Here is a 56,816-nt window from a genome sequence, read left to right as displayed (position 1 = left end):
CCCGGCTTCCAGCGCACGGCGTGGGGAGTCGGAGCCGAGCACCGCCTGCTGCACGTTCCACCACTGCAGGGCATCCCACCGCTGCTGCTCTGTCCCGTCGCCACCCTGCAACAGGCGGCGGTTGGCGTTGATGACGACGGGGAAGAGGTCACCAGTCTCGTCGTTGAACTGGAATGCGGGGTACCGGTGCGCCTGCGCGCCCGGCACTGCGAGTACGGCACCCTGCTTCCGGTAGTAGCCGAGCCGGCTCCGCTGCTTCGATGGAGACTCCTTGTGCCAGAGCCGAGCTGCAGCATCGACTGGGTACAGCAAGTCGATCCCTCGCAGAGCTTCTGCCCGCTCGAGGAGGACGCGGTCTCTCGCGTAGTCGGGCTGCCACACTCGTTCGGCTTCCCACCCCTCCGGGAACCCCATTCCACGCAACTTCTCGGCGCTGTCACGGGCGAACGACTCGATCAGGTCACGGAGCCCATCGCGTGTCTCGTTCGAGCCGTCGATGCGCACGAGGAAGTACGCGAGGACGACGAGTGTGCCGTAGACACGGCTCGACGGTCGCGAGACCGGCGTCGTACCGCTGATCTCGTCTGCCTGCTCTCGGAGGTGAGCCAGCTCAGGAGCGCCCTCAGGCACGGCGAGGGGAGCGGTCAGGTTCCGGTTCCACAACCGGGCATGGTGCGCCGCGGTGTTGCGGACCTGTCGCAGGTGCTCGAGCCAGTTGCTCAGGGCAGCTGCGTCCCCGTTGCCGTCGGGAAGGTACAGGTCGAAGTCGATTGCGATCTGTTGTCGGTGCCGCTGGCTCATACCGCCGAACAGCCTGTTGAGCGTGCCGAAGGACATGACCTCCGTTGCCGCCCAAACCGGCAACGGTCTCCCGTAGGTAGCCTCGAAGTGCGGCATGAACGTCTCGTTCGACAGCTCCTCGGCGCGAGCCTGCTTCCGAAGCCACGACTGGTGGTCACTTTCAATGTGATCGCAGACGCTCGTACAGTTCGGCCCGCTGCAACTGCGGTTCCTCGATCGAGTCCAATCTGAGCTCAACGCTGACGGATCGGTATGGGTGAACGGTCCCGTTCGTCCCAGGAGGTGCCCGATCCGAAATCGGAGAGCGACCTCGACCCGTGACAGCGCGAGGAGAACCGCGGCTCGCAGCGCTTCATCGAACCGATAGCTCGCGATGACGTCGGCCAGACTCGAGCCTGCAACGAAGTCGGACGGGCGCGCCTCACCCTCTGCGCTTGCAGGAACGCGAAAGGGATACCAGTAGCCGGAGAGTCGGTAGTACCCGATCGACGCCAGGGCGTTGAGCGCGGTCGTCTTGTCTCCGATCTGAAGACCGCGTCGCTCGATGAGCGCCAGCTGGTCCTCGACGGACAGGAACGGCTTCGCGTAGGTGCTCGTCACACCGTCATCGTAAAGAAAACTGGCCGCCTCCCCTTGTCGGGAATGACGGCCAGTCGTGATGCCGCAACGATACCCCGACGGCCCGCCAATGTCACCCCCTCAGGCGACGTCGTGCTGCACCGCGGTGCGAACCCTTCAGTCGAACGCGGGGGTGTCGACGGAGCACGTCACGGGCTCGCCCGCGGCAGCGGTCTCCGTGGCGATCTCGCGCTTGCCGTCGAGCAGGATCCGGCAGGTCGCCGTCGCGCCCCGCGCCGGGGTCGCCCGGACCGAGGCGCGCTGCTCGGCGAGGACGATCGACTCATGCTCCCAGGTACCCGTCTCCTGCGAACCCGTCTTCTGCGTGCTCGTCTCCTGCGTGCCGAGCCGGTGCACCTCCGGGGCGTCGCCGCGCTTCTCGGCACCCTCGACGCGGACGTCGGTCAGTTCCGACCCGGCCGGCCCGTCGACCTGCACCTGGTACGTGACCGCCCAGGCGTCGCCGGTCTGCTGCTGGATGAAGGAGCAGCCGGTCGCGGTGAGGGCCAGGCCCCCGGCGAGGACGGCGGCTGCCACGAGACGGACGGAGCGGTGGATGCGTTCGGTCATGGCTCCAGCCTCGACCGGTGCCGACCCGGTGTCGTCCGCCGCTCGGTGCGCCGTCGTGCACCTCCGGGGCGACCCCGCGTCCGTCGAGCGGTGGACACGACGGACCGACGCGCCGCCACGGGTCACCTCCGCGCGAAGCCGGTGCGCGACACTCACACCGTGACCCCGACCAGGACCCGACACCGCCACGAACACCGCGCGCCGGTGGCGATCGCCGTCCTGGTGAACCTCGGGCTCAGCCTGTTCCTGCCGAGCGAGGTGCTGTTCTTCCCGTCGTGGGTGGTCCCGGTGCTCGGCGTCCTGCTGCTGATCCCGCTCGTCGTCTTCAACCCGCGGCGACTGACCCGCGACACGACCTGGTCGCGGTGGGTGTCCTTCTCGTTGGCGATCCTGCTCACCGTCGCGAACCAGCTGACCGTGGTCCGGACGATCGAGCTGCTCCTCGGCGGCCACGCCGACGGCGGTGCCGTGCTGCTCACCGCCCTGCAGGTGTGGGTGAGCACGATCATCGCGTTCGGGCTCGTGTACTGGGAGCTCGACCGGGGCGGGCCGGTGGCTCGTCGTCGTCCCGAGCTGTGGACAAGTGACGAGGCCGACTTCCAGTTCCCCCAGGAGACCGACCCGAAGACCGCCGCGTGGCGTCCGGTCTACCTCGACTACCTCTACGTCGCGATGACGAACATGGTGGCGTTCAGCCCGACCGACACCATGCCGATGACCGTGCGCGCGAAGATGATCATGGCCTACCAGGCACTCGGCGGGTTCATCCTGCTGGCCCTGGTCATCTCGCGCGCGGTCAACATCATCAGCTGAGGTCGCTCAGGAGCCGTGTGCCTCCTCCGACACCGGCTGCCACTCGCGCCAGGTCGCCAGGCGGGACTCGTAGTCCTTCTCGGCGATGCCGAGCGGTGCCTTGCCGAAGAAGACGCGCAGGGGCGGCTGCTCGGCGTCGACGACCTTCAGGATCGCCGAGCGGGTCGCCTCGGGCTTGCCGGGGTCGGCGGCCGACGGGCGCTTCGACGCGGCCTCGCGGACGTCGGCGTAGGCGGCGATCTCGTCGCTCTTCTTCGACGACGGTCCGGACCAGTCGGTCGAGAAGCCGCCCGGCTCGATGAGCGTCACGTGGATGCCGAAGCCGGCGACCTCCTGCGACAGGGACTGCGACAGCCCCTCGAGCGCCCACTTCGATGCGTGGTAGGCGCCGACCGTCGGGAACGCGCTGATCCCGCCGATGCTCGACACCTGGATGACGTGCCCGGAGCCCTGCTCCCGCATGATCGGCAGCGCGGCCTGGGTCACCCAGAGCGCTCCGAACAGGTTCGTCTCGAGCTGGGCTCGGACCTCGTCCTCGGTGAGTTCCTCGACCATGCCGAAGTGGCCGTAGCCGGCGTTGTTCACGACGACGTCGAGCGAGCCGAAGTGCTCCGCCGCACGCTGCACGGCCGCGAAGTCCGCGGCACGGTCGGTCACGTCGAGCTGCAGTCCGAGGAACGTGTCCGGGTACTGGTCGACGAGTGCTTGCACGTCGTCGGTGTCGCGGGCCGTGCCGGCTACGGAGTCTCCACGTTCGAGGGCGGCTTCCGCCCACTCGCGGCCGAAGCCCTTCGACGCTCCGGTGATGAACCAGGTCTTGCTCATGCTGTCTCCTCCTGAGATCTGACGCGATCAGGCAACGCTCCCCGCTTCCGTGGCACCTGGAGGTCCGGGTGACGGACGCGGCAAGCGGACACCAGCGGACCGCGACTCAGGGTCGAGGTGCCGCGAACTCCAGGTTGACGTCGTCGGGGTCCTGCACGGACAGGATCACCAGGCCGAACGGCGGCAGGTCGGTGACGTCGCCGTGGTCGATGCCGGCGGCGTCCAGCCGCTCGACGGCGGCGTGCAGGTCGTCGACGGACCCGACGCGGAACGACACGTGGTCGAGGCCGACTCGGTCGGGATCGAACCGGTCCTCGGCGGGGGCGACCGGTCGCAGGCCGAGCGTCTGCCCGCCGAACGTGAACGAGCACCCGCCGTAGGTCCGCCACGGGTCGTCGTGGATCGTCGGGTCGTCGATCTGGTCGCTGAAGTCACTGCCGGGCGACATGCCGAACAGCTGCTCGTAGAAGGCCTTGCTCCGGCGGATGTCCGTGACCGTGAGGCGCACGTGCGAGAAGCCGAGCGGCGTGACGATGGGTTCGCTCATCACCCCACCCAACTCCCCCCGGGCCTTGCGCTCATTGACCATGCGATCAACAATGGCGGGATGGACGTCGTCATCGCTCCCCCGCACCCGTCTCCGCTGCACCAGGACACCGGCACCCCCCGCCGCTCGACCCGCGTCGCCCTCGTGCAGGTGCGTTGGCTCGAAGACCCCGCTGCCCACCGAGCACAACTCGCCGACGGCATCGCCACCGCCGCGGCCAATGGCGCCGCGGCAGTGTTCCTGCCCGAGCTCACCCTGCGCCGCTACCCCGGCGACACTCCGGCCAGTGGTGTCCCGAAGGACCTCGCCGAGTCGCTCGAGGACGGCCCGACGGTCACCTTCGCCCGCGCACAGGCGATCGAGCACGGGGTGTTCGTCCACGCCTCGCTGTACGAGCGCCCTGCCGACGACGACCAGCCCGACGACCCCCGCGGCTACAACACCGCCGTCCTCGTCGCCCCCGACGGCACCCTGGTCGGCCGGACCCGAAAGACCCACATCCCGATCAGCGCCGGCTACTACGAGGACACGTACTTCCGCCCGGGCACGGACGACGACGCCTTCCCGGTGTACGAGCCGGCGGGACTCGGCGCACGCCTCGGGTTACCGACCTGCTGGGACGAGTGGTTCCCCGAGGTGGCCCGTTCCTACGGCCTCGCCGGGTCCGAGGTCCTGGTGTACCCGACGGCGATCGGCTCCGAGCCGACGTTCCCGGACTTCGACACCGCGCCGATCTGGCGGCAGGTCATCGTCGCGAACGGCATCACCGCCGGCCAGTTCATGCTCGTCCCGAACCGCTGGGGCGACGAGGGGGACATCACGTTCTACGGGTCGTCGTTCATCTCGGACCCGTTCGGCCGCGTGCTCGCCGAAGCACCGCGTGACGCTGACGCGGTGCTCGTGGCGGACCTCGACCTCGGGGCCCGGACGGAGTGGCTCCGGCTGTTCCCCTTCTACGTGACCCGTCGCCCCGACCTCTACGCGGGGCTCGTCGCCCCGGTCGACGAGGACCGCCACGCGTTCGGCGCACGCGACGCGATCGACGCGGCCATCGGGGTGGCGGCGACCGACGCCGGACCGGAGGCGCGCGCATGACGTGGGTGATGCCTCCCGAGACGGCTCCGCAGGGACGCACCTGGATGGCGTTCCCGCGCCCCGGCCTGACGCTCGGTGACGACGCGGCGAGCGCCGAGGCGGCGCGACGGACGTGGGCGACCACCGCCAACACGATCAGCGAGCACCAGCCCGTCACGATCGTCGTGGACCCGGTCGCGCGAGCCGACGCTCGTCGCCTGCTGTCGACCGCGGTCGAGGTGCTCGAAGCGCCTCTCGACGACTTCTGGATGCGCGACATCGGGCCGACGTTCGTCGTCGACGACGTGACCGGCGAGCTCGGCGCCGTGGACTGGGTCTTCAACGGCTGGGGCGCGAACTCCTGGTCGACGTGGACCCGTGACGCCGAGGTCGCCGCCACGGTCGCGGCCGCCGCCGGTGCGCGGCGGATCCCGTCGCTGCTCGTGAACGAGGGCGGGGCGATCCACGTCGACGGCACGGGCACGGTCCTGGTGACGGAGACCGTGCAGCTCGATCCGCGACGGAACCCGTACGCCGACCGCGAGCGCGTCGAACTCGAGCTCGCCCGGACGATCGGCGCGACGGACGTGGTCTGGCTGCCCCGCGGCCTGACCCGTGACTACGACGGGTTCGGGACCCGGGGCCACGTCGACATGGTCGCGACCTTCGCCGATCCGGGCACGGTCCTGCTGCACGCGCAGCCCGACGCCGGCCACCCGGACCACCTGGTGATGCCGCAGATCCGTCGGGCGCTCGAGCAGGCCACGAACGCGACCATCGTCGAACTGCCGGCCCCGTCGACCCTGACCGACGACGACGGCCCGGTCGACTGGAACTACGTCAACCACGTGGTGGTGAACGGCGCCGTGATCGCCTGCGCGTTCGGTGACGCCGTCGCCGACGACCACGCCCGCGGCATCCTCGCCGACGTGTACCCGGGTCGTCAGGTGCGTTCGATCGACGCTCGTCAGGTCTTCGCGCGCGGCGGCGGCCTGCACTGCATCACGCAGCAACAGCCGGCGGTCTGATCCATCGCCGCGGTGTACAGCGGCTGCCCGACGTCTGTACACCGCGGCCGGTCCACCGAGCACTCGCACATCGGTATGTTGCTCCGAACCAGTCCGGGCGACGCTGCCCAGCCCAGCTCCGGCGCTGCCCACCTCCGACCCAGCAGGGAAGTCCACGCACATGGCATCACCGACCGCGGTCCCCACACCGACAGCACCGGCAACACCTGCGCGCGGCGGTTCCCTGAAGCGGAGCCTCGGACTCTGGGCGATCGTCGGCCTGGGCCTCGGCTACATGACCCCGACGGTGGTGTTCGACACCTTCGGCATCGTCTCCGGGCAGACCGACGGCGCCGTGCCGAGCGCGTACCTGATCGCGCTGGTCATCATGGCCCTGACGGCGATCAGCTACGGGAAGATGGTCCGGGTCTACCCGGCAGCCGGTTCGGCCTACACGTACGTGCGGGAGTCGATGCACCCGAACCTCGGGTTCATGGTCGGCTGGGCGTCCCTGCTCGACTACCTGCTGCTGCCGATGGTGAACGCCCTGATCATCCGGCTCTACCTGGAGCAGGTGTTCCCGGCACTGCCGTCGTGGGTGACGGTCGTCGTCTACACGGTGTTCGTGACGACGGTGATCTGCCTGTCGATGCGTGGCACGTCGAACCTCAACATGGTGCTGCTCATCGGCGCGATCCTGGCGATGATCGCGTTCGTGGTCTTCACCGTCATCGAACTCGTCCACGGTGCCGGCGCCGGCACGATCGCGAGCACCGAGCCGTTCGTGCACGACGGCGTGACGATGTCCGCCCTGCTCACCGGTGCGACGGTGGTCTGCTTCTCGTTCATCGGCTTCGACGCCGTGACGATGTACACGGAAGAGGCGAAGTCGATCCGGATCATGCCGAAGGCGATCATGCTGACGGTGCTGCTCGGCGGCGCGATCTTCCTGGTGTCCGCGTACTTCGCGCAGCTGCGGTTCCCGACGAACACCCCGTTCGGCGAGTTCACCGACGACCCGCTCCCCCAGATCGGCCTGCTCGTCGGTGGCCCGGTGTTCCAGGCGGTCCTGGTGTCGGCCGGGTTCGTCGCCGCGTTGGCGTCGGGGCTCGCCTCGCACGCGAGCGTCGCCCGCATGCTCATGGTGATGGGTCGGAACAACGTCCTGCCGAAGCGGGTGTTCGGCTACGTCAACCCGCGCACGCACACCCCGGTGTTCAACGTGGTCTTCGTCGGGGCGGTCACGCTGCTCGCGATGAGCTTCTCGCTCGACACCATCTCGTCGTACATCAACTTCGGCGCGCTCGTCGCCTTCACCTTCGTCAACGCGAGCGTCATCGTGCACTTCGCCGTCCGGCAGGGCCGCCGCCACACCGCGGGTGACCGGTGGAAGTACATCGTCCTGCCCGGCCTCGCGATGGTCCTGACGGGGGTGCTCTGGTCGCAGCTCCACGCCGACGCACTGATCGCAGGAGGAGTGTGGGCTGCGATCGGCTTCGCCTACCTGCTCGTCATCACGAAGGGCTTCCGGGTGCTGCCGAAGAGCTTCGACGAGAACCAGCCGGTCACCGGCGTCAACAAGCAGCTGACCGACCAGGCCTGACCCACCACGAGAGGACGCCATGTACGCCGTCACCGACCCCACCACGGGCACGACCCTCGAGACGTTCCCGACCATCACCGACGACGAGCTGCGCGCCGCCGTCACCACCGCCCACCAGACCCACGGCGAGTGGGGCCGCACCAGCACCGTCGCCGACCGCGCGACCCTGCTCCACCGCGTCGCGGACCTGTACCGGGAGCGTCACGCCGACCTCGCCGCCACGATCGTGCGCGAGATGGCGAAGCCGATCGACCAGGCCGAGGGCGAGGTGGACTTCTGCGCCGACATCTACGACTACTACGCCGACCACGCCGAAGAGTTCCTCGCCGACCAGCCGATCACCTTGGCCGACGGCTCCGAGGGCAGCGCCTTCATCCGGAAGTCGTCGATCGGCGTGCTGCTCGGCATCATGCCGTGGAACTTCCCCGCCTACCAGATCGCCCGGTTCGCCGGCCCGAACCTGCTCATCGGCAACACGGTCCTGCTCAAGCACGCACCGCAGTGCCCCGAGTCGGCCCTGGCGATCGAGCGGATCTTCCACGACGCCGGGTTCCCCGAGGGCGCGTACACGAACGTCTTCGCGACGAACGACCAGGCCGCCGACGTCATCGCCGACCCACGCGTGCAGGGCGTCTCGCTGACCGGGTCCGCCCGCGCCGGTGCCGCCGTCGCCGAGATCGCCGGCCGGAACCTCACGAAGGTCGTGCTCGAGCTCGGTGGGTCGGACCCCTTCATCGTGCTGTCCACCGACGATCTCGACTCCGTCGTCGAGTCCGCCGTCACGACCCGCCTCGAGGGCAACGGACAGGTCTGCAACGCCCCGAAGCGCTTCCTGGTGGTGGACGACCTGTACGACGACTTCCTGGCGAAGTTCACGACGGCCATGTCCGCGGTCTCGCCGACCGACCCGTCCGTGCCCGGTGCCGAGCTCGGCCCGCTGTCGTCCCCGACCGCCGCGGACCGGCTGCAGGAGCAGCTCGCGTCCGCCGTCGCGCAGGGTGCGACCGTCGTCACCGGTGGTGACCGCCAGGGCAACGCCTTCGTGCCGACGATCCTCACCGACGTCACGCCGGACAACGACGCGTACCGCGAGGAGTTCTTCGGCCCCGTCGCCGCCGTGTACCGCGTCGCCGACGAGGACGCAGCCGTCGCACTCGCCAACGACACCCCGTACGGCCTCGGCTCGTACCTGTTCACGACCGACGCCGACCAGGCACTCCGCGTCGCGGACCGGCTCGAGGCCGGCATGGTCTACGTCAACATCGTCGGCGCGGACAGCCCCGAACTGCCGTTCGGCGGCGTCAAGGCGAGCGGCTTCGGCCGCGAGCTCGGCCCCCTGGGGGCCGACGAGTTCGTCAACAAGAAGCTGATCCGCATCGGCTGACGGACGCTCTGGACCCGGCTCCACGACGGACGGGAGGCACGGTGCCAGCTGGCACCGTGCCTCCCGTCTGCTCGTCGGTCGCCGCTACTGCTGCGGGTCGGCGGGCTCGCCGCCGGAGTCCGTGTCGCTGTCCTGCGCGGGGTCCTTCGTCGCGTCGCCCGTGGGCGACCCGTCCGGCAGGTCCTCGGTGTACTGCGCTTCGGCCTCGCTGGGGTCGCTGGATCCGTTCGCCGTCGTGTCGCTCATGGCCCGGACGCTACGCGCGGTCGGCGCTGCACCCGTTCAGACGGACGAGGCGGCAGCGCTCGAGCCGGCGGCGACCGGGGTCACGGCCAGGATCTCGTCGGCGACCTCACGCCCGATCCGCACCGCACCGTCGACGTGCTGGTACCCCTGCCCGGCCAGGTCGCTCGACGCGAACCGGATCGGACCGACGGCTGCACGCTGGTCGGCGCCGTAGCGGACGAGCCCGCCCAGGTCGAAGCTCGCCGCGTAGGCGCCGCGGGTCCACTCCTCGGTGCCCCAGTCGCTCTCGTAGTACACGACCGGGCGCAGGGCCTCGTCGCCGTAGTAGTGCGCGAGCGATGCGAGCACTCGGGCCTTCCGCTCCTCGACCGACAGCGCGAACAGGTCGTCCGCGTGCTGATCGGAGACGAACCCGACGAGCGTGCCCTGCTCCGAGCCGTGCTCGGTGTTGTCGTACGCCTCGTGCACGACCTCGTACGGGCTGAACGCGGTGCCCGAGAGTCCGGCGCCGCGCCAGAACGGCCGGTCGTAGACGGCGTGCACCTTGATGACGAAGCCCATCGACAGGTGCTGGTGCAGCTGGTGCTGGCGACGGGGCAGCGGGGGTTCGTACGAGATCCGCGAGTACAGGGGCGGCGGCACGGCGACGAGCGCCTGCCGAGCGTGGACTTCGAGACCGCCGTCGGCGAACGCGACGACCCCGTCGTCGGTCCAGCGCAGGGTGCGCACCGGCGCGTTCAGGTGCACGGCGTCACCGAGGCGCTCCGCGAGGCGTTCGGACACCTGCTGCATGCCGCCGACGACGCGCTTGTCCAGGATGAAGTCGGCGTCGACCAGGTTCGTGAAGCTCCCGGCAGAGGCGGCCATCAGCAGGGCCTGCAGTGCCGAGAACGCGTGTGCCGGCTTCGTGAGCATGGCGCCCGCGATGAACAGTTCGACGTTGTCGGTGGCGACGCGGTCCGGGCTGAGCGCGTGCAGCCAGGCGCGGAAGGAGACCTCGTCGAGTGCCGCCGCGTGCGGGGACTCCCAGGGGCGAGCGGGGTCGACCGCCGCGACGTACTCGTCGACGACCGTCACGAGTCGCTCGATCTCGTTCGCCGTCGCCTCGGGCAGCGGGAAGATGTCGCCGGTGTACTCGGTGCGGGTGCCCTCGGCGTCGACGTAGACGCTCGAGCCCTCGCGGTACCGGTCGTACGTGTCGAGCCCGAGTTCGTCGAGGGTCTCGAGCAGCGCGGTCTGGTCGGGCGAGACCCACTGGCCACCGATCTCGAGCGTGACCCCCTCGATGTCGTTCGTCCAGGTGCGGCCGCCCACGCGGTCGCGCGCCTCGAGCACCGTGACGGTCAGTCCTGCGGCGCGCAGGCGGTTCGCGGCGGTCAGGCCGGTGACACCGGCTCCGATGACGACGACGTCGCTCTCGATCATCGTGCTGCTCCTTCGGTGGTGGTGCTCCGGAACGGGTCCGGGGTCAGCGTGTACATGGTCTCGAGGTACTCGGCGATGCCCTCGCCGCCGCCCTCGCGGCCGAGGCCGGACTGCTTCACCCCGCCGAACGGGGCCGACGCGTTCGAGACGACACCGGTGTTGAGTCCGAGCATTCCGGTCTCGAGCCGCTCCATCAGGCGCTGGCCGCGGGCCGGGTCCTCCGTGAACGCGTAGCCGACCAGACCGTACTCGGTGTCGTTGGCGGCGCCCACGGCCTCGTCCTCGGTCCGGAACGTCCGGATCGCCAGGACGGGCCCGAAGATCTCGTCGCGGAGCAGGTCGCTGCCGGGCTGCACGTCGGTCAGGACCGTGGGCGCGTAGAAGGTGCCGGGGCCGTCGACCGGGTGTCCGCCGGTGCGGAGCGTCGCCCCGCGGTCGAGCGCGTCGGTGACCAGGCGGTGCGCCTTGTCGACGGCACGGTCGTCGATGAGCGGTCCGATGGCGACGCCGTCCTCGGTGCCGCGTCCGACCCGCATGGCCTCGACGCGTGCGGTCACCCGGCGCGTGAACTCGTCGACGACGTCCTCGTGCACCAGGAACCGGTTCGCGGCGGTGCAGGCCTGCCCGGTGTTGCGGAACTTGGCGGCGAGCGCGCCCTCCACGGCCAGGTCGAGGTCGGCGTCGGCGAACACCAGGAACGGGGCGTTGCCGCCGAGCTCCATGCTCGTCCGGAGCACGTTCTGCGCCGCCTGGGCGAGCAGTGTGCGTCCGACCGGCGTCGAGCCCGTGAAGGACAGCTTCCGGAGCCGGGGGTCGGCGATCACCGGCGCGGAGACGTCGGCGGCCCGCGTGGTCTGCACCACGTTGACCACCCCGGCGGGCAGACCGACCTCGCGCAGCAGGTCGACGAACAGCAGGGTCGTGAGCGGCGTCAGTTCGGCCGGCTTCACGACGACCGTGCACCCGGCGGCGAGCGCCGGTGCGATCTTCCGGGTCGCCATCGCCAGCGGGAAGTTCCACGGCGTGATGAGGAACGCGGTGCCGACGGGCTTGTGGGAGACGGTGGCACGGCCGGTGCCCTCCGGGTTGGTGCCGTACGAGCCGCCGATCCGGACCGCTTCCTCCGAGAACCAGCGCAGGAACTCCCCGCCGTACGCGACCTCGCCGCGGGCCTCGGCGAGCGGCTTGCCCATCTCGAGCGTCATGAGCAGCGCGAACTCCTCGCGCCGTTCCTGCAGCAGGTCGAACGCGCGACGCAGCAGCTCGGCGCGGTGCCGCGGCGGTGTGGTCGCCCAGCCCGTCTTGGCCGCTTCCGCGGCGTCGAGCGCTCGGACACCGTCCTCGGGGGTTGCGTCGGCGATGTCGAGCAGCGTCTCGCCGGTGGCGGGGTCGACGACGGCGAAGGTCCGGCCGTCGGCCGACGGCTGCCATGCGCCGTCGACCAGGAGGCCCGTGGGGACGCGGGCGAGCAGCTCGCGTTCGGCGTCGGTGCGGTCGGCCGCGGGGGCGGTGGTGGTGCCGGTGGTCATGCTGTTGCGAGTCCTTCCAGGACGACGTCGAGTCCCTCGTGGAGCAGGGCGTCGTCGATCGACAGTGGGGGCAGGAACCGGACGACGTTGCCGTACGTGCCGGCGGTCAGCGCGATGACGCCGTGCTCGAACGCGGACCGCACCACCTTCCCGGTCAGTGCTGCGTCCGGTTCTCCGGTCGCGGGGTCCACGAGTTCCATCGCGACCATCGCGCCGCGTCCGCGGACGTCGCCGATCCGCGGGTCGGTCGTCTGTGCGGCACGGAGTCGTCCGAGCAGCACGTCCCCGATCTCGCGGGCTCGGTCGATCAGCCCGTCGTGCTCGAACGCGTCGATCGCGGCGAGGGCGGCAGCGCAGGCGATCGGGTTGCCGCCGTAGGTGCCGCCGAGCCCGCCGACGTGCGCGGAGTCCATGATCTCGGCGCGCCCGGTCACGGCGGACAGGGGCAGACCGCCGGCCATGCCCTTCGCGGTCGTGACGACGTCCGGCACGATCCCCTCGTGCTCGCTCGCGAACATCGACCCGGTGCGCGCGAAGCCGGTCTGCACCTCGTCGGCGATGAGCACGACGCCGTTCGCCGTGGTCCACTCGGACAGGGCGGTGAGGAACCCGGGCGCGGGGACGACGAACCCGCCCTCCCCCTGGATCGGCTCGATGAGCAGCGCCGCGGTGTTCGCCGCGCCGACCTGCTTCTCGATCTGGCTGATCGCGCGCTTCGCCGCCTCGGGCCCGGAGAGCCCGTCGTGGAACGGGTAGGACATCGGCACCCGGTAGACCTCGGGCGCGAAGGGTCCGAAGCCGTCCTTGTAGGGCTGGTTCTTCGCGGTGAGCGCCATCGTGAGGTTCGTGCGGCCGTGGTACGCGTGGTCGAACACCACGACGGCCTGCCGACCGGTGTGCTTGCGGGCGATCTTCACGGCGTTCTCGACGGCCTCGGCGCCGGAGTTGAACAGCGCCGTGCGCTTCTCGTGGTCACCGGGGGTCAGCCGGTTGAGTGCCTCGGCGACCGCGACGTACCCGTCGTAGGCGGCGATCGTGAAGCACGTGTGGGTGAAGGCAGCGACCTGCTCGGTGACCGCGGCGACGACGGCGGGGTGCGCGTTGCCGACGCTGGTCACGGCGATCCCGGACCCCAGGTCGACGAACGAGTTGTCGTCCGCGTCCACGACGACCCCGCCACCGGCCGCGACGACGGCGATCGGCACGGCGACGCCGACCCCGGCTGCGACGGCTCCGGCCTTCCGCGCCATGAGCTCGCGTGACCGGGGGCCGGGGACGGCCGTGACGAGCCGTCGTTCCTGGGGCAGCGAGGGGCCGCCGGTGGGCGCACTGATCGAGGGTGCTGCGGTGGAGGACATGCGGCGATGGTAGGAGCCTGCGGTGACCACGGCGGCTGTCCACCGTGTACATCGAGCACCGGCCCGATCGCCCCGGTGGATAAGGTGCTCCCATGCCCGCGACGCTGCGTTCCCTGTTGCACCGTGCCGACCTCCGCCTCCGCCCGCTGACCGACGCGGACACGGACGCCCTCGACGCACCGCTGTCGTGGCTGCACAGCTCCGACCTCGAGGACCCGACGCCGTTCCTGGCCGACGGGCAGGGACTGCTGACCACGGGCACCCAGTTCGGCGCCGAGGCCGAGGTCCCGGAGGACGTCGCCGGCCCCTACGTCCGCCGACTCGTCGAGCGGGGCGTCGTCGCACTCGGGTTCGGCACCGAGGTCGTCCGCGCCGGCACCCCGGACGCCCTCGTCGCCGCCTGTTCGCTGTACGGACTCCCCTTGTTCGAGGTGCCCTACGAGACCTCGTTCATCGCGGTCGCGCAGGCGAACGCCGAAGCGGTCGCCCGCGACGCGAACGCCCGGAACGCCTGGGCCCTCGCCGCACAGCGGGCGATCTCGCTCGCAGCGATGCGCCCGGACGGGCTCGGCGCCACGATCGCCGAGCTCTCCGGGCAGCTCGACGGCTGGGTCGGGCTCTTCGACGTGTCGGGGCGGCTGGACCGTGGGCACCCGGCGGACGGTGTGCCCGCGCAGGACCTCGAGCTGCTCCGGACCGAGGCGCTGCGCCTGCTGCGCGCGGGACAGCGGGCGAGCCTGCCGGTGACGACCGAGCACCACACCGGGTTCACGCTGCAGACCCTCGGCAGCGGAGGCCACCTGAGCGGCGTGCTCGCGATCGCGAACGGCGGTGCGCTCGACCGCGCCGGTCGTGAGGTGGTGACGTCCGTCATCGCCCTCGCCGGACTCGCGCTGCAGCAGAACCGTGAGCTGGCCCGGGCACGCGGGCTCCTGCGCACCGGCCTCCTCACCATGCTCTCGGTCGGCGATCCGGAGGTGGTCCAGTCGACGTCGCGCGAGGTGTGGGGTCCCCTGCCCGCCGAACCCGTCCGGATCGCGGCCATCGACGTCGACGACCACGACCTCGACACCGTCGTCGACCTGCTCGAACTGTGGGTGCAGGACCGGCCCGGACAGCTCTTCTTCGCCGTCGACGACGCCCTCTTCCTGTGCGTGAGCGCCGACGGCACCGCGATCGTCGAGGAACTGGTCGGGCGCTTCGACCTGCGGGCCGGCCTGTCGGACGGTGCCGCCTACCGGTCGTTCGGCCGCGCTCGCACCGAGGCCGTGCAGGCCCTGGACCGTCGGCGCGAAGGACGACCGGGCACGACCGAGTTCGGCGACCTCGCCCGGGAAGGCGTCCTCGCACACCTGGCCCACGTGGACGTCGACGCCGGAGCCGTCGCCCGCGCGTTCCTCGCTCCCCTGCTCGAACACGACCGGTCGGCGGGCACCGAGCTCACCCGCACCGTCCGCGCCTGGCTCGAGCAGAACTGCGAGTACGACCGCGCCGCCCAGGTGCTCGGCATCCACCGCCACACCGCACGCTCCCGGGTCGAGCACGCCGGCCGGCTCCTCGACCGCGACCTCACCGTCTTCGCGACCCGTGCCGACCTGTGGGCGGCCTTCGTCGTCGAGGGCGCGTGACCCGCGGATACGGTGGGACGATGCCGTCGACACCGGCCCGCCGGCGCCTCAGCCCGGCCGAACGCGGATCCCAGATCACGTCGGCCGCCGTCGACCTGGCGCGCGCCGAGGGCCTCGCGGCGGTGACGCTCCGCGGGGTCGCCGCCGTGATCGGGGTCGCGCCGTCGCTCGTCGCCCACTACCGCCCGAGCATGGAGGACCTGGTCGGCGAGACGTTCCGCACCGTCGCGGCAGCCGAGGTCGCCGAGGTCCGCGCGATCGTCGGCGCTGCGCCCGAACCCGTCTCCGGCCTCCGCACCCTGCTCGGCTGCATCGCCGATCCCGCGCGCGACGACGTCGCCACCCTGTGGGCCGACGCGTGGAGCATCGGCCGCACGAACGCGGCGCTGGCGACCGCGGCACGGGACGTCATGGACGACTGGCAGCTCCTCGCGACCACGGTCGTCGTCGACGGGGTGCGCGCGGGCGTGCTGCGGACCGACGACCCGGACGGCGTGGGACGCCTGCTCTTCGCGCTCGTCGACGCCACCAACGGGTACGCCCTGGTCGACTACCTCGACCGACCGACCCGCGAGGGCCTGGTCCGCACGACGATCGCCCGAGCGGTGGGCCTGGACGGCTCAGCCCTGTCGGGGTGACACCCGCCGCGGTGCCACTGACCGCAGTGCCACCCACTGCAGCAGCATGATCGTCTTGCCGTCGGCGATCCGGCCGTCCTCGACCATCGCGAGGGCCTCGTCGAGTGCCAGCTCGAGCACCTCGATGTCCTCGCCCTCGTCCTCGACCCCGCCGCCCGCCTCGACCCGGTCCGCCGGTGTGTAGGCACCGACGTAGAAGTGGACACGCTCGGTGACCGAACCGGGGCTCATGAAGACGTCGCCGACGCGCACCAGGTCGCCCAGCCGGATGCCGAGCTCTTCGGCGGCCTCGCGGCGGACGGCGGTCTCGGGGTCGTCCTCGTCGAGCAGCCCCGCCGCAGCCTCGATGAGCATCCCGTCCGGGTGCCCGTTCACGTACGCCGGCCACCGGAACTGCCGGGTGAGCAGGACGGTGCCGCGCTCGGCGTCGTACGGCAGCACCGTGGCGCCGTTCCCCCGGTCGTAGGTCTCGCGCTGCTGCCGGTCCCACCGGCCGTCCCGGCGCCGGACGTCGAGCGTGGTGCGACGGAGCACGTGCCAGCCGTCCGACACGACCTCGACGTCCCGCACGACGACGTCGGGGTTGCGGTCGAGGTCACGGCCGACGGCGTCGAGTCCGGTCCGCCCACGGGCATCGGGGACGTCGACACCGGGACGAGGGGCTGCAGCACGATCATCGGTCACCTGGTCACGCTAGCGGGGCGGCTGCTCGCACGACCTGCCCGCCCGGTACCGTGCAGCCATGACCAGGACACCGTTCACCCGTCGCCCGGACCGACCGCAGGTCGTCACCGTGTCGTTCGTGCTCTGGCTCGTCTGGGTCGCGGTCTGCCTGGTGGCGACCGTCCTGCAGTTCGTGGCGGGAACGGGCGGCAACGCCATCGGCACGGTCCTGACGGTGCTCGTCGCCATCGTGGTCTGGGGACTCGTCGGGTGGGCGGTCGTCCGCACGGCCGCCGGTTCGCGGGTGGCACGCATCGCGCTGGTCGTCATCGCCGCGGCCCGTGCGGTGCTCAGCCTCACGAGCGGCGAACTCGGACTCCTGACGATCGCGCTGTCGGTCGTCGCCGCGGTCCTCCTCTTCCTGCCCAGCGCGCGCCCGTTCTTCGCACCGAGCGATGCGGGAAGAACCGACCACGGGATCTCCGGACCCGGCGTGTCGGGGTCGAGCCGCGCCTCCTGGCCGGATCCCGACCACGCGACGGACGGCGATCGGGCCTGATCCGCCCACCGGCGACGGCCGCTCCGGTACGTCCTGGAAGAACACGAAAGGCCCCGGATTCCTCCGGGGCCTTTCGCTGTTTCGCCTGGTGCGCGAGGGGGGACTTGAACCCCCACGCCGTTTCCAGCACACGGACCTGAACCGTGCGCGTCTACCAATTCCGCCACTCGCGCCAGCCCCAAAACACTACCACGCACAGACTGCCCCCTGCGCCAACCACTACCATGCAGTGGTTGACGACCGACGACTCTGGAGACACATGGGCCTGCTGGACAACTTCGAGCGAGGGCTGGAGCGCGCCGTGAACGGCGCGTTCGCGAAGACCTTCCGCTCCGGTGTGCAGCCGGTCGAGATCTCCAGCGCCCTGCGCCGTGAGCTCGACACGAAGGCCGCCGTGGTGTCGCGAGAGCGCATCCTCGTGCCGAACGAGTTCACCGTGCGCCTCGCACCGCCGGACTTCACGCGCATGAACGACGTCGGTCGTCCGCTCATCGACGAACTCACGCAGATGGCCCACCAGCACGCCGTCGCGCAGAACTACTCGTTCTCCGGACCGGTCACCATCCGGCTGCAGCAGGACGGCACCCTGTCGACCGGCATCCTGCAGATCGACTCCACCACGGTGCAGCGCGATGTCGCCTGGATCGCCGTGCTCGACATCGGCTCGCAGCGCCACCGCCTGCAGCGCGGACGCACCGTGATCGGCCGTGGCAGTGACGCCGACATCACCATCGCGGACACCGGGACGAGCCGGAAGCACGTGGAGGTCCTGTGGGACGGCAAGCACGCCCAGGCCACGGATCTGGGCTCGACGAACGGCTCGAAGCTGAACGGACAGCACTTCCAACAGGCGATCGTGGAGCCGGACTCCACCATCGAGATCGGTCGTACCCGTATGGTGTTCCGGGTGATCCCGGAGAACGACGGAGGTGCTCGATGACCACAGGCCTGACCCTGCTCGTCCTGCGCTTCGCGTTCCTCGCGGTGCTCTGGCTGTTCGTCTTCGTGATCGTCTTCGCCCTGCGCAGTGATCTCTTCGGCCAGCGCGTGCGCACGATCCCCACGGATCCCAAGTCGGCTCCCTCCGGCCCGACGACCCCGACGATCCCCGCAGCGGCGGCGCCGGCAGCGGCCTCGGGTGGTGCGTTCACCGACCTGATCGGGCAACCCACGGCGGCGACGCAGTCGCCCTCGCCGGCAGCGGTGCGCCTCGTGATCACCGAGGGTGCGCGTGAGGGCATGGAGATGCCGCTCGGCGGCGGGCCGATCACGATCGGCCGCTCCAGCGAGTCCAACGTCGTGATCCGCGACGACTACACCTCGACCAACCACGCCCGGCTCGACCTGCGCGCCGACGGCTGGCTCCTCACCGACCTCGAGTCCACGAACGGCACCTTCGTCAACGGTCAGAAGGTGAGCGCTCCCCTGATCGTCGCGGAGCGCACGCCGATCACGATCGGGACGACGACGTTCGAGCTGCGGCGGTAACCCGGCATGACCGCTCGCACGTTGAGCGCCGCTGTGTCCCACGTGGGCCGCATCCGCGCGAACAACCAGGACTCCGGCTACGCCGGGGCGCACCTGTTCGCGGTCGCGGACGGCATGGGTGGGCACGCCGGCGGCGACGTCGCCTCGGCGATCGCGATCCGGCGCATCAGGGAGGTGGACCGCGAGTTCCCCTCGGCCCACGACGCCGAGTTCGCCTTGCAGTCGGCCCTGATCGCCGCGAACCAGCTCATCACCGAGACGGTCTTCGAGCACCAGGAACTGACCGGCATGGGCACAACGGTGTCCGCGATGATCCGGGTCGGCGAACAGATCGCGATCGCGCACATCGGTGACTCGCGCATCTACCGCCACCGTGACGGTGAGCTGCAGCAGATCACGTCGGACCACACCTTCGTGCAGCGCCTAGTCGACAGCGGCCGGATCACCCCGGAAGAAGCCGCGGTCCACCCCCGTCGCTCGGTACTCATGCGGGTGCTCGGCGACGTCGATGCGGCACCCGAGGTCGACACCGCGATCATGGACATCCAGCCGGGCGACCGCTGGCTGCTGTGCTCCGACGGCCTGTCGTCGTACCTGGCCGAAGAGCGCATCCGGCACGCGCTGGCGTCGAACATGGACGCCAACCAGGTCACGCAGCGCCTGGTCAAGGAGACCCTCGACCACGGCGCCCCCGACAACGTCACCGTCGTCGTCATGGACGTCACCGCGGACGAGGTCGACGACGACGACGACGCGGCCACCACCGTCGGGTCCGCGGCCGCTCCCCTGACCTTCGAGGCGTCGACCGGCCGCAAGCCGATCCGCCTCCCCACGATCCTGCTGCACCCGCTCAAGGTCACCACGGCTCCGGAAGACTCGCACTTCGAGCCCGAGTCCGACCAGTTCTTCGCCGAACTCATCGCCGAGGACCGCCGACGCCGCATCCGACGTCGGGTCTCGTGGACGGTCGCGCTCGTGGTGGCCGTCGCCGCCCTGGTGGGGGCCGTCTTCCTCGGCTGGCGGATCACCCAGGACCACTACTACGTCGGCACCGACCGCGGCACGGTCGCCATCTACAAGGGCGTGCAGCAATCGATCGGACCACTGGCGCTGTCGGACGTCTACGAGGACACCGACATCACGGTGTCGATGCTGCCGGACTACACCCGCGAGAACGTCCGCTCGACGATCAACGCGCAGTCGCTCGGTGACGCGCGCGACATCGTCGACCGACTGCGCAAGGCCGCCGAGACCGGGCAAGACCAAGCCGGTACCGGCGGTGACGGCGGATCCACCTCGTCACCCTCGCCGTCGCCGACCCGGTCGTCGACGCCCACGCCGACCCCGACCCGGGGCTCGCGATGAGCAACGCCACCGCCCAGTCGTTCACGCAGGCGATCACGATCAAGCTCCGTGAACCCGCACGTGCTCGGAACCTCGAGCTCGTGCTGCTCGTCATCGCCTGCGGCATCTGCGCCGGCGCGATGGTCCTCGTGCAGCTCGGCACCAAGGGGCGGCTGTTCGACACCTCGGTGCTGTGGGTCGGCGCGGGCATCCTCGGGCTCGGGCTCGTGATGCACGTCGTGCTGCGGGTCGTCGCGAAGAACGCCGACCCGTTCGTCCTGCCGATCGCACTCGTGCTGAACGGCATCGGCATCGCGGAGATCTACCGCATCGACGTCCACAACGGCCTGACCGGCTGGGACGCCATCGGTGTGAAGCAGATCGTCTGGACGATGCTCGCGATGGTCCTGGCGATCATCACGCTGCTGCTGGTGCGGAACCACCGGTTCCTGCAGCGGTACCGCTACATCTTCATGTTCCTGACGATCGCGCTGCTGCTGCTGCCGATGCTCCCGGGCATCGGCTACGCACCCGGCGGAGCGCGGGTCTGGATCCGCGTCGGACCGTTCTCGTTCCAGCCCGGTGAGCTCGCGAAGATCACCATGGCCCTGTTCTTCGCCGGCTACCTGGTGACCGCCCGCGACTCGCTGTCGATCGTCGGCAAGAAGTTCCTCGGCATGACGTTCCCGCGTGCCCGCGACCTCGGCCCGATCCTGGTGATGTGGGGCGCCGCGATGGCCGTCCTCGTCTTCCAGCGCGACCTCGGCACGGCGCTGCTGTACTTCGGCCTGTTCCTCGTGATGATCTACGTCGCGACCGCGCGCATCAGCTGGGTGGCCATCGGCCTCGTGCTGTTCGTCGGCGGTGCCCTCGTCGCGCAGAGCGTCCTCGAGTACGTGCACGGCCGGTTCGAGCAGTGGCTCGACCCGTTCAACCAAGAGGTCTTCAGTCGCGACACCCAGGCGAGCTACCAGCTCGTGCAGGGGCTCTTCGGCTTCGCGAACGGCGGCATCACCGGCACCGGGCTGGGTCAGGGGCGCCCGTACATCACGCCCGTCGCCAACGCGGACTACATCATCGCCTCGCTGGGCGAGGAGCTCGGCCTGATCGGCGTCTTCGCGATCCTGGCGCTCTTCATCGTGCTGGCCTCGCGCGGCATCCGTGTCGGGTTCATGGCACAGGACGACTTCGGCAAGCTGCTCGGCGTCGGCTTCGGCTTCGTGATCGCCCTGCAGGTGTTCGTCGTCGTCGGTGGCATCACCCGCGTGATCCCGGTGACCGGCCTGACCACACCGTTCATGGCCGCGGGTGGTTCCTCGCTCATCGCCAACTGGATCATCGCCGCGATGCTGCTGCGACTCACCGATGCCATCCCAGCCGAACAACGCGTCCAGCAGGGCGCGATCCCCGCCGCGAGCGGGCGGTCCGCGCGCGCGACCAGGAAGGAGCGTCGTCGATGAACCGACAGCTCCGCGGTGTCTCGACCGTCATCGTGCTCATGTTCGTCGCACTCTTCGTGTCGACGACGTCCATCCAGTTCTTCTCGGCGGACTCCCTCCGCGCCGATTCCCGCAACTCACGCACCATCTTGGACAGTTACTCGACCAAGCGCGGTGCGATCCTCGTCGGGGGCAGCCCGATCGCCGAGTCGACCCCCGTGGACGACCAGTACGAGTACCAGCGCAAGTACACGAACGGTGAGCTGTACTCGGCGGTCACCGGGTACTTCACCATCGGCCAGGGCAACACCGGCATCGAGAGCGCGGAGAACACCGTGCTGTCCGGCAACTCGGACGCCTCGTTCTTCCAGAACCTCAACTCGATCCTCACCGGTCAGGACGTCCAGGGCGACAACGTCAACCTGACGATCGACCCCGCCGTGCAGCAGGCTGCGTACGAAGCCCTCGGCACGAACAGCGGTGCCGTCGTCGCCATCCAGCCGAAGACCGGCAAGATCCTCGCGATGGTCTCGAAGCCGAGCTACGACCCGAACACCCTCACCTCGCACGACACCGCGAAGGTCAAGGAGCAGTACGACGCCCTGCTCGGCGCCTCGTCGTCCCCGCTGCAGAACCGCGCGATCGGCGGCGACCTGTACACGCCCGGATCCGTCTTCAAGCTCGTCGTGGCATCAGCGGCGCTCGAGGGCGGCAAGTACAACCTCGACTCGACGTTCCCGAACCCGTCGCGGCTGCAGCTCCCCGGCACGAGCTCGTACATCAACAACGCCGAGGGCGGCACGTGCGGCGGCGGCGACAAGGTCAAGCTCCGCACGGCCATCCAGTACTCGTGCAACATCCCGTTCGCCGAGCTCGGACAGAAGCTCGGGTACGACGCGATCAAGAGCATGGCCGACAAGTACGGCTTCGGTGACGCCATCGAGGTCCCGATGTCCGCGACCGCCAGCCAGTACCCCGAGGTCGACTCCACCGCGCAGCTCATGCTCAGCGCCTTCGGCCAGGCGAGCGTCCGGGTGTCCCCGCTGCAGATGGCCATGGTGTCGGCCGGCATCGCGAACGGCGGCAAGGTCATGCAGCCCTCGCTCGTCGACTCGATCACCACGAGCGACCTGAAGACGGTCGAGTCCTTCTCCCCGAGGCAGTACAGTGATCCGCTGTCGTCCTCCGAGTCCGCTGACCTCACCGAGGCCATGCAGAGCGTCGTGAACGCCGGGACCGGAACGAATGCCAAGATCGACGGTGTCGACGTCGCAGGGAAGACGGGCACGGCCGAGGGCGGAACAGGCGATCCCTACACGCTCTGGTTCACCGGGTTCGCGCCCGCGAAGGACCCGGAGGTCGCCGTGGCGGTCGTCGTCGGAGACGGCGGCGGGCTCGGTCAGTCGGGAGTCGGCAACACAGTCGCGGCCCCGGTCGCGAAGAAAGTCATGGAGGCGGTGCTGAACAAATGAGACCCACCAGCGGACTCACCTTCGGTGGGCGGTACCAGCTCTCGTCCCGGGTCGCCATCGGCGGCATGGGAGAGGTGTGGCAGGCCACCGACCTCGTCATCGGCCGAACCGTCGCACTCAAGATCCTCAAGGACGAGTACCTCGGCGACCCCGGGTTCCTCGAGCGCTTCCGCGCCGAGGCCCGCCACGCTGCGCTCGTCAACCACGAGGGCATCGCCAACGTCTTCGACTACGGCGAAGAGGACGGCAGCGCCTACCTCGTGATGGAGCTCGTCCCCGGCGAAGCGCTGTCGACCATGATCGAGCGCGAGCACACGCTGCCCGTCGACAAGGTCCTGGACATCGTCGCGCAGACCGCGAACGCCCTGCAGGCCGCACACGCGGTCGGTCTGGTGCACCGCGACATCAAGCCCGGCAACCTGCTCATCACGCCGGACGGCCGCGTCAAGATCACCGACTTCGGCATCGCGCGCATCGCCGACCAGGTCCCGCTCACCGCGACCGGCCAGGTCATGGGCACCGTGCAGTACCTCTCGCCCGAGCAGGCGAGCGGGCACCCGGCGTCGCCGTCGACCGACATCTACTCCCTCGGCATCGTCGCGTACGAGGCCCTCGCGGGTCGTCGTCCCTTCACGGGTGAGTCGCAGGTCGCGATCGCGATGGCGCACATCAACGAGCAGCCGCCGGCGTTGCCCGGGGACATCCCCGAACCCGTCGCAGCCCTCGTGATCTCGTGCATCGCGAAGAAGCCCGCCGATCGTCCCGCCACCGCCGCCAACCTCGCGCGCGCCGCACAGGCGCTCCGTCGTGGTGACGTCGCAGCGGCCACCGTCGCCGTCCCCGCCATCGCGCAGGGTGGCACCGTCGCGTTCAACCCGCCGCAGGGTCAGGGCAACGACGCCGCCACGGCACTGCTCGGCACCCAGTCGGGCGCGGCAGCCGCGGGCGCCGGCGGACCCGGCGCACCGGTGTCCCCGTCGAACGACGAGGCCGAGGAGCCGAAGAAGAAGCGCGCCTGGATCTGGTGGGTCGTGGGTGTCGTCGTGGTGCTCGCGATCGCCGCCGTCATCGGCGCGTTCGCGCTGAACGGTTCCGCCGATCCGAGTCCGTCGCCGTCCAGGTCCGTCTCGAAGAGCCCGCGCCCCTCGCAGACGCCGACCCCGACTCCGACGCCCTCGCCCACCGAGACCCGCGTCACGCTGAGCAACGACGAGTACGTCGGCATGTCCACCGCCGAAGCCGAGTCCCAGCTCCAGAGCCTCGGCTTCCAGACGGCGGTCGAGGACGGCGACGCCGCACCGAACGCCGACCAGGCCAACACGGTGCAGTCGATCACGCCGACGGGCAGCGTCCTGCAGGGCTCGCTGGTGACCATCCGGCAGTACACGACGCCGCCGTCCGTGGCGAAGCCCGCCGCAGCGAAGGCCGGCACCGTGTCGTCCGACGGCTCGGTCCTGTTCAGTTGGCAGGCGTCCGAGTGCCCCGTCGGGTACACGGTCTCGACGTACACCTGGGTCGCGAAGAACGGCAAGGACGCGTCCGGTGCGACCTCGGGCACGATCTCGTCGACGGCGGTGACCATCCAGGCAGACGCCGTGGACACCCCCGTCACCTTCGTGTACTCGGTCACCTGCGGCTCCAACGGCAACACCCTGCCGAAGTCGCCCGGCTCGGACGCTGCGACGGCGACCTGGACGGCGGACGAGACGGATCCGGGCGACACCACGGACCCCACCGACGGGACCAACCCCACCGAGACCCCGATGGACGGCAACTGAACGACCCCCGGACGGGGACTGTCGACACCGTTCGGTAACGGTTCGGTCGACCCCTCGCCGACCAGCGTCTCACCAGGTGGTGCTGCCGTACACTAGCCCGGACGGACAGACGGAGGAGTACGTGCCAGAAGGTGTGACCGCGGGGATCACCCTCCTCGCCAACCGTTACGAGATCGGTGATGTCATCGGCCGAGGCGGCATGGCAACCGTGCACCTCGGCAACGACACCCGTCTCGGTCGCAAGGTCGCGGTGAAGCTCCTGAAGCCGAGCCTGGCCAACGACCCGGCGTTCCGCACCCGGTTCCGGCAGGAAGCCCAGGCAGCTGCACGCATGGCCCACCCGACGGTCGTCCGGGTGTACGACGCCGGTGAAGAGACCGTGACCGAGACCTCGGGCGCCGAGGTGCAGGTCCCCTTCATCGTGATGGAGTACGTCGAGGGCCGTCCGCTCTCCGACATCATCGCCGAGGGCGCCGTCGCTCCGGCCGAGGCCGTCCGCATCACCGAGGGCATCCTGACTGCGCTCGAGTACTCCCACCGCGCCGGCGTCGTGCACCGCGACATCAAGCCCGCCAACGTCATGGTCACGCACAACGGCCAGGTCAAGGTCATGGACTTCGGCATCGCCCGAGCCATCACCGACACCTCGGCCACCGTCGCGCAGACCACGTCGATCCTCGGCACCGCGTCCTACTTCTCGCCGGAGCAGGCCCGCGGCGAGACCGTCGACGCCCGCACGGACATCTACTCCACCGGTGTCGTGCTGTTCGAGCTCCTCACCGGCCGTGCGCCCTTCCTCGGCGACACCCCGGTGGCAGTGGCCTACCAGCACGTCAGCGAACAGCCCGTCGCTCCGTCCTCGATCACGCCCGAGGTCTCTCCGGCACTCGACGCCGTGACCCTGCACGCCCTGGTCAAGGACCGCACGCGCCGGTTCCAGAACGCCGCCGAGTTCCGCTCCGACCTGCAGCAGGCCGCTTCGGGTCGGGTTCCGGCGTCCACCAAGAAGATCCAGCAGAACGCGGCGAACGACGCGTCGACGGTGCTGTTCGGGGTCGACCCGCGCACCACCTCGAACCCGGCCGCGGCCTTCCGCGAGCTCGACGACGACACCGCCGAGCACCGCCCGCAACGCACCCAGAACCGTCCACCGGTGGCGTGGATCTGGGTCGGCATCCTGCTGACGGTGGCGGTCATCGTCGGCGTCGTGTTCTTCGTCGCCAACCTGCAGCCGGGAAAGCCGCCGGTCTCGTCGTCCGTGAGCGTGCCGAACGTGACCGGGTCGACCTACAGTGCCGCGGTCAGCGCCCTCGAGAAGAAGGACCTCACACCGGTCAAGGTCGAGGAGAACTCCGACGACGTCGACAAGGGCATGGTCATCCGCACCGACCCGGGCTCCGGGATCAACGTGGGGCGGAAGTCCAACGTCGACGTGGTCGTCTCGCTCGGCCCCCAGCGGCTCCCGGTCCCCGAGTTGAACGGGCAGTCCCAGGCAGCCGCACAGCAGACGCTGGAGGACGCCGGCTTCCGCGTCGGCGCGATCAGTTCCGACTACTCGTCCGACCTGCCAGAGGGCACCGTGATGAGTTCCGACCCCGAGTCCGGTTCGCTCCACACCAAGGGCATCGTGATCAACCTGACGGTCTCCAACGGCAAGGTGCAGCTGCCGAACGTCACGAACCAGCAGTTCGCCGATGCCAAGGCGTCGCTCGAGCAGCTCGGCCTGACCGTGACACCGTCACCGTCGTACTCGTGCACGGGTGGCCTCGTCACGCAGCAGGACACCCCCCAGGGCGACGTCGCCCAGGGAAGCGCGGTCGCCCTGACCTACTGCGCCGCGTCGAGCCAGCCGACCAAGGCCCCGTCCGACGACGGGAACGACAACGGGGACAACGGCGGCGACAACGGCGACGGTCGCTGACCAACCGATCAGGGACGCCGCCATGGGGGCCGTCGACCCGACCACACGCGTACGCGCGCAGCGTGACGGACCGGTGACGGGCCTCCCGTCGGCACGCTGACGGCCAGGAGGCCCGGCGCCTCCCCGCCACGCGTCCGTGCGCCCGTCGGGTCGTCGCGTCCACTGCTCCAGGCGCGTCGACGCACGACGCCGTCGAGCGCGCCCTCCTGGCCCGTCAGGCGCGGTGGGTCGCGATGAGCGGGCCGAGCCCGTCGGCGCGCTCAGCGGCACCGGACAGGCCGGTGGTCTCGAGCCAGTTGCCGACCATGCGGTAGCCGCCCTCGGTCAGGACCGACTCGGGGTGGAACTGCACGCCGTAGAGCGGGTGGTCGCGGTGCTGGACGCCCATGATGACGCCACCGCCGGTCCGGGCCGTCACGGTCAGTTCGTCGGGGACCGTGCCGTCGACGATCGCGAGGGAGTGGTACCGCGTCGCCGTGAAGGGGTGCGGGACTCCGGCGAAGAGCGTGCTGTCGTCGTGGTCGACCTGCGAGGTCTTCCCGTGCATGAGCTCGTCGGCGTGCGTGACCGTGGCCCCGAGGGCTTCCGCGATCGCCTGGTGCCCGAGACAGACCCCGAGCAGCGGAGTGCCGGACGCGATCGCCGCGTGCACCGTGGGGATGGAGACACCGGCGTCCGCGGGAGTCCCCGGGCCGGGCGAGAGGAGCACACCGTCGTAGTCGGCGATGCGGTCTGCGATCTCCGACTCGGGGAAGGCGTCGTTCCGCACCACGTCGGTCTCGGCCCCGAGCTGCTGGACGTAGCCGTTCAGCGTGTAGACGAAGCTGTCGTAGTTGTCGACGACGAGGATCCTGGTCATGGCGATTCACCGTACTCGTGGGGGATGTGTGCAGCGGTCTGCGGGCCGATCCACACACGTGGTCACGGTAGGATACCGGCCATGGCCAGTGACAAGGACCGCACCAAGCCCGCCCGGAGGACCCGAGCCGACTCGGTCGACACCGCCGGGGACGCCCCGAACCCGGTGTGGTTCAAGCCGGTCATGTTCGGCTTCATGCTCATCGGCCTCGTCTGGGTGATCGTCTTCTACATCTCGAACGCGACCCTGCCGGTGCCGAGCCTTGGCTCGTGGAACATCCTGGTCGGCTTCGGCATCATGTTCATCGGCTTCCTCATGACCACCCGCTGGCGCTGATCCGCAGCCTCGAGACACTCCGACGCCCGTCGCACCACTTGGTGCGGCGGGCGTTGTCGTTCTCCACAGGACTTGCTGCCGCTCGTCCCCAGATCATCGAGGATCCGGGCGGTTCTCCACACTTCTCCACACTCTCCACATCGTCATCCACACCCCGACCCCGGAGTTATCCACAGCTGAGTCCACAATGGGGATAATCACACGCGTGTAACTCACCGGTTTCTCCACACCTGTGGATAACTCTGCGGACGCCTTGTGGACGGCGGACTGGAGGCCCGTGGCGGCCTGGCACCGTGCCTCCCGTCCGCCGTTCGGTCGCGCCACGAATGTGCGGCTGGCTGCGCCGTCCTGTCTGCGAAAGCGTCAGACCTCGCCGACAGGTCCGCGGCAGGCTGTCGCTTCCGGGGGGGCGTGGCCGCGCGACGGGCTGGGCGCAGGGATGTCTGGGAACGACGAACGCCCCGCCGCGGAAGCGACGGGGCGTTCGGTGGACGTGTGTCCGGGTCGGGTCAGCCGATGGTGACCGCGTACCCGACAGCGGTGAGCACGATGCCCACCAAGGCGGTGGCGACGAGCAGGCCGATCTGCAGGGGCCACTGCCGGACGTTCCGGGTCTTGGCGAACACGAAACCCACCAGGAAGCCGCCGACGATGCCACCGACGTGCGCCTGCCACGAGATGTTCGTCCCCGGGAGGAACCCGACGACCAGGTTGAGGCCCATGATCACGAGGAGCTGCACTGCGTTCTGCCCGAGGCTCCGCTGCAGCACGAAGAACGCCGCGAAGAGCCCGAAGATCGCACCGGACGCCCCGACCACCCAGGTACCGGGAGCGAGGAACGTGACGAGCATCGAACCGAAGATCCCCGTGATGAAGTACAGCGCCACGAATCGCCAGGCACCGAGCATGTTCTCGAGCATCCGGCCGAAGATCCACAGTGCCCACATATTGAACACGATGTGGAGGATGCCCGAGTGGACGAAGAGCACGGTCACGACTCGCCACGGTTGCGTGGGCAGCAGCAGCGAGTTGTAGGCGAGCAGGCTGGTGAAGAAGCCACCACTGACCTGGTCCAGCAGCCAGATGGCGACCGTGATCGCCACGATGACGACCGTCGCCTTCTGGTCGAGCATCGCGAAACGCCGTCGCGCGACCGTCAGCCCACTGGGGGCTCCGGACGCGCGACGGTTCGCTGCGAACTGTGCGCGCTGTTCACGCACGCACTCCGGGCAGTGCACCCCGACTGCCGCCGGCGTCTGGCACTCCGGGCAGATCGTCCGCCCACAGCGCTGGCAGAGCACGAAGCTCTGCCGGTCCGGATGCCGGTAGCAGGTGTTGTTCGGGTTGTACGCCTGGTCGGTCACGTGAGGATCAGACGCCTTCGACGTCGATGCTCTGGATGACCACGTCCTCGACGGGCTTGTCACGGCCGTCGGTGGGGACACCCTCGATGGCGTCGACCACGGCACGCGACTCGTCGTCGGCGACCTCACCGAAGATGGTGTGCTTGCCCTGCAGCCACGGCGTCGCCACCGTGGTGATGAAGAACTGCGAGCCGTTGGTGCCACGGCCGCCCTGGATGCCGGCGTTGGCCATGGCGAAGATGTAGGGGTTCTGGAACGTGAGCTCCGGGGAGATCTCGTCGTCGAAGCGGTAACCCGGGCCGCCGATGCCCTGGCCGAGCGGGTCACCACCCTGGATCATGAAGTCCTTGATGATGCGGTGGAAGACGACGCCGTCGTAGAGCTTGTCGGTGGAGACCTTGCCCGTACCCGGGTGGGTCCACTCCTGCTTGCCCGTGGCGAGGTCGACGAAGTTCTTGACGGTCTTCGGTGCGTGGTTGCCGAACAGGTTGACGCGGATGTCGCCCTTGTTGGTGTGGATCGTTGCGACAGCGGTGTGCAGAGACATGTTCCGATTCTCGCATGTAGCGGCTGCGTACGGACCGTACCCACAGGTGAGGCTCCGTGACCTGTCAGGGACTCTGGTGGCAGGATGGGTGTCACGCCGATCCGATGGAGGTACCAGATGACGACGATCGAGATCCCGCGCAAGCGTCGGAAGCAGATCAAGAAGCTCAAGGGCCAGACCGCCTCGCTCCTCGGAGAGCAGCGCAAGGTCCTCGAGCACGCGAACGCGATCCTGGCGGAAGCCCGGTCGAACGCAGCCGACGCAGCCCGCAAGGACATCGCCCCCCGTGTGCAGAACGCGATCGACAACGGGATCCGTCCCGCGGTTGCAACGGGTGTGCACGCTGCGACGTCCGCAGCACACAGCGCTTCGCACAAGTTCCAGTCCGAGGTCATCCCCGGGCTGGTGTCGACCGCCGGCTCCGTGCTGAGCGTCACCGACCTCGCGAAGGACCCCCGGGTCAAGAAGATCGTGAAGAACGCCCAGAAGAAGGGCAAGAAGGCCAAGAAGGCTGCTGCGAAGTACGTGCCGTCGCAGCAGAAGAAGGGCATCGGCTTCGGTGGTGTCGCACTCATCATCGTCGGCGTCGTCGCCGTTGCTGGTGCTGCGTACGCCGCATACCAGACGCTCCGCGCCGACGACGACCTGTGGGTTGCCGACGACGCTGACACGGCGGAGAAGCCTGCCGCCTGACCTCCACGGTTCGTACGAAGGGCCCCGGCACTCCGCCGGGGCCCTTCGTCGTTCCCGGGTGCTGGCTGCGACCAGGCGCCCACTGACTGGCTGGCCGGCTGACGCCGAGGCCGAGGTTCCACGACATGCCGCACGCCAGCCGCCGAGGTTCCACGGCCGTCCCCTGGAGCGCCCGAGATGCCGAGATCTCGGAACCTCAGCGCACCGGCACCCGCCCGGACCGAGCAAGCACGACGACGACGACGAACGCACGATGTCGCACGGAGACGGCCATCGCGGAGCGGCCCGTGCCGAAGGCACGAGACCAGCACGGCGAAACGATCCGGCGGAGGGAGGAACGACCGCAGCAGGGTCATCCCGGAGTGGAGTGGAGCCTGGGAGAATCGAACTCCCGACATCCTGCTTGCAAAGCAGGCGCTCTACCAACTGAGCTAAGGCCCCGGGTGCCACCGAGGTGATCGGCGGCGGGATGGAATTGTCGTGTGTTCCGAAGAACTGGTGGGGCTACAAGGACTTGAACCTTGGACCTCTTCGTTATCAGCGAAGCGCTCTAACCGCCTGAGCTATAGCCCCTCAGACCGGATGAAAGCCTACCCCACGGATCTCGCAGAACGAAATCGAGCGGTCGGCTCACCCGGCCCGGGTGTGTCAGTTGTTCGTGAAGCCGACGAGCAAGCCGCCGGTGATGCGAACACTGAGGTTGTAGAGGACGCTCACGATGGCGCCGAGCACGGTGCCGACGACCACGTTGAGGATGCCCACGACGATGGAGAACCCGAGCACCTGACCCAGTGAGAACTGGTCCATGATCGAGTAACTGTTCTGACCGGTGACGTCCTTCAACAAGGCGTCCACCTGCGTGAACACGCCCGTCTGGTTGAGGATGACCCACACCAGCGCCGTGGCGACCACGATCACGATGCTGCCGGCCAGGGCGATGAGGAAGCTGAGCTTCACCATCGACCAGAAGTCGACGTAGACCAGCCGCAGCCGCACTTGGCGGGTGCCGACGGGTCGCTTCGCCTTCTTCTGGAGCTTCTCGGCGACACTACTCATTGCTTGACTGGTCCTCTCCGGCCTCGTCCGCGACGGGCTCGGTGTCGATGGGATCAGTGGAGTCCGGGGCCGCTTCGGAAGGGCTGACCGTCTCCACCGGGCCCGCTGGCTCGATCTCGGCGTCGTCCTGGTCGACCAGGTTCCGCTCGGTGTTCTGGGCCACTGCGATGATCTTGTCGTTCGCCGCGAACCTGGCGAAGACGACACCCATGGTGTCGCGACCCTTGGCAGGGACCTCGGCCACGGCAGACCTTACCACCTTGCCCGATTGCAGCACGACGAGCACTTCGTCGTCCTCACCGACGATGAGAGCACCCACAAGGTCGCCTCGGTCGGTCGCCAACTTCGCCACCTTGATGCCGAGACCACCGCGTCCCTGGATGCGGTACTGGTCGACGGCGGTGCGCTTGGCGTACCCGCCCTCGGTCATCACCCAGACGAAGCCGTCGTCCGCCACCACGCGTGCGGCCAGGAGCGAGTCGCCGTCGCGGAAGGACATGCCCTTCACACCGGAGGTCGACCGACCCATCGGCCGCAGGGTGTCGTTCGTCGCGGTGAACCGGAGTGACATGCCCTGTCGGGAGACGAGCAGCAGGTCGTCGTGCTCGTCGACGAGCAGCGCCTGCCGGAGCTTGTCGCCGTCGCGCAGGTTGATCGCGATGATGCCACCGGTGCGGTTGGTGTCGTACTCGGTGAGCGCGGTCTTCTTCACCAGCCCGTGCTCGGTCGCGAGGACGAGGTACTGCGCGACCTCGTAGTCACGGATGTCGAGCACCTGCTGGATCTGCTCGTCCGGCTGCATCGCGAGCAGGTTCGCCACGTGCTGGCCCTTGGCGTCGCGGCCGGCTTCCTGCAGTTCGTACGCCTTGGCGCGGTAGACCCGGCCCTGGTCGGTGAGGAACAGCAGCCAGTGGTGCGTCGTCGTGACGAAGAAGTGTTCGACGATGTCGTCCGCGCGGAGCTGGGCACCACGGACACCACGGCCACCACGGTGCTGCGAGCGGTACTGGTCGCTGCGCGTGCGCTTGACGTACCCGCCGCGGGTGATGGTGACGACCATCTCCTCTTCGGGGATGAGGTCTTCCATCGACATGTCGCCGTCGTAGCCGAGCATGATCTCGGTGCGACGGTCGTCGCCGAAGCGGTCGACGATCTCCTCGAGCTCGTCGCGGATGATCGTGCGCTGCCGGGTCTCCGACGCCAGGATGTCCTGGAAGTCGGCGATCTTGCGCTCGAGCTCTTCGGCCTCGTCGTGGATCTTCTGGCGCTCCAGCGCGGCCAGTCGACGGAGCTGGAGCTCGAGGATCGCGCGCGCCTGGATCTCGTCGACGGACAGCAGGTCCATCAGGCCGGAGCGGGCCTCTTCGACGTCGGGCGAACGACGGATGAGCGCGATGACCTCGTCGAGGGCGTCGAGCGCTGCGAGGTAGCCGCGCAGGATGTGCGCGCGCTTCTCGGCCTCGCGCAGGCGGAACTGGGTGCGGCGGACGATGACGTCGACCTGGTGCGCGACCCACGCCGAGATGAACCCGTCGAGCGGCAGGGTGCGGGGCACACCGTCGACGATCGCGAGCATGTTCGCGCCGAAGTTCTCCTGCAGCTGCGTGTGCTTGTACAGGTTGTTCAGCACGACCTTGGCGACGGCGTCGCGCTTGAGCACGATCACGAGGCGCTGGCCGGTGCGACCAGAGGTCTCGTCGCGGATGTCCGCGACGCCGGCCAGCTTGCCGTCCTTGACCAGATCGGCGATCTTGATCGCGAGGTTGTCCGGGTTGACCTGGTACGGCAGCTCGGTGACGACGAGGCAGGTGCGACCCTGGATCTCCTCGACGTTGACGACGGCGCGCATCGTGATCGAACCACGACCGGTGAGGTAGGCGTCCTGGATGCCCTTGGTGCCGAGGATCTGCGCACCGGTCGGGAAGTCGGGCCCCTTGATGCGCTGCATGAGCGCGGCGAGGAGCTCTTCGCGCGTCGCCTCGGGGTTGTCGAGCGCCCACTTCGCGCCCTCGGCCACCTCACGCAGGTTGTGCGGCGGGATGTTCGTCGCCATGCCGACCGCGATGCCGACCGAGCCGTTGACGAGCAGGTTCGGGAACCGTGCCGGCAGGATCGCCGGCTCCTGGGTCCGACCGTCGTAGTTGTCCTGGAAGTCGACGGTGTCCTCGTCGATGTCCCGGACCATCTCCATGGCGAGCGGCGCCATCTTGGTCTCGGTGTACCGCGGCGCTGCTGCGCCGTCGTTGCCCGGCGAGCCGAAGTTGCCCTGGCCGAGTGCGAGCGGGTAGCGCAGCGACCACGGCTGCACCAGACGGACCAGCGCGTCGTAGATCGCCGAGTCACCGTGCGGGTGGAACTGCCCCATGACGTCACCGACGACGCGGGAGCACTTCGAGAACGCGCGGTCCGGACGGTAGCCGCCGTCGAACATCGCGTAGATCACGCGGCGGTGCACCGGCTTCAGGCCGTCGCGGACCTCGGGGAGCGCACGGCCGACGATGACCGACATCGCGTAGTCGAGGTAGGAACGCTGCATCTCGAGCTGCAGGTCGACCTGCGAGATGCGGTCACCGGAGACGACGATGTCCCCGCTGTCGCCGTGGACGATCTCGGGCTGCTCGTCGGGGGCGTTCTCGTTGTCGTCAGCCATTGGCTTGCGTTACCTTTCTGACGGCCGGGAGGCCGTGGTGACGTTCGTCGCGGTGGACGCGACCACAGGTGGTCCGGACCAGAGCGCGCGGCTGGCACCGCGCCTCCAGGCCTGGGTCGAGACTGTTCAGATGTCCAAGAAGCGGACGTCCTTGGCGTTCTGCTGGATGAACTGGCGACGTGCGTCGACGTCTTCACCCATCAGCGTCGAGAAGGTGCTGTCCACCGCGGCGGCGTCCTCGAGCGTGACCTGCAGGAGCGTGCGGGTGTCCGGGTTCATCGTGGTGTCCCAGAGCTCCTTGTAGTCCATCTCGCCGAGGCCCTTGTAGCGCTGGATGCCGTTGTCCTTCGGGATCCGCTTGCCGGCGGCGATGCCCGACTGCATCAGGGCGTCGCGCTCCCGGTCGCTGAACACGTACTCGTGTGCGGCGTTCGACCACTTCAGGCGGTACAGCGGCGGCTGCGCGAGGTACACGTAGCCGCGCTCGATGAGCGGCCGCATGTAGCGGAACAGCAGGGTCAGCAGCAGCGTGGTGATGTGCTGGCCGTCGACGTCGGCATCGGCCATCAGCACGATCTTGTGGTACCGGGCCTTGTCCGGGTCGAAGTCCTCACCGATGCCGGCGCCGAACGCCGTGATCATCGACTGGATCTCCTGGTTGGCGAGCGCGCGGTCGAGCCGCGCCTTCTCGACGTTCAGGATCTTGCCGCGCAGGGGCAGGATCGCCTGGGTCATCGGGTTGCGGCCCTGCACGGCGGAACCGCCAGCGGAGTCGCCCTCGACCATGAAGATCTCCGACAGGGTCGGGTCCTTCGACTGGCAGTCCTTCAGCTTGCCGGGCATGCCACCCGACTCGAGCAGCCCCTTGCGACGCGTGGTCTCGCGGGCCTTGCGGGCCGCGAGCCGTGCCTGCGACGCCTGGATCGCCTTGCGGACGACGTCACGGGCCTGGGTCGGGTTGCTCTCGAACCAGTGCGTGAGCTCGGCGCCGACGACGCGCTGCACGAAGCCCTTCGCCTCGGTGTTGCCGAGCTTCGTCTTCGTCTGGCCCTCGAACTGCGGTTCGCCGAGCTTCACGGAGATGACGGCCGTCAGCCCTTCACGGATGTCGTCACCCGTCAGGTTGTCGTCCTTCTCCTTGATGATCTTCGTCTCGCGCGCGTACTTGTTCACCAGGTACGTCAGGGCCGCGCGGAAGCCCTCTTCGTGGGTGCCGCCCTCGTGCGTGTTGATCGTGTTCGCGAAGGTGTGGACGCTCTCCTGGTACGAGGTGTTCCACTGCATCGCGACCTCGAGCGCGATCTTGCGCTCGGTGTCCTCGGACTCGAAGCCGATGACATCCGGGTGGACGAGGTCGGCCTTCTTCTGCGCGTTGATGTACTCGACGTAGTCGGCGAGACCACGCTCGTACATGAAGGAGTCGTTCCGCGCCTCTTCCCCTTCTTCCGGGGTGCGCTCGTCGCGCAGGTTGATCCGCAGGCCCTTGTTGAGGAAGGCCATCTGCTGGAACCGGGTGCGCAGGGTCTCGTAGTCGAAGACGACGGTCTCGAAGATCTCGGCGTTCGGCCAGAAGGTGATCGTGGTGCCGTGCTCGTCGGACGGTTCGTCCTTGGTCAGCGGTGCGACCGGGACGCCGTCGGTGTAGCTCTGGCGCCAGACGTGGCCCTGCTGTCGGACCTCGACGTCGAGCTCGGAGCTCAGCGCGTTCACGACGGAGGAACCGACGCCGTGCAGACCACCGGACACCGCGTACGCGCCGCCGCCGAACTTCCCGCCGGCGTGCAGGACGGTCAGGACGACCTGGACGGTCGAGACGCCCTCGGCCGCGTGGATGCCGACCGGGATGCCACGGCCGTTGTCGACCACGCGGACACCGCCGTCTTCACGGATGGTGACGTCGATGGTGTCGCAGTACCCGGCGAGGGCTTCGTCGACGGAGTTGTCGACGATCTCCTGGACCAGGTGGTGCAGACCGCGGGGCCCCGTCGAACCGATGTACATACCGGGACGCTTGCGGACCGCCTCGAGCCCCTCGAGCACCTGAATCTGGTCTGCTCCGTAGGACGGTTCGCTCTGCGGGGTCTCCGCGTCGAGCAGGTTCTGCGGGTCGTCTTCAGATTCTGATGCCATGTCGAGCGTGCTCCTGCCTGCGCGCGGAACGCCCGCGCACTGCACCTCCCAGTCTACCGCAGAGCCCCCTCTTTCGAGGGCTCATCCGGCCCGCAGGCGGGCTTTTTTGGCACCACAGGATGATTTCGTCGGCTCAACCGTAGGTGTCGCGAGGACCGCGCCCCTGGACCGTCCTGGGGCCGCGTTTCCAGGTGGGGACGTCCGGCCCTGAAACCCGGATCGACTCGACCCCGGCTTCCGGGTGCCGCTCGGCGATGGTCGTCGTGACGCTGGCACGCATGAGTCGGAGCTGCGTCGCCCAGGCCGTCGAGTCGCACCGGATGACCAGCGCACCGTCGTCGATGGTGACCGGCGTGGAGTGCTTGGCGAGTTCCTCACCGACGACGCTCGGCCAGTCCACGAACAGCTCCGAGCGGGCCAGGGGTTCGGTCCACCCGAGCTCGTTGGCCAGGGATCCGACCACGTCGCCGAGCCCTCGGGGTTCGCGGCCGCGGCCGTACGGGACGGTGTCGGCGTCGAACTCGCGGGAGCGACGGCGGCGGGCGTCGACCCCGCGCTTCGACGGGTCGCCGAAGACGGCTCGGAGGTGCCGGTACAGCCGCGACGGCTCGGTCGGCTTCCACGGCCGGGGCATCAGGCGTCGGCTTCCGGCGGGGTCGCGTCGGTGTCGTCCGTCGCTCCGGTGTCGTCCGTCGCTTCGGTCGTGTCCGTGGTCGACCTGGAGGCCCGGCTGGCGTCCGCCTCTTCGGTCACGATCGTGCCCGCCTCGATCCGCACCGTGTGCGCGGCCAGCTGCGAGGGGACGTCGCCGAACACCGCTGCCGTGATGAGGACCTGCTCGTAGTCGGCCACGGCGTTCCCGAGGCGCTCACGTCGAGACTCGTCGAGTTCGGCGAACACGTCGTCGAGGATGATGATCGGGTCACCGAGGTTCGACTCGGCCCGCAGGATCGATGCGCTCGCCAGCTGGATCGCGAGCGCGAACGACCAGGACTCTCCGTGACTGGCGTACCCGCGGGCAGGTAACCCGTTGAGCTGGAACAGAACGTCGTCCCGGTGCGGCCCGACGAGGGTCAACCCGCGGTCGAGCTCGTCGCGACGACGCCGCTCGAGGGCAGCCGCGAACGCCTCGGCTGCGGCGGTCACGCTCACCGGCTCGTCGGGGGTACCGAGGACCGGGTCCGTCGCCGCGGCGGCCTCCGGGTCGCCGCCACGGATCGAGAGCACACCGGCGATGGAGGCATCGTGGTCTTCGCCCGCGACGGTGGCGTACGCCTCGGCGACGAACGGTGCGAGCCGGCGGGTCAGGTGGTCGCGCGCGGCGACGATCTCGGCACCGAGTCCGACGAGGCGGTCGTCCCAGACGTCGAGCGTCGACAGGGCGTTGGCCCTGGCGCCGGTGGCACGGGCCGACTTGAGCAGGGTGTTCCGCTGGCGGAGTGTGCGGTCGTAGTCGGCCAGCACCCCTTGCATCCGCGGTGCGATCTGGCCGAGCAGCTCGTCGAGCATGCGTCGCCGACCGGCCGGTTCGCCACGGACCAGGGCGAGGTCCTCGGGAGCGAAGAGGACCGAGGTGCAGTAGCGCGGGAGTTCTCGGGGCTTGATCGCCGACCGGTTCACCTGCGCACGGTTCGCTCCGGTGCGGTTGATCTGCACCTCGGCGAGGATGCTGCGGTCCTCGTGCGCCAGGCGGGCCCGGACGATCGCGGCGTCGCAGCCCTGACGGACGAGCGCGGCATCCGTCGGGACCCGGTGCGAACCGAGGGTCGACAGGTACCCGATCGCCTCGACCAGGTTGGTCTTGCCCTGTCCGTTCCGCCCGACGAACAGGTTCGGCCCGCGTGCGAGGTCGACGTCCGCCTCCCGGTAGTTCCGGAAGTCGGTGAGTTGGAGATGGTCGACGTGCACGCGGGCCGAGTCCGGGTTTCCCCGGGTGGTCCTAGGACTTCTTGACGGCGTGACCGCCGAACTGGTTGCGGAGCGCCGCGACGGCCTTCATCGTCGGGGACGCGCTGCCCTGACGCGAGACGAAGCGGGCGAAGATCGACGCCGAGAGCGCCGGCATCGGAACGGCGAGCTCGATGCCCTCTTCCAGCGTCCAACGGCCCTCGCCCGAGTCCTCGACGTAGCCCTCGAGCTCGTCGAGCTTCGGGTCTTCGTTGAGGGCCAGGACCATGAGGTCGAGCAGCCAGGAACGGACGACCGTCCCGCGCTGCCACCCGGCGAACACGGCGGGGACGTCGGTGATCAGGTCCTTGGCCTCGAGGAGCTCGTAGCCCTCGCCGTAGGCCTGCATGATCGCGTACTCGATGCCGTTGTGGACCATCTTGGCGTAGTGCCCCGCGCCGATCGGACCGGCGTGCGAGAAGCCCTCTTCGCGGGGGCCCTCGGGGCGCAGTGCGTCGAAGACCGGCATCGCGAACTCGACGTCCTTGACGTCACCGCCGACCATGAGGCCGTAGCCGTTGTCCTTGCCCCACACGCCGCCGGAGACACCGGCGTCCATGTAGCGGATGCCGCGCGCACCGAGCTGCTCGGCGTGCGTGGTGTCGTCGAGCCACTTTGAGTTGCCACCGTCGATGACGAGGTCGCCCTCGTTCAGGACGCCGGCGAGCTCGGTGATGACGTCGTCGGTGATCTTGCCGTGCGGCACCATCACCCAGACGAGTCGCTGACCCTCGGGCAGGGCGCCCGCCAGGTCTGCGAGGCTCGCGACGTCGGAGACGGCGGGGTTCGCGTCGTAACCGGTGACCTCGATCCCTGCGTTGCGGAGACGGGCACGCATGTTGTTGCCCATGCGACCAAGGCCGACAAGACCGATGTGCATGATTTCCTCTTCTGTTTCGTCGTCGCGCTGAGGCCGCAGCTGGTGCGTCAGCGCAGTGTTCCTGTTGCGCCTATCGCAGCAGCAGGTTGGGCTGCAGCAGGTACCGGTATCCATCGGTCGCGGCAGCCTCTTGCGAAGTCTGGCCGGTGATCAGCACCGGGCCCGGCTTGTTGGGGTTCTCCGTCTTGGTGAAGGAGATGCGGACGAACTCGGAGTGCACCGCGTTCAGTCCGTCGAGGAGGAAGGCGGGCTTCAGCGAGACCACCGTTTCCTCTCCGGTCAGCAACGCACTGATCGACTCTGACGCCTGCGCTTGTTCGGATCCGATCGCCTCGAGCGTGAGCCCGTCGACCGTGAAGGAGAACCGGAGCGCTGCTTCGCGCTCCAGGACGAGTGAGACCCGTCGGACGGCTTCGACCAGTTCCGCGGTGTTGATCACCGCGTGGTCGTTGACGTTCTCGGGGAAGAGCCGGCGGACCGGCGGGTAGTTGCCCTTGATGAGCAGGGAGGTGACCGTCTTGTCGTCGGCGTGGAACGCGATGAGCTCGCGGTCCGAGTTGCCGCTGATCGAGACGGAGACGGTGGACGCCGACCCGAAGGTGCGACCGACCTCCTGCAAGGTGCGGGCGGGGACGAGGGCGTGCAGCGGGTCCGAGCCGACGCGGCCGGAGTCCCACGCGATGGTGCGGACGGCCACGCGGTACCGGTCCGTGGCGATGAGCGACAGGTCGTTGTCGCCGACCTCGAGCTGGACGCCGGTGATGACCGGGGTGACGTCGTCGCGGCTCGCGGCGACGGCGACCTGCGACACGGCCTCGGAGAAGGCATCGCCGGGGATGACACCGGTCTGCGGACCGATCTCGGGCAGCGTCGGGTACTCCTCGACCGGCATGGACAGCAGCGTGAAGTGCGCCGATCCGCAGGAGACCGAGATCTTGGAGTCCTCGGTCGTGAAGGTCACGGGGGCGTTCGGCAGTCGGCTCGCGATGTCGTTCAGCAGGCGACCGCTGACCAGGACCGTGCCCGGGTCGTCGATCTGCGCCGAGATGGACGTCTGCGCCGAGACCTCGTAGTCGAACGACGAGAGCGTCAGACGATCGCCGTCGGCGTGGATCAGGACGCCCGACAAGATCGGGAGGGTCGTGCGCTGTGGGAGGAGTTTCACCGCGAAGGAGACGGCTTCGGAGAAGACGTCCCGGTTGACCTCGAACTTCACAGCTGGAACCCCTGTCGATCGGCTTGGACTGTCCGGCCGCCCCATTCTGGCACAGGCGGACGTGGGCCGGATTTCTTGTCATCCCGCCGTCCACAAGGTTGTCCCGCGGAGATGGATCGTTAACCAGGAGTAATGGTGTTAACGCCTGTGCACACTGTGGATAACCCTGTGCATGCCGCTCGGCCGTAGGGAACTACACGGTTGTGACTTGTGGGCGGTCTGTGGGCGACGTCGGGATGAATTAATCTCATCTATCCACTTCCATCCCCAGTTTCCACAGGAGGCCCCCTCGCTGTGAACAACCGGGCGGCGTGTCCTCCACAGTTATCCACAGGCTATCCACACTGTGAGAACTCCGGCCCATGGAACCGTCTCAGATGGTGGATGCGCCCGGAGACGTACCGATCTCAGCGGTAGCGGCGGTCCTGCTTGATGCGGCTCGTGAGCTCGGTGACCTGGTTGTAGATCGACCGGCGTTCCTTCATGAGCTCGGTGATCTTCTTGTTCGCGTACATGACCGTGGTGTGGTCGCGGTTGCCGAACAGCTGCCCGATCTTCGGGAGCGACAGGCTCGTGAGCTCGCGGCACAGGTACATCGCGATCTGTCGCGCGGTGGCGATCGCCTGCGAACGGGACGAGCCGTACAGGTCGTCGACGGAGAGCTTGAAGTACTCCGCGGTGTGGTTGATGATGTCCGTCGGCGCGACGACGTTGTCCTCGTCGAGGGTGATCAGGTCCTTGAGGACGGTCTGCACCAGGGCCATGTCGACGGCCGTCCGGTTCAGGCTCGCGAACGCCGTGACGCGGATGAGCGTCCCCTCGAGTTCGCGGATGTTGCTCGACACCTTCGACGCCATGAACTCGAGGATGTCGTCCGGCACCTGCAGGTGGTCGGACTGCGCCTTCTTGCGGAGGATCGCGATGCGCGTCTCGAGCTCCGGCGCCTGCACGTCGGTGATCAGACCCCACTCGAAGCGGGAGCGCATGCGGTCCTCGAAGCCGGTCAGGTGCTTCGGTGCGACGTCCGACGTGATGACGACCTGCTTGTTGTGGTCGTGCAGCGTGTTGAACGTGTGGAAGAAGGCCTCCTGCGTGGAGTCCTTCCCCTGCAGGAACTGGATGTCGTCGATCAGCAGGATGTCGATGTCGCGGTAACGCTGCTGGAACTGGTTCGAGCGGTTGTTCGCGATCGAGTTGATGAAGTCGTTGGTGAACTCCTCGCTCGACACGTACCGGACGCGGATCCCCGGGTAGAGGCTCTCGGCGTAGTGCCCGATGGCGTGGAGCAGGTGGGTCTTGCCCAGTCCGGAGTCGCCGTAGATGAAGAGCGGGTTGTAGGCCTTCGCCGGAGCCTCGGCCACCGCGACCGCTGCCGCGTGGGCGAAGCGGTTCGACGACCCGATGACGAAGTTGTCGAAGTTGTACTTCGGGTTCAGCCGCGACTCGGGCCGGCCGCTCGTGCCCGGGGAGTCGATCTGGCTCGGCACGAAGGGTGCCTCGATGTACTGGCGGGGTGCAGCGCTCTGCTCCACCGCTTCCTGCACGGGCTCGGCGTACTCCGGCACGTTCGGGTCGACGCGCGGCTCGGACGCCATGTCCGGGTTCACCGTGATGGCGAAGTTCGCGACCGAGTCGTCACCGATGCGGGCGACGGCCTCGGTGATCGGGATGCGGATCCGCTGCTCGAGCATGCCGCGGGTCAGGTCGTTGGGGACCTCGAGGTACAGGGTGCCGGCGAGGACGCCCTTCGGTTCGACCAGGTTGAGGAACCCGTGGAGCTGCGGCGTGATGCGGGGGTCTTCGCTGAGGATTCCGAGTACGGATGACCAGAGGTCCTCGACGGGGTCGGCCGGCATCGTCATGTCGCGCTCGTCTCCAGGTGTGTGTCGTGCGTTCGGTGCCGGACCGGGGTGCGTCCTGCTGGGTCGGACGTGCCGGAGTGCCGCGGGGTGTGGCACTCAGCGGACCGTGTCGTGCGCCGGCGGTTCGTCGGGGTCTCGGGGGCTTCGTCGACGCCTCGTACCGCGCGTGTTCCCACAGGGTTGTCCACAGTGTTGTCCACGACCGCCCGGATCCGTCGGACAGGAGTACTTCCCTGTCGTACCGGGGCGCGGGGCCGATCGATGACCCCACTGTAAAGGACCGGGCCGGGTGGCACCGAACGGAAGTTGTCCTCAATGTGGAGAATGGACCGCAGCGGTGTCCTCGACGCCTCCGGCACCGAGGCCGGCCCGATCGGCGTTTGACCTGCTCGCTGCTGTCACGTACCGTTAACCAGTTGACTGCGGCCGATTGGTCGCGCCCATCTGCGTCGTTCGACACCGAGCGATGACACATACATACGTGACGGCTCGCCGCGAGCAGCCGTGTGGAGAGATCATGAGCAAGCGCACCTTCCAGCCGAACAACCGTCGCCGCGCCAAGAAGCACGGCTTCCGCCTCCGCATGCGGACGCGTGCCGGCCGCGCCATCCTGTCGGCGCGTCGCGCCAAGGGCCGCACCGAGCTCTCGGCCTGATCAGGCTCACCGCCTGATCCGGTCCTCGGTCTGACCCCGGCATCGCAGTGTTGGCCAGCGCCAACCGCATCGTCCGCGGGGACGACTACCGGAACGTCGTGCGTCGTGGTCGCAAGAGCGCCACGGCGCACGTCGTCGTGTCCGTGGTCCGTCGCGCGACGGACCCTGCCGGACCGTCGCGGTTCGGGTTCATCGTCGCCAAGACGGTGGGCAACGCCGTGACCCGGAACCTGATCAGGCGGCGGCTCAAGGCGATCGCGCACGGCATCCTCGCCGACTCCCCCGTGGGGTACGACGTGGTGGTGCGCGCACTGCCAGCCGCATCGCAGGCCGGATGGCCTACCCTGCTCGAAGACGTCGTGCGCTCCTTCGCGCGCGGGGTGGAGAAGGCAGCATGAACCGCACCCTGTGGACCCGGCTGGCCTGGGTCGCCGCGTTGCTCCCACGCAACGCGTGCGTCGTCGTGCTCCGCGCCTACCGTGCCGTGATCTCCCCGTTGTACGGCAACGTCTGCCGGTACCACCCGTCGTGCTCCCGGTACGCCCTCGAAGCGATCCAGCAGTACGGCGTCGTCCGCGGATCCGCGATGGGCGCCTGGCGCATCGCTCGCTGCAACCCCTGGGCTGCAGGCGGGATCGACGACGTCACGGAACGTCGTCGCCCGTTCGTCGTCAACCGGTTCGGGTTCGTCCTCGCGCCGATCCCGCAGCAGCCGCACCCCGCGGTCGGAACGGCCCGGCCGGTCCTGCTCCCCCAGCGCACTCGAAAGGCGTAGCCGTCCCCATGGACATCATCGGTACGATCCTCTGGCCGCTCAAATGGGTGGTCTCCGCCATCCTCGTCGGCTTCCACTGGATCTTCGAGAGCATCGGCATGGACCCGGGCGCGGGTATCACCTGGGTCCTCTCCATCATCTTCCTGACCTTCGTGGTCCGCGCCGCGCTGATCCCGATCTTCGTGCGGCAGATCAAGTCGCAGCGCCGCATGCTCGAGGTCGCGCCGCAGCTGAAGAAGATCCAGGACAAGTACAAGGGCAAGAAGGACCAGTTCTCGCGTGAGGCCATGAGCCGCGAGACCATGGCCCTGTACAAGGAGACGGGCACCAACCCGCTGAGCTCCTGCCTGCCGCTGCTGCTGCAGATGCCGATCTTCTTCTCGCTGTACTCGGTGCTGCACGAAGCCCAGATCAACAAGACGGGCATCGGCCTGCTGACGAACGACCTCGCGGCGTCGTTCGGCAACGCGGCCCTGTTCGGTGCTCCCCTGCACGAGACGTTCACCAACGCCTCCGGGTGGGAAGTCCGTGCGATCGCCGGCTTCATGATCGTCGTCATGACCGCGTCGCAGTTCATCACGCAGCTGCAGCTCGTCGCCAAGAACATGTCGCCGGAGACCAAGGCGTCGCCGATGTACCGCCAGCAGAAGATGATGCTGTACATCCTCCCGCTGGTCTTCGTGATCTCGGGTCTGAGCTTCCCCCTCGGCGTCATGTTCTACTGGCTCGCCTCGAACGTCTGGACGATGGCGCAGCAGTACTTCGTCATCCGCAGCATGCCGACGCCCGGTTCCGAGGCGGCCCTGGCGCGTGAGGCGCGTCTGGCCAAGAAGGCCCAGCGTCGCGGGATCGCCAACCCGGTCCTCGCCGAGGCCGGTGCCGGTGCTGGCGCCGCCGAGATCGAGGCCGTGCGCGTCACCACCCAGCGTTCGCAGCCGGTCGGCAAGCAGCGCTCGAAGAAGAACGGGAAGAAGTAAGTGACCGAGCAGGACACCGCCGCAGCCGTCGACACCACCGAGGTCCCGGACGAGGACGCCCGTGACGAGGCTGACATCGCTGCGGACTACATCGAGGAACTCCTCGACATCTGCGACCTCGACGGGGACATCGAGATCGAGGAGCGCGCCGGTCGCGTCTACCTGTCGGTCACCGACGACGGCGAGGCGCTCCGCGTCCTCTCGAAGCCGGACACGGTCACGGCCCTGCAGGAACTCACCCGCATCGCCGTCCAGGCCGAGACGGGCGAGTTCAGCCGGCTCATCCTGGACGTGGGCGGCTCCCGTGACGCTCGTGCCGACGAGCTGCAGCGACTGGTCGACACCGCCGTCGAGCGCATCGAAGCCGGATCCTCGTCCGCAGCACTCCCCCCGATGTCGTCGTACGAGCGCAAGCTGGTCCACGACCTCGTCGCTGAGAAGGGCTTCCACTCGGAGTCCGAGGGTGAGGGTCGGGACCGCCACACGGTCGTCACCCGATGACGGACGAGTCGGTGGCAGCCGACACCGCTCCCGCGCCTTCGGACGCTGCTCCGGTGCTCGAGGCTGAGCCTGCGGCTGCGTCCGTGCTCTTCGGCGATCAGATCGAGACGGCTCGGTCGTTCACGGACGAGCTGGCTCGCCGGGGCGAGGAGCTGGGCCTGATCGGCCCGCTCGAACTGCCTCGGCTCTGGACGCGACACATCCTCAACTCTGCCCTGCTGGCACCCCTCCTGGAGGCCCGTGGCCGGGTTGCCGACGTCGGCTCGGGTGCGGGATTGCCCGGTCTCGTGCTCGCGATCGCCCGTCCGGACGTGCACTTCACGCTCATCGAGCCGATGGAGCGCCGCGTGGACTGGCTCACCAGCGAGGCGAGCCGGCTTGGCCTGTCGAACGTGACGGTGGTCCGCGGCCGCGCCGAGGACGTCTCCGACGGCATCGTGGTCGACCAGGTCACTGCGCGTGCAGTCAGTGCGTTGTCGAAGCTCATCCCGATGACGGTTCCACTCGTCCGCTCGGGTGGCCAGCTCATCCTGATGAAGGGTGCGCGGGTCGACGATGAGATCGAGAAGGCACGCAAGGTCATCTTGCGCCAGCATCTCTCGGACGTTGAGGTCCTCGAGCTCGGAGACGGTGTGGTCGCAGAGACCACGCGGGTCTTCCGGGCTACAGTTGACTGACCCTGCGGCTCGGATCGGGACGACTGATCTCTTGCTGCTCCACGTTTCACGTGAAACATCGAACCGGGGAAGAGGCACTCGTTGAGCTCATCGACCGATTACGACGCGTCGACTCCGCTTGCTCGCGAGATCGCCGACCTGAACCGCCGGCGTCGTGCGATCGCGACGCAGCAGTTCCCGTTGCCCCCGAAGACGCGGATCATCACCGTGTCGAACCAGAAGGGCGGCGTCGGGAAGACCACGACGACCGTCAACTTGGCCGCCGGCCTCGCGCACGGTGGCGCACGGGTGCTCGTGATCGACCTCGACCCGCAGGGCAACGCGTCGACGGCCCTGGGCGTCGACCACCAGGCTGAAGTCGCGAGCATCTACGACGTCATCGTCGATGAGGCCGCGATGGCCGACACCGTGCAGCGGTCCCCCGAGTCCGACACCCTCTGGTGCGTCCCGGCGACGATCCACCTCGCGGGTGCTGAGATCGAGCTCGTCTCCTTGGTCGCTCGAGAGCAGCGGCTGCGCACGGCGCTCGATCTGTACCTCCAGTCGCTGGACGAGCCGTACCACTACGTCTTCATCGACTGCCCGCCGTCGCTCGGTCTCCTCACCATCAATGCGTTCGTGGCGGCCCAGGAAGTCCTGATCCCGATCCAGTGCGAGTACTACGCGCTCGAGGGACTCAGCCAGCTGTTGCGCAACATCGAGCTCATCGAGCGGCACCTCAACCCGAACCTCAGGGTCTCGACGATCCTGCTCACCATGTACGACGGTCGGACCAACCTGGCGAACCAGGTGGCGAACGACGTCCGCGAGCACTTCGGTGATCAGGTGTTGAAGGCGATGATCCCCCGGTCCGTCCGGGTGAGTGAAGCGCCGAGTTACGGACAGAGCGTCGTCGCGTACGACGTGAACTCCACCGGGTCGCTCTCCTACTTGGAAGCGGCCGCCGAGATCGCAGCACGAGGAGCGTAAGACTGATGGCACCCAAGCGAACCGGACTCGGCCGCGGCATCGGCGCGCTCATCCCGACGGCGACGGACCAGCAGGACCGCCCAGTGGACGTGTTCTTCCCGACTGGTGGGTCGCCGGCGTCGGCACCCACCGCGGACGAGCTTGTCGCCGTTCCGGGAGCCCGACTCGCGAACCTCAACCCGCTCGACGTGATCCCGAACGGGCAGCAGCCGCGCAAGGAGTTCCGCGAAGAGGAGTTGCAGGAGCTCGTCCACTCCATCCGTGAGATCGGCGTGCTGCAGCCCATCGTGGTCCGTCCGATCCCCGGGGCTGCGGGGACGGAGCCGCAGTATGAGCTGATCATGGGTGAGCGGCGCCTCCGCGCTACCAAGGAACTGGGGCTCACGACCATCCCGGCGATCGTCAAGGAGACGCCGGACGACGCGATGCTCCGGGACGCCCTACTCGAGAACCTGCACCGGGCGCAGCTCAACCCGCTCGAGGAGGCTTCGGCGTACCAGCAGCTCCTGGCGGACTTCGGGATCACGCAGGAACAGCTCGGCCAGCGCATCGGCCGCTCCCGTCCGCAGATCACCAACACCATCCGTCTGCTGCGGCTCCCCTCCCCCGTGCAGCGTCGGGTCGCTGCCGGTGTGCTGTCGGCCGGTCACGCCCGCGCGATCCTTGCTGCCCCGGACGCGGAGGCGATGGAGTACCTCGCCGAGAAGATCGTCAACGAGGACCTGTCGGTGCGCGCTGCCGAGGCGATCGCGCAGCAGTTGGCGACGAAGACCCCTCCGAAGACGACGCCGCAGCCCTCCAGGAACCAGGCGCACTTCAACGACCTTGCTGAGCGCATCGGTGACCGGCTGAACACACGGGTCAAGATCGCCGTCGGTGTCCGGAAGAGCTCCGTGACGATCGACTTCGCGAACGGCGACGACCTCAATCGCATTCTGTCGGAGCTGGGGATCAGCGACGTCTCGTCCTGACGGCTTGTCAATGGCGCTGTGCGCCCCGTAGCGGGCCTCGCATGCCCGGTGCGGGTGCCTGGAGCAGCGACGGGTCGTTCGGCCCGACACGGGGCGCGGAGCCGTTCCGCTGGTTCGAGTTCACGAGCAGCGAACGGGAAGCCCGTACGTTTCACGTGGAACACTGCCAGGCTCGCATCATGAGATCCCGCATTCCCGAGCCGCTCTGGCGTGATGTCGTCGGTCGCGAACTCCGCGCTCGTCGCCGTGTCCGCGGGGACACCCTGCACGACGTCGCTCGTCGCGCAGGGGTGTCACCGCAGTACTTGTCGGAGATGGAACGCGGGCGGAAGGAGCCCTCGAGCGAGATGCTGGCAGCAGTGGCTGGCGCGCTCGAGAGCTCCTTGCTGGACCTGACCGCAGCCGCAGCAGAACAGCTCCGCGAGCGAGCACGTTCCGCAGGTACTGGTGGAGAACAAGTGCGGAGCGCGTTCGTCCTCGCTGCGTGAGGCGTCAACAGTCAGCGCCGTCCGTCAGCGTCGAGTGATCACGTGGTCCACGAGCCCGTACTGGAGGGCCTGATGGGCCGTGAAGACGCGATCGTGATCCGTGTCGGCTCGGAGTTCGTCGACACTCTGGCCGCTGTGCTCGGCGAGCAGGTACTCGATCTCGGCCCGGATCCGGACGACCTCGTCCGCCTGCAGGATGAGCTCGGGAATGGCCCCCTGTCCCTGCGCGGCGGGCTGGTGGAGCACGACCCGAGCATGCGGCAGGGCCGACCGTTTTCCTTCGGCGCCCGCGGCGAGCAGGACGGCTCCGACACCGATTGCCTGCCCAACGCAGGTGGTCGCGACGGCGGGGCGGATGAACCGCATGGTGTCGTAGACGGCGAGCATGGCACTCGGATCGCCGCCGTCGCAGTTGACGTAGAGCTGCACGTCCGAGTCCGGGTTGTCCGACTCGAGGAAGAGGAGTTGCGCGATGAGGGCATTGGCGACGCCGGCATCGATTGCGGTCCCGATGTAGATGATCCGCTCGGTGAGCAGGTGCGAGTAGACGTCCAAGACCCGGTCGCCGCGAGCGTCCCGCGCGATGACGTTCGGGATCGTGTACGCGCTCAACAGTCTCCCTCCCCTGCCACAGGTCCGCCGAAGCCTGTCATCGTGGAACGGGGCTGCTGGGGCCGGATCACCGAGAAGTCGTCGACGATCAGGTCGACGAACCCGTAGTCGAGGGCCTCCTCGGCGGAGTACCAGTGGTCGTGCAGCGAGTCCTCGAAGATGCGGTCGACCGTCTGTCCGGTGTCCGCTGCGATGAGTCCGAGCACGGTGTCGCGGGTGTCACGGAGGTGGTCTGCCTGCAGCGCAACGTCCACCGCACTCCCCCCGATCCCTGCGGATCCCTGGTGCATCAGGATCCGGCTGTGTGGCAGTGCTCGCCGTTTGCCAGGAGTACCCGAGGACAGGAGGAACTGCCCCGCACTGCAGGCGATCCCGAACGCGAGCGTGCTGACGTCGTTGGGGATCACCCGCATGAGGTCCCGGAGTGCGAGCATCGCCGGGACCGAGCCTCCGGGCGAATGGATCCACAGCGCGATGTCGTTCCAGGGGTCCGCCGTCGCGAGCTGTACCAGCTGCGTCATGAGGACGGTGCCGTTGTCGTCGTCGAGGGGGCCGTCGAGTACGAGCACGCGTTGGTCGAGAAGGGCTCGCCGGTACTCGGTCGTGAAGGCTGCGGGGGGTGGTGAATCGGTCATGCGTCCACCGTGCGCCGGCAGATGACCAGACGCATGCGATGCTGCTCAGAGCAGATCAGCTCTCAGCAGCGAACCGCGGGTGCCGACGTTCCACGTGGAACATCGACGCTTGCGAACGCCCGTGTTCCACGTGGAACGCGGACCGTGGGAGCGTGCGGATCAGGCGTGGTGGTCGCGGATCGCCTGTTCGGCGAGCTCTGCGTACGTCCACCCGAGATCGAAACCGGACGCGGAGAGTGCCTGCGGCAGCAGCGACGTCTCGGTCAGGCCCGGGAGCACGTTGGCCTCGAGGAACCAGGGCGTACCGGCGCCGTCGACGATGAGGTCCACACGGGACAGGTGGCGGAGGCCGAGTGCCGCGTGTGCCGCGACGGCGGCGTCGGCTGCAGCGGTCGCGAACTCGTCGGACAGTCGAGCGGGGGTGTAGAACGTCGTCTCCCCCGCGTTGTACCGCGCCTCGAAGCCGTAGATGCCGTTCCGTGGGACGATCTCCACCGCGGAGAGTGCCACCGGCCCGTCGCCCGTGTCGATGATGCCGACCGCGACCTCGGTGCCGCGGATGAGCTGCTCGACCACGACGTCGTCGCAGTACGTGTAGGCCGTGACCATGGCTCGTGGCAGGTCGTTGACGTCGTCGACGAGGGTCACTCCCTGCGCACTCCCGCCGCGTGCCGGCTTCACAGCGAGCGGGACCGGGTGCTCCCCCGCGATGGCCTTGAGCACCCCGACGGCACCGAGCTCGCGGAACACGTCGTGGGACAGCGTGACGGATCGAGGGGTACGAACGCCCGCCCGCGCGACCAGCGCTGACGCCGTGGGCTTGTCCCATGCCAACCGGGCCGACGTGGAACGTGAGCCGACGAACGGGATGTCCACCGCCTCCAGGATGCCCCGCAGGGCCCCGTCTTCACCGGAGGCGCCGTGCAGAGCCGGCCACACGACATCCGGGCGGGACTCGGCGAGAGCCGGCAGCAGCAGCGCGTCGGCGTCGCGGAGGTCGACCTGCCAGCCGTACCCGGTCAGCGAGTCGGCGACCCGCCGACCGGAGCGCAGGGAGACGTCACGCTCGTGCGAGATCCCTCCGGCGACGACGACGACGTGACGACGGGTGAGCTCAGCCATGGGGGTCCTCCGGTGTGGAACGACGGTGCTGGTGGGCCACGCACCGCGGAAAAGCGCTGATCAGGAGATGTTCGGCGGCGGAGCGCTGACCGAGGACGTCTCGCGGACGACGCTGTTCGGCCGAGTCGTCGGGCCGAACGTCTCGATCAGCTCGAGTTCGTCGTTGACGACGTTGGCGAGCCGCTTCACGCCGACGCGGATCTGCTCGGGGGTCGGGTAGCAGAACGACAGACGGATGTGCCCGCCGCCGCGACCGTCGGCGTAGAAGGCCGTCCCGGGCGTGTAGGCGACGAGCTCCTTCACCGCGCGCGGCAGCATGCCCTTCGAGTCGAGGGACTCGGGGAGCGTCAGCCAGACGAAGAAGCCACCGTTGGGCTTCGTCCAGGACAGGTCCGGCAGGAACTCCCCCAGGGCGGACAGCATGGCGTCACGGCGCTCTGCGTAGATGCCTCGGAAGGTGTCGACCTGACCCTTCCAGTCCGCGGCGTCCAGGTACGCGTTCACGACGTACTGACCGAAGGAGTTCGGGGCGAGGACGGCGGACTCGTTGGCGAGCACGAGCTTCTCGCGAATGGCGTGCGGTGCGAGCGCCCAGCCGACGCGGAAGCCGGGTGCGAGGGTCTTCGAGAAGGACCCCAGGTACACGACGCCCTCTTCGTCGATGGAACGGATCGCCTGCGGTGCCGGCTCGTCGAACCAGAGGAGTCCGTAGGGGTTGTCCTCGAGCACCAGGATGTTGTTCGACCGGCAGATGTCGAGCACCTCGATGCGGCGCTCCCGGCTCATGGTGACGCCGGCCGGGTTGTGGAAGTTCGGGATCGTGTAGAGAAACTTGATCCGCTTGCCCTGCGTGCGGAGGTTCGCAATCGCCTCACGCAGTGCCTCGGGCACCAGACCGAGCTCGTCGGTCGTCACGTGGACGGTCTCGGCTTGGTACGACCGGAACACACCGATCGCACCGACGTAGGACGGGGACTCGGCGAGGACGACGTCGCCCGGATCGATGAACAGACGCGTGACGAGGTCGAGCGCGTGCTGCGAGCCCGTCGTCACGACGACGTCCTCGGCACTGGCACGGATGCCCTCGAGGCTCATGACGTCCACGATGTGCTCGCGGAGGGACCGCAGACCCTGTCCGCCGCCGTACTGCAGCGCCATGGCCGCATGCTCGTTCATCACGCGGTCCAGGGAGCCCGTGACGAGCTCCCTCGGCAGCGCGGAGACGAACGGCATGCCGCCGGCCAGCGAGACCACCTCGGGGCGCGAGGCGACGGCGAACAGGGCTCGGACCTCGGAGGCGCTCAGCCCGGCGGTGCGCTGGGCGTAGGAGTCGTACCAGGGGTCGAGGCTGTTGCCGTTCGTCATACCGTGCTCCGATCAGTGAGACATTCCCGCCACACTACGACATCGACCCCGGAAACCCGGGCTCCGCGGCGGGGGCCGATCCGTAACGGGTGGCATGCGAACGCCCCGCCGGCGCCTGCTGAGCAGGACGAGGACGGGGCGTTCGGTGGTGCTGGTGCGACCTACGCGAGGAACTCGGCGAGGTCGGCCTCGAGCGCGGGCTTCGGCTTGGCGCCGATGACGGTCTTGACGACCTCGCCGCCCTTGAAGACCTTCATCGCCGGGATCGAGGTGATCTGGTAGTTCATGGCCGACTGGGGGTTGTCGTCCACGTTGAGCTTCACGATCTCGATCTTGCCGGCGTGCTCTTCGGCGATCTGGTCGAGGATCGGCGAGACGGCGCGACACGGGCCGCACCACTCGGCCCAGAAGTCGACCAGGATCGTCTTGTCGGACTTGAGGACCTCGTCCGAGAAGGTGGCGTCGGTGACAGCCTTTGCGTTGGACATGGGTGTCCTTTCGTGAGAAGTCGGTACTGGGTGTGGAACCGCGGACGGGCCCCCGGCATTCCGGGGGCCGTACGGGTCAGGCGGAGATGGTGACCGGCTCGACCGGGGTCTCGCCCGCAGCAGCGTCGGTCAGAGTGTCCTCGAGGTCGGCGAGGTACTTCTCGGCGTCGAGCGCGGCGACGGCACCGGAACCGGCGGCCGTGATGGCCTGGCGGTAGGTGTGGTCGAGCACGTCGCCCGCGACGAAGACCCCGGGAACACCGACGGCCTTGGACGTGCGGCCCTCGACGGCGATGGTGCCCTCGGGAGCGAGCTCGAGCTGACCGTGCACGAGGTGCACGCGGGGGTCGTTGCCGATCGCGATGAACAGACCGTCGAGGGCGAGTTCGCTCTCGGTGCCGTCCACGGTGTCCTTGAGCGTCACGCCCGTCACGGCGGAGTCACCCTGGATGCCGATGACCTCCTTGTTCCACGCGAACTCGATCTTCGGGTCGTTGTGGGCGCGGTCCTGCATGATCTTCGACGCGCGGAGGGTGTCCTTGCGGTGGATCACGGTGACCTTGTCGGCGAAGCGGGTGAGGAACGTTGCTTCTTCCATCGCGGAGTCGCCGCCGCCGACCACGGCGATGTTCTTCTGGCGGAAGAAGAAGCCGTCGCAGGTCGCGCACCACGAGACACCGTGGCCCGAGAGGCGCTCTTCGTCGGCGATGCCGAGGTGGCGGTACGCCGAACCGGTCGCGTAGATGACCGCGAGGGCTTCGTAGGTCTCGCCGGAGCCGACGGTGACCTTCTTCACGTCGCCGGTGAGGTCGACGGAGACGGCGTCGTCGTACAGGACCTCAGCGCCGAACTTCTCGGCCTGTTCCTGCATCTTGATCATGAGGTCGGGACCCTGGATCCCCTCGGGGAAGCCCGGGAAGTTCTCGACCTCGGTCGTCTTGGTGAGTTCCCCGCCCGTCTCGACGCTGGACGCGACGATGAGCGGCTTGAGCTCTGCGCGCGCGGCGTAGATGCCGGCGGTGAACCCGGCCGGACCGGAACCGATGATGATGAGCTGGCGCATGCCTGACTGCCCTTCCGTTGCGTGCTGACCGGGTCAACACATGGTACCGGCGCGGCATTCCGCGACGTCCGGGAAGCGTGCGGTCAGCGACCGAGCTTGCTCTTCACCATGCCGACGGCGTTCTTGATCTCGCCGTTCTTGGCGACGACGAGCGCCCCGAAGTACACGAGGACCATGACGGCGCCGGTCAGGACGATGGTGATGAGTGCCCCGGTGCGGTCCGACATCGCGAACCCGGCCGCAGAGAACGCCCCGAGGAAGTTCGCGACCACCAGACCGACCACGCCGGCGATCAGCGCGGCGACGATGAACTGCACGTGCGAACGGGTCACGACGGGGCCCTCCATGCCACCCAGGCGCTTGCGGACGAGCACCAGCGCGACGATGGTCTGCGCGGTGCCGGCGAACGTGGTGCATGCGGCGATCGCGACCCCGATCGTCTCGTTGGGGAGCGTGGTCACCGCCAGCGCGCCGATGACGAACAACACGGACTGGACGCACTGCATCAGGAACGGCGTGCGGTGGTCGTGCATGGCCCAGAACACGCGCTGGATGATGAACAGGATGCTGAAGAGCACGAGGCCCGGCATGTAGGCGAAGAGCACGGCGCCGATCGACAGCGCGCCGTCGAACGTGTCCGAGAACATCCGTCCGAACGGCACGGCGACGACCATCAGTGCGACGGACGCGAAGACCGTGAAGAGCCCGACGATGCGGAGCGAGAGCGACAGGTTCTTCTGGACCGCGCCGAGGTCGCCGCGCTCCGCGTCGTGGCTCATGCGCGTGAAGTAGGCGGTGGCGATCGAGACCGTGATGATCGAGTGCGGCAGCATGAACAGCAGCCATGCGTTCTGCAGGACGGCGTTGCCGGCCGCACCCGAGCCGAGCGACGCGACGCGCGACTGCACGATGCCGGCGAGCTGGGTGACGAGGATCATCGCGAACAGCCATCCGGCCGCGGTCCCCGTTGCCTTCAGACCGACGCCCCGCCAGCGGAAGTCGGGACGGAAGCTCAGGCCGGCTCGGCGCCAGAAGAACGGCAGGAAGGCTGCCTGGGCGAGGACGCCGACCGAGGCGCTGCCCGCGAGCACCGCGATCTTCGTGGCGTCCCAGTCGTCGACGCCCGAGTTCGCGGCGCTGCCGCCGAACATCGCGATGAAGACGACGAGACCGGCGAGCGAGATGACGTTGTTGAGCAGGGGCGCCCACGTGAACGGTCCGAAGACCTGCTTCGCGTTCAGGACCTCGCCGAGCAAGGAGTACATCGCGTAGAAGAGGATCTGCGGCAGGCACCAGAAGGCGAAGAGGACGGCGAGGTCGTACGCCTCGGGTGAGAGGCCCTTGCCACCCGAGGTGGATTGGGAGCTGTACAGGCGCACCAGCAGCGGAGCAGCGAGGGTGGCGACGATGGTGATGACGATGAACACCGAGCCACCGAGCGTCACGATCTTGTTGACGTAGGACTGGCCGCCGTCGGTCCCGTTCTTCATGGCGCGGACGATCTGCGGGATCAGCACCGCCGACAGCAGGCCGCCCGCGATGAGGGCGTAGATGTTGTTCGGCAGCTGGTTCGAGATCGCGAAGGCGTCTCCGGCAGGGCTCTTGTACTGCCCGATCGCGTAGGCCAGCACGAACGTCTTCGCGAATCCGAGGATGCGCGACAGCATCGTCCCCGCCGCGAGCATCGCACTCGCACGCCCCAGGCTGCGCTCGGCGACCGGTTCCGCGTCGACGTCGGGCTGGGGCTGGGTGGCGCTGATGGTCGGCTCCTCGGGGTCGCGGGCGTCCGCGACAGGGCTGGTACGGGCGTCGGACGGGAGGCCCGGTTCGACTCCGGCTCGGGCGATCGCGTCCTGCAGGTGGTCGCCTCCAGGAGCCGCGACAGCGGCCGCACCGGAGCCGGTCACGGCGAACGCGGTGGGTGGCTCGGCGCGGTGATCCGGGCCTCCCGGTCCGACGACCGATCCCGCGGGCGAGGCGGGCGCACCGGGCGCACCCGGCTGCACGGCGAGCGGGCGGTTGGGGTCGTCGTCGTCCTCGTCGTCGAGTTCGCCGTTGCGACGGCGGATGCGCTTCCGGATGCTGCGGAAGATGCCGAAGCCGAAGATCGCGATCAGAGCGACCGCTGCGGCAGCGGTGATGACCGTCTCCCACTGCGCCTGGACGTTGAGCTCGACGGTGGCCGGCTGGGCGATCGCGACGCCGGTCGGGCTCGACAGCGACATGGTCAGCTCGACCTTGCCGTTCGCGACGGACTGCACGGGGACGGTCGCTCGGGTCGACGAGTCCGGTTGGATCTCGACCACGATGTCGTTGCGGACGACCCGGAGGGCGGAGTTCGACGGCTGGACGGCCAGGTGCACCGTCACCGGGTAGTCGGAGCTGTTGCGGATGGAGACCGGCAGCGAGGACCGGTCGCCGAGCAGGGTCAGGCTGCTCGAGTCGACGATCCCGACCTCGGTGGTCTGCTTCGCCCAGGCGGCCGTGCGGGCGTCGACGGCGGCCGTCAGCCCGTCGTTGTCCCCCCGCCACGCGTTCGACGCGATGGCGAGCAGTCGGAGGCGTGCGGGTGCGGTCAGTTCGGCGGGGGTGTCGAGGATCGTGGCGAACGCGGAGAGCCCCTGTTCGCCCTGCACCAGGCGCTTGAGCTGTGCGATGCGGCCGGCCCCGGTGGACGCGCTGTTGAGCGTGAGTGACCCGGCGACGGCGTTCGACGCCGTTGAGAGATCGGCGGGCGCCACCCAGGCGGTGGTCTCGAGGGCGTCGAGGGTCTGGCTGAGGCGAGCGGAGTCCGAGGGCCAGTCGCGACCGAGGGTCAGCAGGATCGGCCCCGTGGCGGTGCCGTCGCGCGCCGAGGTGGCGAGCGTCGCGGTGAGTTCGGACATCGCCGACGACCAGGTCTGGCGGTCCGGTGCGGTCGCGGCCTTGCGCAGCAGGGACGACATCGACTGGTCCGACACGAGGACGTGGTCGTCACCGATCTTCTCCGACGCCGAGATCGTGGCGTTCGCGCCGGCGGAGGTGTTCCCGCTCGAGACGATCGTGGTCTTCGTGCCCGCCCGCTCGAGTGCCTCGAGGTCCGACGACGACACGGTGCCCTCGGTCGGCCAGGAGATGGAGTCCATCGAGTAGGGGAAGTCCAGCAGCTGCTCGGTCGTGGGCAGTGTCTCCGTGGGCTCGCCCGCACCCGAGTCGGCTTCGGCGTCGGTGGTGGCGTCGTCGCTCGGGGACGCGGAGCTGCTCGGGGT

The 56,816-nt window shown here is 68.8% G+C and carries 53 protein-coding genes and 3 tRNA genes (1 of these 56 running past the window's edge); 26 read left to right on the top strand and 30 right to left on the bottom strand.

Translation table 11 applies throughout. The features are described 5' to 3' along the window. Together GVL05_RS09140 and GVL05_RS09135 are read right to left on the bottom strand one after the other, a co-directional pair. On the bottom strand, positions 1-1,401 hold the 5' portion of the coding sequence (locus GVL05_RS09140) for an Abi family protein (protein WP_159572960.1). 54 nt of this gene lie to the left of the window's left edge; 1,401 of the gene's 1,455 nt are visible here — the first part of the coding sequence; it begins with the start codon at positions 1,399-1,401; its stop codon lies off the left edge, out of view. 135 nt (positions 1,402-1,536) lie between these two features. Beyond that, positions 1,537-1,989 (bottom strand): hypothetical protein, encoded by a 453-nt coding sequence (locus GVL05_RS09135; protein WP_159572959.1) that lies wholly within the window; start codon positions 1,987-1,989, stop codon positions 1,537-1,539. 159 nt (positions 1,990-2,148) lie between these two features. Here GVL05_RS09135 and GVL05_RS09130 point away from each other — a divergent pair, with 159 nt between their 5' ends. Continuing rightward, entirely contained in the window at positions 2,149-2,802 is a 654-nt protein-coding gene (locus GVL05_RS09130; RefSeq protein WP_159572958.1) for a DUF1345 domain-containing protein, read from the top strand. Between the two features lie 6 nt (positions 2,803-2,808). On the opposite strand, the gene GVL05_RS09125 is transcribed toward GVL05_RS09130, so the two are convergent. Continuing rightward, a complete protein-coding gene (locus GVL05_RS09125; RefSeq protein WP_159572957.1) occupies positions 2,809-3,627 on the bottom strand; it encodes an SDR family oxidoreductase in 819 nt (272 codons plus the stop codon). A 106-nt stretch (positions 3,628-3,733) separates the two neighbouring features. Further along, positions 3,734-4,174, bottom strand: coding sequence for a VOC family protein (locus GVL05_RS09120; protein ID WP_159572956.1), 441 nt, complete (start codon positions 4,172-4,174; stop codon positions 3,734-3,736). A 60-nt stretch (positions 4,175-4,234) separates the two neighbouring features. On the opposite strand from GVL05_RS09120, the gene GVL05_RS09115 reads away from it, so the two are divergent. The 4 genes from GVL05_RS09115 (at position 4,235) to GVL05_RS09100 (ending at position 9,242) form a co-directional block, all read left to right on the top strand. Then, entirely contained in the window at positions 4,235-5,269 is a 1,035-nt protein-coding gene (locus GVL05_RS09115) for a nitrilase-related carbon-nitrogen hydrolase (protein WP_159572955.1), read from the top strand. Next, the gene (locus GVL05_RS09110; protein WP_159572954.1) at positions 5,266-6,276 is read left to right on the top strand and encodes an agmatine/peptidylarginine deiminase; all 1,011 of its coding nucleotides are present in this window, start codon (positions 5,266-5,268) and stop codon (positions 6,274-6,276) included. The genes GVL05_RS09115 and GVL05_RS09110 overlap by 4 nt, the downstream gene beginning before the upstream one ends. 160 nt (positions 6,277-6,436) lie before the next feature. After that, a complete protein-coding gene (locus tag GVL05_RS09105; RefSeq protein WP_123937135.1) occupies positions 6,437-7,858 on the top strand; it encodes an APC family permease in 1,422 nt (473 codons plus the stop codon). Positions 7,859-7,877: 19 nt separating this feature from the next. Next, entirely contained in the window at positions 7,878-9,242 is a 1,365-nt protein-coding gene (locus GVL05_RS09100; RefSeq protein WP_159572953.1) for an NAD-dependent succinate-semialdehyde dehydrogenase, read from the top strand. 84 nt (positions 9,243-9,326) lie between these two features. Here GVL05_RS09100 and GVL05_RS09095 read toward each other — a convergent pair whose 3' ends face one another. Genes GVL05_RS09095 through gabT form a run of 4 tightly spaced genes read right to left on the bottom strand, consistent with a single transcriptional unit; the run spans position 9,327 to position 13,800 of the window. Beyond that, positions 9,327-9,488 (bottom strand): hypothetical protein, encoded by a 162-nt coding sequence (locus GVL05_RS09095; RefSeq protein WP_159572952.1) that lies wholly within the window; start codon positions 9,486-9,488, stop codon positions 9,327-9,329. Between the two features lie 36 nt (positions 9,489-9,524). Beyond that, entirely contained in the window at positions 9,525-10,913 is a 1,389-nt protein-coding gene (locus GVL05_RS09090; RefSeq protein WP_159572951.1) for an NAD(P)/FAD-dependent oxidoreductase, read from the bottom strand. Next, positions 10,910-12,442 carry an NAD-dependent succinate-semialdehyde dehydrogenase gene (locus tag GVL05_RS09085; RefSeq protein WP_159572938.1) on the bottom strand — a complete coding sequence of 511 codons (1,533 nt, stop codon included), beginning with the start codon at positions 12,440-12,442 and terminating at the stop codon, positions 10,910-10,912. Before GVL05_RS09085 ends, GVL05_RS09090 begins: the two co-directional genes overlap by 4 nt. Beyond that, positions 12,439-13,800 (bottom strand): 4-aminobutyrate--2-oxoglutarate transaminase, encoded by a 1,362-nt coding sequence (gabT, locus tag GVL05_RS09080; protein ID WP_123937131.1) that lies wholly within the window; start codon positions 13,798-13,800, stop codon positions 12,439-12,441. The genes GVL05_RS09085 and gabT overlap by 4 nt, the downstream gene beginning before the upstream one ends. 92 nt (positions 13,801-13,892) lie before the next feature. Between gabT and GVL05_RS09075 the strand changes: the two genes are divergently transcribed. Further along, entirely contained in the window at positions 13,893-15,428 is a 1,536-nt protein-coding gene (locus tag GVL05_RS09075; RefSeq protein ID WP_159572936.1) for a PucR family transcriptional regulator, read from the top strand. 20 nt (positions 15,429-15,448) lie between these two features. Beyond that, positions 15,449-16,066: a TetR/AcrR family transcriptional regulator gene (locus tag GVL05_RS09070; protein WP_159572934.1), complete on the top strand. Its 618-nt coding sequence runs from the start codon at positions 15,449-15,451 to the stop codon at positions 16,064-16,066. On the opposite strand, the gene GVL05_RS09065 is transcribed toward GVL05_RS09070, so the two are convergent. Further along, positions 16,049-16,750: an NUDIX domain-containing protein gene (locus tag GVL05_RS09065; protein WP_111083700.1), complete on the bottom strand. Its 702-nt coding sequence runs from the start codon at positions 16,748-16,750 to the stop codon at positions 16,049-16,051. The two genes, GVL05_RS09070 and GVL05_RS09065, sit on opposite strands and share 18 nt — an antisense overlap. Positions 16,751-16,808: 58 nt before the next feature. Here GVL05_RS09065 and GVL05_RS09060 point away from each other — a divergent pair, with 58 nt between their 5' ends. Next, entirely contained in the window at positions 16,809-17,288 is a 480-nt protein-coding gene (locus GVL05_RS09060) for a hypothetical protein (RefSeq protein WP_159572932.1), read from the top strand. An 86-nt stretch (positions 17,289-17,374) separates the two neighbouring features. Here GVL05_RS09060 and GVL05_RS09055 read toward each other — a convergent pair. Beyond that, positions 17,375-17,461: transfer RNA gene (locus GVL05_RS09055), tRNA-Leu, on the bottom strand. 86 nt (positions 17,462-17,547) lie between these two features. On the opposite strand from GVL05_RS09055, the gene GVL05_RS09050 reads away from it, so the two are divergent. From GVL05_RS09050 to pknB, 7 genes are all read left to right on the top strand, one after another. Next, positions 17,548-18,228 carry a DUF3662 and FHA domain-containing protein gene (locus GVL05_RS09050; RefSeq protein WP_123292929.1) on the top strand — a complete coding sequence of 227 codons (681 nt, stop codon included), beginning with the start codon at positions 17,548-17,550 and terminating at the stop codon, positions 18,226-18,228. Then, a complete protein-coding gene (locus GVL05_RS09045; protein WP_159572930.1) occupies positions 18,225-18,776 on the top strand; it encodes an FHA domain-containing protein in 552 nt (183 codons plus the stop codon). The genes GVL05_RS09050 and GVL05_RS09045 overlap by 4 nt, the downstream gene beginning before the upstream one ends. Before the next feature lie 6 nt (positions 18,777-18,782). Further along, entirely contained in the window at positions 18,783-20,141 is a 1,359-nt protein-coding gene (locus GVL05_RS09040; RefSeq protein ID WP_159572928.1) for a Stp1/IreP family PP2C-type Ser/Thr phosphatase, read from the top strand. Further along, entirely contained in the window at positions 20,138-21,580 is a 1,443-nt protein-coding gene (locus GVL05_RS09035; protein ID WP_159572926.1) for an FtsW/RodA/SpoVE family cell cycle protein, read from the top strand. The genes GVL05_RS09040 and GVL05_RS09035 overlap by 4 nt, the downstream gene beginning before the upstream one ends. Further along, positions 21,577-23,031 carry a penicillin-binding protein 2 gene (locus GVL05_RS09030; protein ID WP_159572924.1) on the top strand — a complete coding sequence of 485 codons (1,455 nt, stop codon included), beginning with the start codon at positions 21,577-21,579 and terminating at the stop codon, positions 23,029-23,031. The genes GVL05_RS09035 and GVL05_RS09030 overlap by 4 nt, the downstream gene beginning before the upstream one ends. Further along, positions 23,028-24,809, top strand: a complete 1,782-nt coding sequence (locus tag GVL05_RS09025) for a serine/threonine-protein kinase (RefSeq protein ID WP_159572922.1) — start codon at positions 23,028-23,030, stop codon at positions 24,807-24,809. The genes GVL05_RS09030 and GVL05_RS09025 overlap by 4 nt, the downstream gene beginning before the upstream one ends. 133 nt (positions 24,810-24,942) lie before the next feature. Continuing rightward, on the top strand, positions 24,943-26,730 hold the full coding sequence (pknB, locus tag GVL05_RS09020) for a Stk1 family PASTA domain-containing Ser/Thr kinase (RefSeq protein WP_159572972.1): 1,788 nt from the start codon (positions 24,943-24,945) through the stop codon (positions 26,728-26,730). Positions 26,731-26,944: 214 nt separating this feature from the next. On the opposite strand, the gene GVL05_RS09015 is transcribed toward pknB, so the two are convergent. Next, the gene (locus GVL05_RS09015; RefSeq protein WP_159572920.1) at positions 26,945-27,589 is read right to left on the bottom strand and encodes an aminodeoxychorismate/anthranilate synthase component II; all 645 of its coding nucleotides are present in this window, start codon (positions 27,587-27,589) and stop codon (positions 26,945-26,947) included. A gap of 81 nt (positions 27,590-27,670) precedes the next feature. Here GVL05_RS09015 and GVL05_RS09010 point away from each other — a divergent pair, with 81 nt between their 5' ends. Further along, positions 27,671-27,925, top strand: coding sequence for a cell division protein CrgA (locus tag GVL05_RS09010; protein ID WP_123292935.1), 255 nt, complete (start codon positions 27,671-27,673; stop codon positions 27,923-27,925). A gap of 509 nt (positions 27,926-28,434) precedes the next feature. Here the strand turns inward: GVL05_RS09010 and GVL05_RS09005 are convergent. Both GVL05_RS09005 and GVL05_RS09000 read right to left on the bottom strand, forming a co-directional pair. Then, positions 28,435-29,289, bottom strand: a complete 855-nt coding sequence (locus tag GVL05_RS09005) for a rhomboid family intramembrane serine protease (RefSeq protein WP_159572918.1) — start codon at positions 29,287-29,289, stop codon at positions 28,435-28,437. A 7-nt stretch (positions 29,290-29,296) separates the two neighbouring features. After that, complete coding sequence (locus tag GVL05_RS09000) at positions 29,297-29,836, bottom strand: peptidylprolyl isomerase (protein WP_111083688.1); 540 nt, start codon at positions 29,834-29,836, stop codon at positions 29,297-29,299. A gap of 117 nt (positions 29,837-29,953) precedes the next feature. Between GVL05_RS09000 and GVL05_RS08995 the strand changes: the two genes are divergently transcribed. Then, a complete protein-coding gene (locus tag GVL05_RS08995) occupies positions 29,954-30,529 on the top strand; it encodes a hypothetical protein (protein WP_123339322.1) in 576 nt (191 codons plus the stop codon). 368 nt (positions 30,530-30,897) lie between these two features. Here the strand turns inward: GVL05_RS08995 and GVL05_RS08990 are convergent. The 10 genes from GVL05_RS08990 to dnaA form a co-directional block, all read right to left on the bottom strand. Further along, positions 30,898-30,970: transfer RNA gene (locus GVL05_RS08990), tRNA-Ala, on the bottom strand. Between the two features lie 55 nt (positions 30,971-31,025). Further along, a tRNA-Ile gene (locus tag GVL05_RS08985) sits at positions 31,026-31,102 on the bottom strand. 75 nt (positions 31,103-31,177) lie between these two features. After that, positions 31,178-31,585, bottom strand: a complete 408-nt coding sequence (locus tag GVL05_RS08980; RefSeq protein ID WP_027466922.1) for a DUF3566 domain-containing protein — start codon at positions 31,583-31,585, stop codon at positions 31,178-31,180. Further along, on the bottom strand, positions 31,578-34,235 hold the full coding sequence (gene gyrA / locus GVL05_RS08975) for a DNA gyrase subunit A (RefSeq protein ID WP_216834274.1): 2,658 nt from the start codon (positions 34,233-34,235) through the stop codon (positions 31,578-31,580). Before gyrA ends, GVL05_RS08980 begins: the two co-directional genes overlap by 8 nt. A gap of 126 nt (positions 34,236-34,361) precedes the next feature. Continuing rightward, on the bottom strand, positions 34,362-36,365 hold the full coding sequence (gene gyrB, locus GVL05_RS08970) for a DNA topoisomerase (ATP-hydrolyzing) subunit B (protein WP_235035919.1): 2,004 nt from the start codon (positions 36,363-36,365) through the stop codon (positions 34,362-34,364). 133 nt (positions 36,366-36,498) lie between these two features. After that, positions 36,499-36,999 (bottom strand): DUF721 domain-containing protein, encoded by a 501-nt coding sequence (locus tag GVL05_RS08965; protein ID WP_111083686.1) that lies wholly within the window; start codon positions 36,997-36,999, stop codon positions 36,499-36,501. Next, positions 36,999-38,273 carry a DNA replication/repair protein RecF gene (gene recF, locus GVL05_RS08960; protein WP_159572916.1) on the bottom strand — a complete coding sequence of 425 codons (1,275 nt, stop codon included), beginning with the start codon at positions 38,271-38,273 and terminating at the stop codon, positions 36,999-37,001. The genes GVL05_RS08965 and recF overlap by 1 nt, the downstream gene beginning before the upstream one ends. A 31-nt stretch (positions 38,274-38,304) precedes the next feature. After that, positions 38,305-39,192 carry a phosphogluconate dehydrogenase (NAD(+)-dependent, decarboxylating) gene (gene gnd, locus GVL05_RS08955; protein ID WP_123292939.1) on the bottom strand — a complete coding sequence of 296 codons (888 nt, stop codon included), beginning with the start codon at positions 39,190-39,192 and terminating at the stop codon, positions 38,305-38,307. Between the two features lie 70 nt (positions 39,193-39,262). Beyond that, entirely contained in the window at positions 39,263-40,408 is a 1,146-nt protein-coding gene (dnaN, locus tag GVL05_RS08950; RefSeq protein WP_111083683.1) for a DNA polymerase III subunit beta, read from the bottom strand. A gap of 407 nt (positions 40,409-40,815) precedes the next feature. Beyond that, on the bottom strand, positions 40,816-42,270 hold the full coding sequence (gene dnaA, locus GVL05_RS08945) for a chromosomal replication initiator protein DnaA (protein WP_111083682.1): 1,455 nt from the start codon (positions 42,268-42,270) through the stop codon (positions 40,816-40,818). A 517-nt stretch (positions 42,271-42,787) separates the two neighbouring features. Here dnaA and rpmH point away from each other — a divergent pair. The 9 genes from rpmH (at position 42,788) to GVL05_RS08900 (ending at position 48,283) form a co-directional block, all read left to right on the top strand. Further along, entirely contained in the window at positions 42,788-42,925 is a 138-nt protein-coding gene (gene rpmH / locus GVL05_RS08940; protein WP_022889115.1) for a 50S ribosomal protein L34, read from the top strand. Positions 42,926-42,972: 47 nt separating this feature from the next. Then, positions 42,973-43,323: a ribonuclease P protein component gene (rnpA, locus tag GVL05_RS08935; protein WP_159572914.1), complete on the top strand. Its 351-nt coding sequence runs from the start codon at positions 42,973-42,975 to the stop codon at positions 43,321-43,323. Beyond that, complete coding sequence (gene yidD, locus GVL05_RS08930) at positions 43,320-43,700, top strand: membrane protein insertion efficiency factor YidD (protein WP_165901008.1); 381 nt, start codon at positions 43,320-43,322, stop codon at positions 43,698-43,700. Before rnpA ends, yidD begins: the two co-directional genes overlap by 4 nt. A gap of 8 nt (positions 43,701-43,708) precedes the next feature. After that, positions 43,709-44,677: a membrane protein insertase YidC gene (gene yidC, locus GVL05_RS08925; RefSeq protein WP_123292941.1), complete on the top strand. Its 969-nt coding sequence runs from the start codon at positions 43,709-43,711 to the stop codon at positions 44,675-44,677. Next, complete coding sequence (locus GVL05_RS08920; RefSeq protein ID WP_111083678.1) at positions 44,678-45,178, top strand: R3H domain-containing nucleic acid-binding protein; 501 nt, start codon at positions 44,678-44,680, stop codon at positions 45,176-45,178. After that, positions 45,175-45,855, top strand: a complete 681-nt coding sequence (rsmG, locus tag GVL05_RS08915; protein WP_159572912.1) for a 16S rRNA (guanine(527)-N(7))-methyltransferase RsmG — start codon at positions 45,175-45,177, stop codon at positions 45,853-45,855. The genes GVL05_RS08920 and rsmG overlap by 4 nt, the downstream gene beginning before the upstream one ends. A gap of 81 nt (positions 45,856-45,936) precedes the next feature. After that, positions 45,937-46,824 (top strand): ParA family protein, encoded by an 888-nt coding sequence (locus tag GVL05_RS08910; protein ID WP_131845076.1) that lies wholly within the window; start codon positions 45,937-45,939, stop codon positions 46,822-46,824. Positions 46,825-46,829: 5 nt separating this feature from the next. Further along, positions 46,830-47,795, top strand: a complete 966-nt coding sequence (locus tag GVL05_RS08905; RefSeq protein WP_159572910.1) for a ParB/RepB/Spo0J family partition protein — start codon at positions 46,830-46,832, stop codon at positions 47,793-47,795. A 179-nt stretch (positions 47,796-47,974) separates the two neighbouring features. Then, entirely contained in the window at positions 47,975-48,283 is a 309-nt protein-coding gene (locus GVL05_RS08900) for a helix-turn-helix domain-containing protein (RefSeq protein WP_159572908.1), read from the top strand. A 24-nt stretch (positions 48,284-48,307) separates the two neighbouring features. Here the strand turns inward: GVL05_RS08900 and GVL05_RS08895 are convergent, their stop codons facing one another. The 7 genes from GVL05_RS08895 to GVL05_RS20160 all read right to left on the bottom strand — a co-directional run. After that, positions 48,308-48,895, bottom strand: coding sequence for a ClpP family protease (locus GVL05_RS08895; RefSeq protein ID WP_159572906.1), 588 nt, complete (start codon positions 48,893-48,895; stop codon positions 48,308-48,310). Further along, positions 48,892-49,530 carry a ClpP family protease gene (locus GVL05_RS08890; protein ID WP_159572904.1) on the bottom strand — a complete coding sequence of 213 codons (639 nt, stop codon included), beginning with the start codon at positions 49,528-49,530 and terminating at the stop codon, positions 48,892-48,894. Before GVL05_RS08890 ends, GVL05_RS08895 begins: the two co-directional genes overlap by 4 nt. A 159-nt stretch (positions 49,531-49,689) precedes the next feature. Beyond that, a complete protein-coding gene (locus GVL05_RS08885; RefSeq protein WP_123339331.1) occupies positions 49,690-50,652 on the bottom strand; it encodes a D-alanine--D-alanine ligase in 963 nt (320 codons plus the stop codon). Positions 50,653-50,712: 60 nt separating this feature from the next. Further along, entirely contained in the window at positions 50,713-52,017 is a 1,305-nt protein-coding gene (locus GVL05_RS08880; protein ID WP_123339332.1) for a PLP-dependent aminotransferase family protein, read from the bottom strand. Positions 52,018-52,178: 161 nt separating this feature from the next. After that, positions 52,179-52,505 (bottom strand): thioredoxin, encoded by a 327-nt coding sequence (trxA, locus tag GVL05_RS08875; RefSeq protein ID WP_017887828.1) that lies wholly within the window; start codon positions 52,503-52,505, stop codon positions 52,179-52,181. 76 nt (positions 52,506-52,581) lie between these two features. After that, entirely contained in the window at positions 52,582-53,568 is a 987-nt protein-coding gene (gene trxB / locus GVL05_RS08870) for a thioredoxin-disulfide reductase (protein ID WP_111083668.1), read from the bottom strand. Between the two features lie 83 nt (positions 53,569-53,651). After that, positions 53,652-56,816: DUF6049 family protein (locus tag GVL05_RS20160; RefSeq protein WP_235035918.1), on the bottom strand; the 3,165-nt coding region annotated here is incomplete at its 5' end.

This window comes from Curtobacterium sp. 18060 (assembly GCF_902706105.1).
Lineage (GTDB): Bacteria > Actinomycetota > Actinomycetes > Actinomycetales > Microbacteriaceae > Curtobacterium.
Note: the sequence above shows the minus strand (reverse complement) of the source record. Positions and strands in the feature narration are given on the sequence as shown.

Bases quoted from the DNA above. Each gene is read 5' to 3' on its own strand.
- GVL05_RS09135 (WP_159572959.1), bottom strand. From the start codon at position 1,989: ATGACCGAACGCATCCACCGCTCCGTCCGTCTCGTGGCAGCCGCCGTC.
- GVL05_RS09125 (WP_159572957.1), bottom strand. From the start codon at position 3,627: ATGAGCAAGACCTGGTTCATCACCGGAGCGTCGAAGGGCTTCGGCCGC.
- GVL05_RS09120 (WP_159572956.1), bottom strand. From the start codon at position 4,174: ATGAGCGAACCCATCGTCACGCCGCTCGGCTTCTCGCACGTGCGCCTC.
- GVL05_RS09115 (WP_159572955.1), top strand. From the start codon at position 4,235: ATGGACGTCGTCATCGCTCCCCCGCACCCGTCTCCGCTGCACCAGGAC.
- GVL05_RS09110 (WP_159572954.1), top strand. From the start codon at position 5,266: ATGACGTGGGTGATGCCTCCCGAGACGGCTCCGCAGGGACGCACCTGG.
- GVL05_RS09105 (WP_123937135.1), top strand. From the start codon at position 6,437: ATGGCATCACCGACCGCGGTCCCCACACCGACAGCACCGGCAACACCT.
- GVL05_RS09100 (WP_159572953.1), top strand. From the start codon at position 7,878: ATGTACGCCGTCACCGACCCCACCACGGGCACGACCCTCGAGACGTTC.
- GVL05_RS09095 (WP_159572952.1), bottom strand. From the start codon at position 9,488: ATGAGCGACACGACGGCGAACGGATCCAGCGACCCCAGCGAGGCCGAA.
- GVL05_RS09090 (WP_159572951.1), bottom strand. From the start codon at position 10,913: ATGATCGAGAGCGACGTCGTCGTCATCGGAGCCGGTGTCACCGGCCTG.
- GVL05_RS09085 (WP_159572938.1), bottom strand. From the start codon at position 12,442: ATGACCACCGGCACCACCACCGCCCCCGCGGCCGACCGCACCGACGCC.
- gabT (WP_123937131.1), bottom strand. From the start codon at position 13,800: ATGTCCTCCACCGCAGCACCCTCGATCAGTGCGCCCACCGGCGGCCCC.
- GVL05_RS09075 (WP_159572936.1), top strand. From the start codon at position 13,893: ATGCCCGCGACGCTGCGTTCCCTGTTGCACCGTGCCGACCTCCGCCTC.
- GVL05_RS09070 (WP_159572934.1), top strand. From the start codon at position 15,449: ATGCCGTCGACACCGGCCCGCCGGCGCCTCAGCCCGGCCGAACGCGGA.
- GVL05_RS09060 (WP_159572932.1), top strand. From the start codon at position 16,809: ATGACCAGGACACCGTTCACCCGTCGCCCGGACCGACCGCAGGTCGTC.
- GVL05_RS09050 (WP_123292929.1), top strand. From the start codon at position 17,548: ATGGGCCTGCTGGACAACTTCGAGCGAGGGCTGGAGCGCGCCGTGAAC.
- GVL05_RS09045 (WP_159572930.1), top strand. From the start codon at position 18,225: ATGACCACAGGCCTGACCCTGCTCGTCCTGCGCTTCGCGTTCCTCGCG.
- GVL05_RS09040 (WP_159572928.1), top strand. From the start codon at position 18,783: ATGACCGCTCGCACGTTGAGCGCCGCTGTGTCCCACGTGGGCCGCATC.
- GVL05_RS09035 (WP_159572926.1), top strand. From the start codon at position 20,138: ATGAGCAACGCCACCGCCCAGTCGTTCACGCAGGCGATCACGATCAAG.
- GVL05_RS09030 (WP_159572924.1), top strand. From the start codon at position 21,577: ATGAACCGACAGCTCCGCGGTGTCTCGACCGTCATCGTGCTCATGTTC.
- GVL05_RS09025 (WP_159572922.1), top strand. From the start codon at position 23,028: ATGAGACCCACCAGCGGACTCACCTTCGGTGGGCGGTACCAGCTCTCG.
- GVL05_RS09015 (WP_159572920.1), bottom strand. From the start codon at position 27,589: ATGACCAGGATCCTCGTCGTCGACAACTACGACAGCTTCGTCTACACG.
- GVL05_RS09010 (WP_123292935.1), top strand. From the start codon at position 27,671: ATGGCCAGTGACAAGGACCGCACCAAGCCCGCCCGGAGGACCCGAGCC.
- GVL05_RS09000 (WP_111083688.1), bottom strand. From the start codon at position 29,836: ATGTCTCTGCACACCGCTGTCGCAACGATCCACACCAACAAGGGCGAC.
- GVL05_RS08995 (WP_123339322.1), top strand. From the start codon at position 29,954: ATGACGACGATCGAGATCCCGCGCAAGCGTCGGAAGCAGATCAAGAAG.
- GVL05_RS08980 (WP_027466922.1), bottom strand. From the start codon at position 31,585: ATGAGTAGTGTCGCCGAGAAGCTCCAGAAGAAGGCGAAGCGACCCGTC.
- gyrA (WP_216834274.1), bottom strand. From the start codon at position 34,235: ATGGCTGACGACAACGAGAACGCCCCCGACGAGCAGCCCGAGATCGTC.
- gyrB (WP_235035919.1), bottom strand. From the start codon at position 36,365: ATGGCATCAGAATCTGAAGACGACCCGCAGAACCTGCTCGACGCGGAG.
- GVL05_RS08965 (WP_111083686.1), bottom strand. From the start codon at position 36,999: ATGCCCCGGCCGTGGAAGCCGACCGAGCCGTCGCGGCTGTACCGGCAC.
- gnd (WP_123292939.1), bottom strand. From the start codon at position 39,192: ATGCACATCGGTCTTGTCGGCCTTGGTCGCATGGGCAACAACATGCGT.
- dnaA (WP_111083682.1), bottom strand. From the start codon at position 42,270: ATGACGATGCCGGCCGACCCCGTCGAGGACCTCTGGTCATCCGTACTC.
- rpmH (WP_022889115.1), top strand. From the start codon at position 42,788: ATGAGCAAGCGCACCTTCCAGCCGAACAACCGTCGCCGCGCCAAGAAG.
- yidD (WP_165901008.1), top strand. From the start codon at position 43,320: ATGAACCGCACCCTGTGGACCCGGCTGGCCTGGGTCGCCGCGTTGCTC.
- yidC (WP_123292941.1), top strand. From the start codon at position 43,709: ATGGACATCATCGGTACGATCCTCTGGCCGCTCAAATGGGTGGTCTCC.
- rsmG (WP_159572912.1), top strand. From the start codon at position 45,175: ATGACGGACGAGTCGGTGGCAGCCGACACCGCTCCCGCGCCTTCGGAC.
- GVL05_RS08905 (WP_159572910.1), top strand. From the start codon at position 46,830: ATGGCACCCAAGCGAACCGGACTCGGCCGCGGCATCGGCGCGCTCATC.
- GVL05_RS08900 (WP_159572908.1), top strand. From the start codon at position 47,975: ATGAGATCCCGCATTCCCGAGCCGCTCTGGCGTGATGTCGTCGGTCGC.
- GVL05_RS08890 (WP_159572904.1), bottom strand. From the start codon at position 49,530: ATGACCGATTCACCACCCCCCGCAGCCTTCACGACCGAGTACCGGCGA.
- GVL05_RS08885 (WP_123339331.1), bottom strand. From the start codon at position 50,652: ATGGCTGAGCTCACCCGTCGTCACGTCGTCGTCGTCGCCGGAGGGATC.
- GVL05_RS08880 (WP_123339332.1), bottom strand. From the start codon at position 52,017: ATGACGAACGGCAACAGCCTCGACCCCTGGTACGACTCCTACGCCCAG.
- trxA (WP_017887828.1), bottom strand. From the start codon at position 52,505: ATGTCCAACGCAAAGGCTGTCACCGACGCCACCTTCTCGGACGAGGTC.
- trxB (WP_111083668.1), bottom strand. From the start codon at position 53,568: ATGCGCCAGCTCATCATCATCGGTTCCGGTCCGGCCGGGTTCACCGCC.